Raw genomic sequence first — 44,759 nt, forward strand, 5'->3', positions numbered from 1 at the left:
AGGTAACCCCCTGCACAAACAGGCCGGATATAAAACTGCAGCCGTATTCTGTGTGGCATCCCTTCTAAGCGAGACTTGGCAAGCGGGAGGCGTCCATATAAGGACCATGACCCCAGCGACGGGCAGCGGATCGTTGAGATTTAGGTGAAGGCTAATCGACCAATACTACTGAGCTGGCTATCGATCTACCAGCCGCGCTCGCCCCGTCTCTGCAACCCCGACCCGCTTCAACGGGCCGAGCGCTACCGTCTTGCCGTATGGCTTCAAAAAGAGAGTTGACATCAATCCGCAATTAAAGGGCCGATTGACAACCTGCATTCTGCTTCGCCGTAACGGCGGCCGTCCCGCCCTCAATAAGCGCCTCCTCAAGCCTGAGGATATCGGCAGCATCCTCGGGATAAAGAGGCCGCCTGTCCCACTGCCCCGGATTATGACGCCCGTTGAGGCGACCGGCATTGCTCCGCCACTTCCTCCTGAAGCGGCGCTTGCGCTCGGTTTCCGATATACCAGAACTGTTTCCAGATCGTTCAGCGTCCGCTGTCTTTTCGCTGCTCTCGATTGAGCTGCGTCATGTTCATGATTGATGGTGACCTCCTCGCTTGCCAGGAGATTGCTCCGGGCACTTGGATCCGTCGCCTCGTCCTGGGATCGCTGGCCATCGTTAGAGGCGTCTTTCGCCGAGGAGAGCGCGCGCGGTCGCCCGCGAGAAAACAAATGACCGGAATCATGATATGCTCGAAGGACGCTTACGCCTGTCTTCATGAGGGCGTCTTTCGGGAAGTAAGTATCTAGGTGATTAACCAGGGACTAGTGGTCCCTTAGATCAGTCGTTTGGCCACGGGCGCGGAGATCATTCGCCAGTCGACGAAGTGCCTGAGTATAAAGCTTGACCGTGTTCGGTTGTGGGTTCTTCTGAGCCGTATATTGAGCAATCGCCCTGTCGATAAGGTCCCGGTCTTCTGTAGATAGATGGGGATAGGAGCCCCCAGCGCCGACTGGCGCGGGTTCGGCCTGCCTTGCCTCAGCCAAGTGCTGCTCAAAGCCATCTTGCCCGGCCTGGCTCGTCTGCGGCTCTTGCAAGACGTCGTGCTGCACCTGCGACCAAGCTGGCACGTTAAACGGGTCAAAATCTTGCGGGTCCACGCTAACCTCACCTCCAGGATCACCTGAACAGGTCTGCCTAGTCGGGCAAGCTTTCGAGAACCTGACCTGGCTATGATTCCGCGGCGCAGAGTTATTCGCGGTGGCCAACCTCGGAAATGACCGCGTTCGGGACCAGGCTCTCCTGAACAATCCGCCTCACCCTCCCTGGGATCCAACGACATCTTTTGTCCATAAGCTCTTACAGCTGGCGCACCCTTAGATCCCAACGGGCTCGTCTGGCGCAGATGCAGCCGGTCCCTTCAACTAGACCGCCAACTCAACTCCCATGCTGCACGAGAAGGTGGAACCAAAATGGCGTTATTGATGATCAAAAGAATACCAACGTAGATACCAACAGATTGAGCGCGTGTTCAGTTTGGGGCGTGTGCGTGATGCTTGTGGGGTTATGAATGTATGATAGTCCCACGCCTGCATATATTCCCGGAGCAAGATGGGCGGTATATGTTCCGGTGATTGCCGTGGTATCGCGATGCGCAAGCCGGCCTTTAGTCAGGGCAGCATCCACCGCAAATTTGCTCCAGCTCGTGTTGCTAGCAACGAATGCAATCAGATCACTGGGCCGGCTATCAAAAGGCCCTTTCGCATAAAGACGAAGCTCGTAATATTGGCCGATCCTGTTGAGGACAGGCGGAGCTAGCATGATGGAGAAGCCGCCGTAGATGCCGCGAGACGGCGACCCAAGGGCGTCACTCTGCCAGAGCTGCCTGTCGGCGGCGATGTAATGAAAATTATTCCCGCTCTCCCTTTGTTGCTTGGGATCCGCCAAATTCGTGTAGCGGCTACTGTTCAAACCAACGCCCGCCCGCAGCCACGTGTCGGGTACGCCGGCAGCAGCCTTGCTCTTGTAGCCGGCTTCTTCAACGAGAAGGATGCCCGCATTGGCCGTGCTCCAGTTCAAGCCGGTGGGATTCTCGGTTATGTGGGCAAAGGCACCATCTGGACTGATTGAGCGCTGGACCGAGACCTTGTTGTACAAGCGATCGTCAATATTGTACTTCAAGTTGACCGCCGGCGTCGGCGCAGCATTGGTGCTCATCCCTGCCTGGAACAAGGCAGACATGTTCGATCCTGTAATCCCTCCGAACAATGTGCCGGTGAACTCATTTTGGTTTCTGAGGTAGCCAAGTTTGAGTTCTACTGTCCTCTCGAAGAAAGTCTGGTAGTAGGCGAGCGTATTGATTCCCACTCGATCTGGCCCCGGGCGATCCCACGTCCAGTATTGCTGCTCGGCTCCTACGACAATCTGCCCGTCGGCAATGCCAAACCGGCTGAGATCGTAGGTGACGATCATGAAGTTTGCCGACGCGAAGGTCGGATTCTGGCCCATATAGAGCTGGTTTGCGATAGTGCTCCTGGCTGCATTCGGCAGCTGGTTGTTTACAAAGATGTTGTGTGTCCAGCCGATGTAGCCGATGCCGACATCTGCCAGCGCCGATCTAACGCCGTGCTTGTCCTGGTCAATCGTGTCCGCAGGGCCAGGTATGTTGAGCCACAACCCTTTTTCACGCAGCTTGTCGTACCTTTCGAAGGGATCGATCGTCTTTTGCTGTCTCGTCTGAGCACCCTTGCCCGCATTGCCGCGCTTCTCGAAAGGCACTCCGGGACCTGCTGCTGGCGCCGGGGCAGGAGGGCGGATTGCCTGACGGATCGGGTCGATCGGGAGCTTTGCGGCCCGATCGGAAGTCTTTCCTCTTTTGCTGGTCTGATCCACAGGGTGGTTACTAGGATCAAGTCGGCTCGCGGTTTGTGCCAGTACGGAATTGCCGACCAGACAAGCCGCTAGCAAAAATGCGATAACAAGCCCAGATTGCTTTCCCCTTGGCCTGAAATTGAAAGAAAGTGCTGCCGTAGCCGAGTATGTCCGAGGCGAGGTCGTCGCAAGAAGGCAATCCTCGCGGCGCGACGATGATCCGGTCCGAAACGTTGCTGTGCATGACGCCGGCGCGCCGAGAGCCAGCGGAGAGCGATGGCTCGGCAAATGCTCACGACGAGCGCGCGGGGGCTTGCTGTCCTGGCCACCAAAACATTGCGAATGTCCACCTCGCTCACTGCGAGTCAGGCGAGTCTGGCGGTGCCGCGCATCTGCATCGAAGGCGGCTTTCTGGGCGAAACGGCAGCTACCAGAAAGCAAGGCTCGCCGTGCATGAGGCTTTGCTTCACGAATCGCTTCATTAATATCGTTATCAGCGAAACAGGAGACAATCGCCAGGCCTGAAGGCCGAAGAGCCTTCGAATTTGCGCGCGCGGCAACCACACAACAACATCCGACGTGATGGCGCAGGAGACCGAAGGAATCAGCCGTCGAGCAGCTTTGGCGGGTATCGGCGAGCGCTTGCCGGCTGCCGTCAGCGCCGCAAAACCTATCTTGCATCCGAATCCTTGACGTGCGCGGCTTTCGTTGGTCACGCTTGCCACGTCCCCGTCATCTCGAACAATCTGCCGAAATTGGTAGTTGACCAGGTGCAGTGCTTGCCGGTCCAATCGGCATTGCCGCTCGGCCGATCAGCCGTGGCGCTTACGTGGCACGACCCCCAGAGCAAGTTTGCTGGTCTCGGCGGGGCGTGAGGCGGGGCTCCATCGAAAACACTGCAGGAATGAGTGGACGGTTTGCATTCGTGCCGTGGCACGGTAAGAAAATCTCGTCGGTTCTTCTGAATGGTGAGAAAATGCTGCACCATCTCCGGCGAAGATGAGTACCATTGCTCGCTGGTGACGCTATCATGGAGTACACGCGCAAATTGTCGCGTTGCGTTGCTCAAGAAGTAGCGTTTCATAGGAGCAGGGCAGACGATCGAAAGCTCGGCAAGATTGATTGTTGTCGACGCTGGCAGCTCCTGGAGCGCGTGAGCATCGCAGCCTATCGCATCGAGATCTTGAACGAGGGACAATGGACATGATTGATCAAGCGGCCGCTTCAGACTTGCGGCCGATCTTGCACGGGCCGCCAAGTCGCATTCTCCCGGTTTTGGTGCTCCCGCTTGTCCTCGTCAGCTCGTGTGCTGCTGGCGTCTGGCTTTGGGCTAACCTTGAAGCGTTTGTCGAGACGCCGGAAGCCCGGGACGTCGCTTCGACGATGAGCCTGTCACTGGAGGACAGGGCAGCCTTGTTTGAGATAAACTGGGCACAGCAGAAAACTGGCGATGAGATCGCAGTACTCAACAGCCGGATCAATGCCCAGCGGGATGACCTAAAAGGGATCCTGGATCAGATCACCATGCTGACTTCGCGGATCGATTCGCTGCAGAGTTTAACACCTGTCCCCTCTGCTGCTTCCAAGCCTCCTTTGGCGCCAGCCCGGGCGGTTTCGAGCGTCGCCAGGAAACGCTTCGGGCGGTCCAAACCACAGGCACCTGCCTCCGTCGGAGGCGCGCCAGTGATCGCCGGACCGAAGACAGCCAAGCCTTGAGGTCTGAGACACTGCAGGCGTGGTCGAGTCTCCAACTGTGCTCGACGAGGGGGACCGTAGCTTCGCAAAGCTGCCTCCGGCCGTAAAATACCGGAAGCTTGTGCGGGCGCCGTCGTCTCCAGCGGCATGTCACTGAGGCTGTCACTATCATCGAGAGCACTCCAGGGGAGGTGGGGCAGCGCACTTCCCGCATGATCGAGCCGTGGCCCTGAACGGCGGAATCCGCCGCGCCAATCCTTTAATCAGCTCTCGTTTAATCAGCCTTCGCCAGTTTTGAGGCCATATCTGAAAGCTCGTGTCCATCACACCGACGCGGCATTCTCGAAATCTGGCCTGTCTGCCCGAGGCGCTACTTCGGATCGCTCCCTCGCGAAGAACTTGGAGGTTTGGGATCTGCTCACGTGCGTGGCTTAGTTAATAGGGATGCGGTCGAGATAAGTGTCGAACGCGGCAGCAACAGCGCGAATGACAAACCGGTGCTCCTGCTTGACCCGAATGAATCCCTCTTCAATCTCCACTATCCCGTCTTCGGCAAGCATTCCCAGGCGCTCGGCCGAATCGAGAAGAGGAAACGGATCAAATCCGTGAGCAGCACAGATCGTTGGTACGTCGGCCTGCAAATCGCACATCAGACGCTCGATGATAGCGGCGCGGAGGCGATCTTCGGCGGTGAGACAGTAGCCTTTTGAGGTTGCCAGACGGCCAGCCTGAATGTGTTGGTGATAGGAAGCGGTTGCAATCTCGTTCTGGACGTAACCGTCGCGCAGACGGCCGATGGCTGATGGACCTAAGCCGATCACGGTTTTGCAGGTATCAGCCGAATAACCCAGGGAGTTGCGGCGCAGCCGACCAGCTTTCTGCGCCAGCGCGAGCTCATCATTGGGCAGGGCGAAATGGTCGAGCCCGATCTGGCGGTAGCCGGCCGAGACCAGCGTATCTGCAATAGCCGCGGCTTGCTCAGCGCGGGCGACATTATCCGGCAGCGCCGTCTCATCGATTTGGCGCTGACGTTTCATATAGGAGGGGACGTGAGCATAGCCGAAAACCGCAAGCCGGTCTGGCCGCATGGCCAGAGCCGTCCGCGCGGAGTCCACGCAGGACCGCACCGTCTGATGCGGCAGTCCGAAGAGAAGGTCGAAATTGATGCAGCTTATGCCATGCTGGCGTAGACTTTCGACGACAGAAGCTGTCAGCACCTCGCTCTGCACGCGGTTGACCGACCTTTGAACCACCGGATCGAAGCTTTGCACGCCGATGCTCGCGCGGCTAATCCCGGCCGCTTGTAACATTTCGACCATCTCGGCGGCGACCCCACGCGGATCGATTTCTATCGCGATGGAAGCTGATTTGCTGAATGCAAAGCAGTGGCGCAGGAGTTCCATCAAGGCGAGAAAATCGCTCGGTGCAATGGTGGTCGGCGTCCCTCCGCCGAAATGCACGTCGCACACCGGCAGAGCGCGCGGCGCTTGCTCTGCGACCAAGCCTATCTCGTCCCGCACTGCCGCCAAGTAATTGCGGATCGGTCGCTCGCCGCGAGTGAGGCTTGTAGGGAAGCCGCAATACCAACATATAGAGCGACAGAACGGAACGTGGATGTAGAGCGATACGGGCTCCTCGGGCGGCAGCCGCCTCAGCCATGTCTCACAAGTCTTGGCACCGACCATCGCGGAGAAATCCGGTACGGTTGGATAGATGGTGTACCAAGGCAGACGAGCATCGCAATACTTGTTTAGGAGGGAGATCTGCAAGGCTTAACTTTCCATGCTCAAACAGCATGAAGCTGACCGATGGCCTCTCTTGTGTCTTTGCGTTATGTCAAACCCGGCGAGTGGTTTCTGAGATCTGGTCCGGTTTTCGATGTTACTGCCAACGCAGCTTAGGGGCAGGGCAGGGAGTGAGAGCCGCTCGTTGGCGATTATCTGGACGTTTAGGATATGAATTTTCTCGTGCGAGCACGGTTAAAGCGGCTAGACGTGCCCGACGAGCCGCGCGAACGATCAATCGCTCATCCGAGGGCACGTCGTTTCGCATTGGCTGACGGCCAGTCATTTTTGCGACGAAAACATGGACTTGTAGGTCTCACCAGGAGCAGCCGAGCTTGCCGCTGCATCTTCAAACCGGCGTTTTCAAGCAAGAGCCGATTTGGTTGCTCACAGAGTTCAACGGATGCCTCCCTCCAAGGCCGGCGTGACACGAAAGATAAGTTGCTTGCTAGATGAGAGCGCAAGGAGCGCAATAGCACAACGTGACGCGACGTGCGAGTCACGTCCTTTAGCGCAGCCGACGAATACAATTATTGATCCCTAGTATCGAACGCATAAGCCTCAATTCCGCCACGCTGGTTGTCTCACTGCCATAAGCATCATCACGGATGTACTGATGATGTTGGGGCGACCCCAGCGCACTTTCAGCCCCCCGGCGAAGTGCGTCGGGGCGCCTTGGTTCGGCGGCGTCTCGTCGCTGTCTGATGCAGCTCACCAACTCACAACGACTTCGGACGTCTTGCTGGGCGAAACCCGGCCAGATGCATCGGACGAGACACGATCTGCAATAGTTTCTATTCTGCTTCATCAACTGGGTTGTTTTTTTTTACATCGCCTTTGGAGCTATCGATTCCTGCCAGATCGCGCATATCTATTCCGTTAGCCGTCATTGGCGTCGCATCGTGCGATGAACCTGCAGCTCTCAGTTTCACATAGACCGCCTGGTCAGGCCTCGACCATCCCGTCACTATATTTTCGATGCTGCGAGCTGGAGCCGTCCATGCAGGAGCGGGCTGGGAGATCTCGCGCCTGTTCATTGCATGAAAATGGCCTTCCCATCCTGGCATTTCAGTCCATTCACAACGGATCGAGGAAGTTTGTGGTTCGGTGGGCCAATCGAACCTGGAGCTCGTCTCGCGCGAATGAGAGCTGAGCCCAGCCAAGCCTCAAAGAGATTGCCGCCAAACAGCTGGATCAGTCGAAAGTGGACACTCCACCCAACTTCTGTTGTACAACGCCGAAGGCATCGAACTCATCGGGGAGCGATAAAAGGATGACTATTGTGACGCGGCTGATCAAAGGCAGCACGCGCGACATTTTGACGGCTTCGTGGCCGAGGCGGCTCATTGCCACGCCTTCGCATCCATGCCATCTCGAATTGCCTGCGACTTTCTGGCGCTCAGCACATCATCTTCCCTACATTCTCCATGAGAACGTAACCGACACACGCATGGGAAACGAGATTGCGCGACGTTGCAGTTCTACATTGGAGTAGATCTTCCAGGCTCCCCCCTCTTGAGGAAGTCGAATGCGCCCCCTGGCGTGATCCGCAGGGGTAGCGAGAGCGTGCCCGATCGCCTCCCATCAGATGCTCTTCTTCCTGCGTTACTGCGCCCTAGATTAGAGGGCCGCGCAGGCCATAGACGAGATGGAGGTACGCCTCATCCCGCTGGCGCGCCCCGCCAACATTGCCCCTCCCGCCAAATGGGAAGCGCGAACGGGATGTGACAAGGTACGGACCGCTCGGCTCATGACGATCAGCTGGGATGCACGAGGTGATCCGCCCCATCGTCGCTCGACCCGACAACTTTTCGTGGTCGCGTTGGCGGCTTTCAGAGTTAGGCAAGGCGCGCGGACCAGACTTAAGCTGCAGCCTCAATCATGTTGCACCCCGATTGACCGTGCTGGATCTCCTGCCGATCCCACGAAAGATGGGAGTTGAGAATTTCAAGCGAGAACCAATTGGACGCCGGCAACGAGCATAATCGCCACGAGGATAAATCTGATGCCTGCCGGGTTCAGACAGTTCAGGCAGACTACCGTTCCAGCGACCGCACCCGCCAGCGCGAAGATAGCGTAAAAAGCCAAATCCGGAGAGGGAAATTGGCCGCTGAAAAGAGCTCCAACGAAGCCGACTGTGGAATTGGCCAGAATAAAAGGCGGTGATAACGCGACGGTCTGCTTCGGTGATGCCAAATTCAGTGTGATGAGCGTCGGCGCGAGGAACACTCCGCCGCCCACGCCGGTCAGGCCCGAAACCAGGCCAAGGGCCGCGCCAATGCTCACGCTTGCCGTGAGCGGAGTTTCGCAAACACGATCGGCAGTTTGTCCCCGCTGCATGATCATCACTGCGCTCGCCAGAAGAAGAACAAGCCCCGTCAGCGTCTTGTACATGTGGTCTTCGAGCACAATCAAGCCACCGACAAGCGACGCTGGCATCGACGAAAAGAGAAGCGGGCGCAGAATTGCCCAGTCAACGACCTTGTTGCGGTTGAAGAGCCACGTAGAATAAGTCGCGACGACAATGTTGAGACCAAGCGCCGTCGGGTGCATCTCTGTCGATGACATACCCAAAAATGCCATTAGCGAGACGAATGCAGTGCCACCCGCCTGGCCGACGCTCGCATAGAGCAGTGAGATGATCGCGAAGAGCAGAGTAGCCATGATTCACCGACCTTGGCGACGATCTTCGCCGTTTTCCACCGAGCCCATCATGATTCGTGCATCAGGTGCGGTCTAACTGTGTTTCTGCTTGGGGACGATCTAAGCGCTTCGCCGGAATCGCTGGCCGGAGGTGCAGTCAATCCTTAACCAGTGCCGTGTTTGGACCGTCCCATCAATTGCCGGACTTGGTACTTGACTGGGCTGCGATAGGGCTGCGTTTGGGCCCTAAGGGGGGGCGGACTCGTGGGGGCCGCCGAGGTGAGCTGCATTTCTTGCTGTAGCTCACCTCGTGCCGCGCCTCGCGCTAGTACTGTCGCCTTTCCTCCGCATGTCATAAATGCTTCGAGGTTCCGACGTCGCAACCAACCGTGTGCGTTCGAAGCCCTTTCTGCGACGGTTGATTTTGGTGAAATCAACAGTTGGTATGACACTTGCTAGTCTGGCGGCGGGTCCTCTCCCTGCTGGAGAAGCGCATGCAAAGTGTCCTCCGCATCAAGCAGATCTCGCGGTTACGAGTATCTCTCGTTGGGCCTTTAAGGTGGCCCCTTTCGGCACGTTTGCGCCAAGCCTGCCGGACGGATTCGATGAGACGCCGCACAACGATGCGAGGAGTATGGCTTCTGCCTCGACTGTTCCGTGTTGCTCATCGATCGCGTCGCCGGCGCCGTCGCACGGCGGAGAATCGGCGAACGGTTAGCGATGGCAATTCGCAAGATTGGGAAAAGACATGACTCTCCTGTTGTCTTCGTCTCTAAGCCGAGAATGGATGCTGACAGGACGCTCGTCGAGTCCCGCGCCGCCAAGCCGCTCGAGCTTAGCTGTATCGCGCAGATCAGAGCCCAGGATCTCGTCGTGCTGGGCCTCGAGACAAACCAAAGCGTCGTTCGGCTGCGTTTTCTCGCCATGCAAGCTCAACAGAGCCAAGCCTCTAGCGCTGGAGCTGTTTGGAAGCTTAGTCCAGGACCCGCGGACCTTCTGTCGGTGCCGGCATCATCAAACGGGACACCGTTGGGTTCGTATCGATGGCACAATCCTTCACACGGATGACGGGCGATGATCTCCGATTTGGCCAGTGCGCTATCGGCGAACTGGACCGATCACTTCCGCTCAGCCTCGGAGGCAGGGATGATGGCGCTATCGCCAGTGTTTGTGCGATCATGCCCGCGCATTTGGCGGCAGGGCAACGAATTCTGCGAATGGCGCCCGGCACAGCGCGAGCGCTTAGACTGCAAGAATAATTAACCCTCGAGTTCAGCTCATGGACTGGAATGTGGCTCCGCCTGAAACAAGCGCAATCGAACACGATGACGGGGAGCTCGATCGTCGTACTGAAGCGCCCATCATGGACCTCTTTAGCTTCACCGAATGCGCTAACCAGACTCATTCACTCAGAGCGCTATTTGAGCTTCTTGTAGGCTGTGCCACCAAGGAAGGCTTCAGTGAAGTCGCATACGGCGCTCTCAACTTCGTTGAGCCACTTCGGCTGGCGGAGTATCCACCCCCGACTGTGGCTGTGAAGTGGCCGCCAGACTGGTGCGACCGATACTTCAAGCGCAAGTACCATACTATCGATCCGGTGGTCCGGCGGACGCCGATGCTTTCGCGGCCTTTTTTGTGGGATCAACTCGCCGACCACTATCAGCTTCAACCGGACGAAAGACGCGTGCTGGACGAGGCGAGAGAGGCGGGGCTGAAAAATGGCATGAGCGTGCCGTTGTTTGGCCCGTTGGGTCGGATATCTGTGGTGTCGTTTGCATCTGCGTTCGACGATGCTGATCCTCAGGACCGCATCGGTCATCTCAACGCGCTGGCTTGGCAGTTTCACACCGCCTATGGCGACATCGCTCGTCCCTGCGATAATGGTTGCGAAAGAAAAGTGGCATTATCGAAGCGAGAGCTCAGTTGCATGCGGTGGGTGGCAGAGGGGAAATCGTCATGGGAAATTGGGAAGATCCTGGGAATCAGCGACAATACAGTCAACTTTCATGTCAAGAACGCGACGCGCAAGTTGGGTGCGACCAGCCGAATTCAAGCGGTCGCTATGGCTATTCGCCTAAATGTTCTTTGAATTTTGAGAACGGGGCACTAACAGCCAAATCGTGGGCTTCCAGCTTCTGGCATGTTGAGCGTGGCGCCTTCGGCGAGCTCGCAGATACGACGCTCCTTGGAGCAAGCCCGCTATCTCACGCTGCGTGAGGTTGTGGGACTTCATGAGATCGATGAATTGTCGAATCGGCTGACCTGTTTCCCCAGTGTGTTGGCGGCATCTCGGCCACACTCCAGCCAGCCTCTGGATCCAGTGTCGGACGAGCTCGCACCTGGTGCTTCGGAACTGGATTGGGGGGCCGGCAGGGAGAGGAGCAGCTGAGGGAAGAACCCCGACCGGGGTCGGGGTTCCGATTCACGCAACCGCGTGGAGGTCTCTATTTGGCAAAGGGCGAGCCAAACTTGTAATTGAGCCGTGCCGTGATGAGATCGATGTCCTGGTGGGCGCGGTCCGTGCCGAGAAACCCTGGGAAGCTTATGTTGCTGCGCTGCATGAACAAGTGGTTATACTCGACGCCAGCTGACCAGTTCGGCGTGAGGCTGACTTCGGCACCGGCCCCCAGAACGCCACCCCAACGCACATCATTGCTGTTGGCAAGCTCGGTGCGCGAAGCTACCGAATTGAGGTGATAGTTGTTGCTGGTCACCGCAGCACCACCCTTTCCGTAAAGTAGGACGGCATTGAACGCGTAGCCGATATGTCCCGTGAGTAGACCGAATGCGTCTGTCGTGGTGCCAACGGTGTTTGCCGGAAAGGCGGTGCTGACATTGGAGCCGCTGAAGTCGGCCCAGTTGCCCTGACCTTCGATGCCGTAGACCATGTTGAAGATCTGCCAACGATAGCCAATCTGGCCGCCAATGGTCCCGCCAGTCGAATTATGGCAGCCCTCGGAAGTGACGCCATTGAAGTCCCAGCAATTGTGGCTCGTTCCCCAACCGCCATTGACACCGATATAGTAGCCGGACCAGTCGATAATCGGGGCTGCGACCGGCAGCGGTGGCGCCTTGACGTTGACGGGCTGTCCGGCCAAGTCCGTGCCGAATGCCGGAGCGGCCGCACTGAGTGCGCCGATGCTTGCGGTCAGAATCAGAAAATTCTTCATTCGAGTTCGTTCCTTTCGATGCCCCCCGGTGCCGTGCGTTTAACAATATGATCGCGAATTGCTGTAACTGCCGCACAACATGTCTTCGAAAGAAATGGGTCAAATCGCACGCCACGTCAGATTGTGGAGCGCGCAACTTGCCATGGCACTGCCTCGACCGCAATGCTGGGGCCCGACACTGGTCGCTTCGCGCAGATGCTTCTTTGAATACGATCCGTTCGTGATGGCCTGTGACGGGAGGTAATGCTGCGAGCTGTTTAGCTCCCTCTGTCGCTGACTAGCGACAAAGCCGGGCTGCGCCAATACGTCCCGTGCATGCTCGCTATTCAGAGAGTTCGGCAAATGAAGACCGCTGATCGAGGACGCGTCTCGTGCGCTCAAGCTCATTCTTCCGGCAGGACGGTCGTGCTGCCGCTTGCAATCGTGAGCGATGCGGCGAGGATCGATCACAGGCCTGGATCGCTTGGCTCAGGATCTATCGCAAGTGTAGCACGATGTTCCTTAACTCGACGTCGATCGACGGATGTCAAAGGAGCCGATGCGACTGTGCTTGACCAGGCTCTTGCTTGAACTTGCGCAAGCTCGTGCCGAGCCAAAGGTCGAGAGAGGAAACGGTATGGCTTTTCCTGGCGCCAGCGAATATTAGAGCGGCTGTCCCGTCTCGTCGCCGACTTGCTCTGGGTTCCAGGTGACTGGTCTGGGGTCACCAGAAGAGCTGCACAGGCGACTGTCGTCGCGAACGTGCTCGTCTTCAGCGGGGCTGAACATGAGTGGAGGAAGGTCAGCTCCACCACGCTCTGCCCCGGTTGTTTTGCCGCCGCATAGGGTCTCCAAGAGCCTTAACAAGCCAAACTCATGTGGCAGTAGAGGTTCAAGCGCCTTATTGCTCGGCCGACGGCGCCAGTTCAGCCCGCAAGCTGCGTATCGCCTCGTTAGCCAGATTCAAAGTATTCCGCTCGCCCTTCTTTATGGAAGACTCAAGGAAAGTGCACAACCGGCTATGGAGGACCGTCTTGCGATTATGCGCCAGCAAAGGATCCTTCTCAACAAAGCGCCAGGCTTTATCAAATGCAACGCTCACGATAGCATCTGGCATCTGCACTTGCTCGGATAACAACTGATCCATCTCAACACTCCACGACGTCCTGATACAAGGAAGTACCTTCGCAAAAGCAAACCGAGAGTCTGTGGCTTGTCCCAGCAAGTAAGACATCAGAGCCGCAGTATGCTCGGGCATCGAGCTGCTCTCGATGCTTCAATGAATTTATAGATGTTTGTTGAAGTTACGATGACCCCGAATGTCGTATTGCCAGGCGCAATTCGAATAATTCCGAGGCGGTTGAAACCAGCTCGCGTTGTTCGCGCGGCTTCGTTGCCGAAGTGCTCTTGTTGCTCGGTGTCAGTCAATAATCGGGGCTCTTCTTCCTGCAATCGGAAGATCGGCGCCATGCCAATCACGACTAAAGCCGAACATCGATGAAAATGGTTCGTTCCCGCCCTTTCGCAGTCTCAAGCTAAGCAGCGTCTCTGGAAGCGCGTGGCGTTTTCTGGACACTGCTTGTTTGCTTTCTGACATGTGTCCGCGGGCACTCGTCCTTTGCTCGACCCCGCGCGGCCTCCAGCTTTCGCGCATGGGCGAACAGTTGTGATATGGAAAAGCCAGCGGACCGGCGCGCTTACGGGACGGTGAGCCCATAAACGCCAAGTCGCCGAATCCCTGGTTCGTACGGCCGTAGCAGTCAGCCCAGCAATAGACGTTCGATAAGCGCGCCATCAACCGCAGAAAAAGCTAAAGGAAATCTCGGTCCGCTGCTGCACGTGACAGAATTAGTTTCGCGATCTTCATTTGGTTGGCGGGAGTTCGGAGCTCTGGCGGTAATGCCGCCACGGCCTGATCGTGAAGGCGTCCCAAGTCCTGAAGGTCTTCTGGGTAGTAGACGCCACGGTCTCGCGACAGTCGCGTCGTTTGCCGGTCGCCGGCGCGGCCCTCGGTTCTCGTATCGCCGAGCTGGCCGAGCTCCAGTTCCGCCGTAATCATTTGGTTTGTGAGTGCGTTTAGCAGTCGGATCGCTTCGAGCTCGTTGCCTTCTTCGCGTATGAGGGCGGCCACGATGTCGAGTTGCAGGTCGATGCGATCCTCGAGGTCCTCTGAGCGTGAATTGGAAGGGTCAAGTTCCACGGTGTTGCTCCAAAGTAGTTAAATGCAGGCAGCAGACTGAGTAACGGTTGTGTCGTGCGTTCCCGTTCGCGAGACGAAGACGCGGAGATAGAACGTATGGCGCTGCACAAGGCAGGGTGCGCACACGGTCGTCGAAGGGAGAGAGTAGCAGGCATGATGCCGCGAACGGACCGCAAAGGCGGAATCGACTATAGAACGCTGCGAACTGCGTTGTAGATGGCCTGTCATCTGATTCGACCGTCGAGCCGGTCCAGCGCGTCGGACAGTGGCCGTGACTCCAGCCAGCGGGGACACCGCTGATGACGGCAGGTCGAGAAGTGCGGCCCGAACTGCGGGATTGCTTGCCGCCTGACATAGCGATCCAGACGTAACCGGAGGCCTCGCCAGGCAGAGTGCCATAAAGAGCGCTTGGCGCTGGACGCTGTTGCTGATGGCGCGCCGTCAACTGGTCCAGACCGGTCTCCTCATCATGGCAGAAAATTGGGTCCCAGCCCATGCCTGGCAACCCAGAAACAACATCCGCTACATACGTCTGCGGTTTCTGTCTGCATTCGTTGACAGGCGATGCCTGGCTCGGTGAGGGTGCAGATGGGCTCCTGGAGGGTGGGCGCGCTAAGAGACAAGACCGGCAGATCGCGCACCTCCACCCCTCGTTGGGGTGGTGATGTAAGGATTGCTGACAAGGGATAACCGCGCCGGGATATGGTCGAAGAGCGCCGGCGCATCGAATGAGATAGGGCGGCGTCAGGCTGTAGGAAATGAGTGTGGAAGCTGCCCGCCGACGAAGACTGAGGACGCGAGCAGAGTGAGAATCCACGATCACACCACCTACAGGGGTGGGCAGTAAGATCGCGAGGATATGCGGCTTGCACTTAGCGTGGTCAGATAGCTGACCGGACTGCTTTGTTTGAAGGCCGCGACGGCGTCGGATTGTCGGCGGCGCCCGCCTGGTCAGGGCAAAAAGTCCAGCCCGCACCGGTGTAGAGGGCAGTTCGCCTGCCCCAATTCTATGCAGCGCACGCATTTACCTTGGCCAAGCGGTGTGCGTGGGAGTCGATCTTCGTGTCGGGCCTTAGTATGATTGCAAAGGCGGAGGCGCCAGCGCGATAGATTACCTGCCAGACGTTGCGATTAGCCATCCGACTGCATTTGCGCCGCACGTGCGTCGATTCCAAAGATTGATGGGCCTCGTTGGCGATGCAGCCACGAGAACCTCGAATTGGCCTTCGACTATGCTGAAAGCAAGAAGGGTCCATTGCTCACACGACATTCGTGAAATGTGCTTTCCGGAAACCGGCGACCGACTTATGGGGTACTTGGCTGAAATTGGTAAAATCGAAAGTGTTGATGGGATGCATCCAGTTCGTGGATCGCGCACGCGCGTAATCTCATCTCTTACATCGAAAGCGGGTCAGTCGGTTTTTTCCTGCCGTCTTGGTGCAGTGAGCTTATGGGCCTTTTAGGCGAGCCTGCAGTTGCTGACCGGCCATGATTGAGAAGAAAGAACGGTCGCTGGGCGCTCACAACGAAGAATTTCGTTCGAAAGCAGAGTTCATGGGCCCGAGTAAGAGAAGCGCAGTCAGAAAAGTCAACGGCTCGATCACCGCCATTGAGGCTGACGATCGCCTTTGCGCCCAGGGCAAACGACGACCAAAATCGCAACCAGCTTCGGATAACCTCAGTGCGTCGGTCTACTTGCCAAGCATACGATCCCCCAAATCCAGACATTATCCGCCAAAGCTATCGATAATTTCAGCTTTGATTGCGGTTGCGGTGTACAGGGAAATCTCCGGTGGAAGGTTTCCGAATGCAAGCTGGCAAAGCAAGTAGTTGGCACCTGCCACTTCCATCTGCTGAAGAAGGAGCTGTCGGACCGAAGTTGGCGTTCCAACGACGCACAATTCGCTCTCGAGTGCTGCATCGAAGGTCAGCGGAAGGGCGGGCGGCGTCGGAATGTTGTTCAGCTCGTAGAGGAACTTAAAGCTTTCCAGCCATCGCCGATACGCAGTTTCGGCCGCCGCATGAGCGTCCCGATCAGACTTCGCAATCACGACCATGCGGGCCAGCCCGAGGAATGGCTCGCGGCCGTGTGCGGCTGTATTGTGGGCTTGATGGGAGCGGTAGGCGTCGGTAACGTTCCGGACAACACAGGCGGGGCCTATGCACGCCAGATTGGCGCCATTTGCAGCGGCCCACTGCGCGGACTCAGCCCGATTGCTCGCGATCCAGGTAGGCGGATATGGACGTTGATGAGGCCTCAACGTTAAGGGTATTTCGCTCAACTCGAAGTGGCGTCCCTGATAAGATAGCGCATGTCCCTTCAGCGCAATATTCAGGATTTCACTGGCTTCCGTATAACGGCTTGGTGCGGTATCTGCACTGATGCCGAAGAAGCCCCATTCAATCGGCTGGGAGCCGCGGCCTATCCCGACCTCGAGCCTACCGCCGCTCAATTGGTCAAGCATGCAGATCTCTTCGAATGCGCGCAGTGGATGATAAAGGTTGAGCAGCAGGACGAGCGGACCGAAGCGTAATCGCCGGGTGCGCTGCGCGACGCTCGATAGAAACAGGTTCGGCGAGGGCCCTCTGCCATGAGGTGTGCAGTGGTGTTCGGCCAGGTGATAAGCGTAGAAGCCGAGGGAGTCGTAGACCTCCGTTAGCTTAAGACGATCTTCATATTGTCGTGCGGCATCTCGGCCGTCGTCATCCAAATGGTCGAAAATGCCGCACGTTAGTCTTGAAGGAAGGCCACTCTTCACTCGATCAATCTCCGATTATGGGTCAGATGGTGAGTCCTGGTTGCTTCATGGCGTCGCGCTCAAAGAGGTCTCGTTCGTCATTTGACCCGCTTAGGCCGTTTCTCTTTGGGGGCGTGGAACCGAGCTTGCACTATGTGAGTGGGTCACGAGAATCCGCAAACGGGGTCCGGCCGTTACCTTGATAACGTTTGCGAAGCGCCTCCACACCGAGCATCTGCTCGACCAGAAGCATCGTTAGCCGCTTCAGAGGTCCCGTGCCTGCGCCAGATCAGCTCCGCACGGCTACTATTTGTCTATCATCGGACGTAGCGTCTCCTTCAGATCGACATCGGGCAGCTCTGCGAGCGCTGCAACGAACGCGAAAAATGCTCCGAAAGCTGCAAGTATAATTGAGCTTGCGAGTATCGCTGCTCCAACGACCTGAGTGTGTCTCATCATCCGTGTCTCTTTGGGTTTGGGGAGACGGCGTTGATGCCAATCAGTTCTGCTCGACAGTTTCAACACGGCCGTCTCGCCAGCGGTAAACCAGAAAACCAGGAGCCGCATTGTCTCCCTTTGCATCGAACCGGACTGGGCCAATCACGGTATGGATCGGCCCTGAACGAAGTGCGCTGGCGACGCGCGCAGCATGGAAAGAGCCGGTCCGGTTCACCGCCTCAGCCCATGCTTGCACGGCTGCATAGGCGTAAAGCGTGTAGCCTTCAGGGGACAGGTTGGAAGCCTTGAGTTCGGCCACCACGCCGGCCGCATTGGCATTCCTGGCGGGGTCCGGCATGAAGGTAAACAACGTGCCATTTCCAGCACTGCCTGTAATGGCCCAGAATTCGGAGGTCATCAGCGGATCGTTCGCCATGACGATGAGTCCCGCTCTTGCTTCTGACGCCTGACGTACAAACAATCCGATTTCGGTATGATAGCCGCCGATATAGACGACGCGCACCCGATCCTTCTTCATTCTTGAGACCAGCGCCCTGTGATCCTTTTCACCGGCTACATAGCTTTGCCGAATGACTTGTTCACCGAAACTCTGAAGCTGTGCTTCAACCACGTCGGAGATACCCTTGCCTGCGGTGCTCTTGTCGTCGAGCACTGCAATCTTGTCGTTAGGGTAGTTCCGGTGAATGTACTCTGCGGCAACGATGCCCTGTTGGTCGTCGCGGCCGCAGATCCGAAAGACACTCTCAAGGCCGCGTTCTGTTAGCTGAGGATTTGACGAGCCTGGTGACACCTGAATGATGCCTGCTTCGGCGTAAATCTCGGAGGCCGGGATCGACGAAGAAGAACAAAAATGGCCAACGACCAACCGGACCCGCTCTGTTGTGAGCTTGTTCGCGACTGCGACAGCTTGCTTCGGGTCGCAAGCGTCATCGGCGACACTCAATATCACCTTGGTATCGAGAAGCAGGCCAGAAGCGTTCAACGCCTTGACCGCCGCAGCCGCACCATCGCGCATTTGCGCGCCGAACGCAGCGCTGCTTCCGCTCATTGGGCCAACGACGGCAATATCGACCTCGGAGCCGCGTGCAACCGAGACGAGGGCGCAGAAGAGAAGCGCTGCCCTGGCGGCAGAAGCGTAGCGCCCATTTAACATTGTAGAGCTCCCAATGCTCACCTGAAGTGAGCCTTTAGCAGTTGTATCAGACGTGCCTGCACGTCGAGGCTGTCCGCCAAGTGAAGCTTGCGTTAGGTCGGCCAGATTGCGACCACGCTAGAGCCTACAATTTGACGTTACGTGCGGTTCAAGCCCCCTTGAAGGGAGCCTCGATCAGTGCGTCAGGGAGCGCCGATCGGCGAGGTCATGTCGACTGTCCGGTTGAGTCAATAAAACTGTCGGCCCGCATCAGAGCCGCCGATCAACCAAGCGTCATCGCGTTTTCAGGTTGCCAGGGCCGATCTGCAATGCCGTGCGGAGCGGGCCATGAGGACGTCAGTACGGCTGATCCTCCAACCCGCCAAGGGCGAGATCGAGATATTGCATGAGGCAGGGATCCCAACCAGCCAGACTACGGGGGGCGCTTAATCGTGCAAGTACCTTCAGGATCATCGAAACGCGTGAATCGGCGCCGGCGATTTCGCTGATCAGCAAGCGTGCTGCAACTGCGACAGCCCTTGCCCGCTCGCCGCAAGGATGCTCGCCCCGATCCATACAATCACGCAGGTCGTTGCGGATCCGCCGCCACCGCTCCTCGCGATCTGCAGCTAACTTGCAGGTGCATCGGGACGTCTGATTATGCGTCTCGACCCGCGACATGGCATTGAGGGCGGCAGGCAGCTCATCCACACTTACCTGGCTAGCACTGTCGATGGTCATGTTGCGCAAGCGATCTCGCAGCAGCGTTGTTCGAGCGACTTGAAGTTCTATCCGCTCTAAATGTTTGCGCAGAAGATCGGTAAGTGAGGTCGTGCCCTCCATAGCTTTACGGATCTCGACAAGGGAGAAGCCAAGCTCACGTAGCGCCCGGATCTGGTGAACCCGTTGCACGCTTTCGCGCTCGTACATCCGGTGGCCGCCGTCAGTACGCTCTGAAGCTGCTAGTAGCCCGGTGTGTTCATAATGATGCAGCGTGCGTACCGTTACTCCGGTCGCCTCTGCGAGTTCGCCAATGCGCCATCGACGCCTTCGTGGTGTAGCTTTGCTCATGTTGTTCAATTTCAAAGCCTACAACCTGACGTCACGTGTGATTCAAGCTATTTCAAAGCTCTAGCTGGATCGTCTTCCATTCCAGCGCGAGAGTGGTGACTATCCTCAGAATGGCGGGGGATCAACCCGGTGGGGAAATGGTGATCAACAAGTTCGTCAGGCATGCCAGTTGAGCCTCGCCAGCCGCTGTACGCTCCAGGATGAGTTTGGCGATTGCTGTGCGATTTTCCGGACTTCGCATCGATGGGGGTAGCGCGGTGACCGCACTATCATAAAGGCGTCCCAAGACGGAAAGCTCTTCCGGATCGAACACGCCGCTGCACTGCTCCAACGTTCAGCTCCTTGTGTGTCATTGCGTCATGGCAGCGCACGTCGTCAAGACGTTTGGCTGCGATAGGGCCAAAAGAAGTCAGACCCGCGGCGCGACGCGACGAAGACGCGATGTACTCCCAGGTGATGCGACAGGGCAACACGCGTACGCGATGCTTGATTCGACAGCGCAAGAGATCGCCGTCATGTGCATGATCGGTGACCATCACGCTCACGGTGCGTGATGGTACGACTCCGAAGAAGCCGGAGCGTTTCCGCTCATCGGGAGCCACTACTAATTCGGAGAGTTGACGAGGACAGCCCAGCGACGATTCTGCTGTGTCGAGGCAGGTGCGCCCGGCGGCCGGGTGCAACGTACGTCCCGGTCTCTAAAACCAGGCCAACAGTCTGAGCCGCCGCTCGCACGTCGAGCCTATTGCCAACGTGCGCAATACCTGCACAACGTCGTCATGATAGCCGTCCGCTGCGACGATCTTTATAGAGCGACCATGAATTCGAGCGAGGCGAGCCTAAATTGTCTGCGCTGAGGTATACGTTGGGATATGAGGATCGCAGATCTCGCGAACGTCCTTACGAAAACGGCGAGACAGATCATGCGAAATCTCCAGCAGTATTCGCTCGTTCCGAAGCGCAGATGATGGAGGGCTCTTCTCCAGTCGCCATGCGGGTGGCCTCCTGCAACAATATCTCTCGCATCCACACGCTTTCCGGGTCGCTATTGTCAAGCACGGGCCATTGGACCGCCTCAGTGAAGGCGGGGAATGGCTGCGGGAGATCCGCAATGCGAAGGGGCATCGTGCTTTGGAAATGCTTTACGAGCCCTAATGGCATCGTCGCTATGCGGTTCGTGCCTACCAGCAGGGGCGGGATCATGCTGAAGCTCTGCACGAGAATGTCGATGCGCCGGTTGAGACCGAAATCGAGTAAAAAGTATTCCTCGACCGGCGACTTGCGCGCACCTCCGAGCTTAACCGCCACGTGGCCCATCGATACGTACCGATCAAATGTAAGACGCCGCAGTAGTTGGCTGTTCGTGCGGCAACCTACGCAGACGAGCCTCTCCTCGAATAGGGCCGCCCTGGGGTGCGCGCTAGACATGAATAATTCGGGCAAGATAACAAAATCGACTTCGCCGCGGCGGAGAAGCTCATCGTGCTCATCGGTGAGCGCCACCAGTTCGAAGCTGACGGCGGGTGCTTCTCGCGCGACGCGCTCCACGACATTTCGAAAGAATACGACTGTTATAAAATCAGAAAGGCCGATCCTAAATCGCCGGTTCGATCGAGCTGGATCGAACACGTGCCGCGCGATGATTGAGAGCTCAATGTGCGTTAGAGCCTCGCGCACAGGACCTGCGAGTCCTTCCGCGCGTGAGGTCGGGACAAGTTCCCGCCCCCTCATCCCAAACAGCTCATCACGGAAGTAGGAACGCAGCCGGGCAACGGCTGCGCTCATGGCAGGCTGGCTAAGGCTAATCTTGCGTGCCGCTGCGCTGAGGTTGCGCTCAGTCATTAGAGCATCTAGCGCGACGAGAAGATTTAGATCCAGACCTTTGAAACGCATGTCTACTTATCCGGCATGAACGTAATTGCGGCGCATACAACGAGCGGTGACCGCTGCGTCTGGAGGGTCCTATTGGCTTGCTGACATCGTTTCCGTCCTGCGATCGCGAAAAGACGCTCGTGAAATGACCGCAACCATGGATAGCAAGGCGGTAGGCCAACCAGCAGTGGCCGGAAACCGTCAGGAATCCCGTTGATCGGTCTCGCCGCTTCCGGCGAGCCACGCAACAGGACCCGGTCAGTTGGTTAATGGCAGATGGACACCGTGTCCGGCCAGCGCCGTGAGTTCGCCAAAGCGCCCAGCCGACCGCCAAGTACCGCAGCGTTAGTCACGGCGGCCAACCTACAACCTGACGCAGTGTGTGGTTCAAGCGATTTTATCGGGCATGCCAACCAATAGTGTGCTGGAGGAGGCGTGTTCTGCCGCGATAGTGCCGGGCGTCGCCTGTTTGTAGTGCAAGCGCATCAAACCTCACCTGCGAGGTCACCATGCGCACCACTCGGCAAGTCTTTGCAACCGATCGCCGTCTCTGGCAGCTTCGCCCACTCACGTTGAAGTGGCGAAAGCGGCCGAGCACTTCGAGGATTGCTAGTCGTATTTGGAACGTGCCGGGGGCGGCTTATGGTGAGCCTAGCAGCGCCTGCGAGTTGGAGGCTCCTGATGCCCAGATGCCATGTTGGATGCTTCCTCCAGCAATATCCGCCGCATCCAAATGCTCGCCGGGTCGGTATTGTGGAACGCAGGCCACTGCACAGCCTCGGTGAATGTGGGCAGGGGGAGCGGTGGTTCGACGATCCGCAGTGGCATCCGCTTTTCGAATTGTTTGGCGAGTCGTAAGGGCATCGTGCCGATACGGCCTGTGTCTAACAATATGGGCGGAATCAGGCTAAAGCCCTGCACAACGATCTCAATGCGTCTCTTGATGCCGTGCTCAAGCAAGAACCATTCTTCGAGGTTTGGTCTGAGCGCCCGTCCGAACTTCGCCGTAACGTGCCCCATCGAAATGTATTTCTCGAACGTCAGCTGCCGCGATAGCTGCTTGTTCTCGCGGCATCCCACGCATACGAGGGTCTCGTCGAACAGCGTCGCCTTAGGATGCGCGCTCGACATGAACAGTTCCGGCAGAATGAGAAAATCCACCTCGCCCCGGCGGAGCAGCTCATCGGGTTCATCGGAAAATGGCAGCAATTCAAAGCGGACCGCGGGAGCTTCCTGTGCGATACGGTCCACAATTTTGCGAAGAAAGACGATCGTCATGAAATCGGAGAGAATGAACCTGAAGCGTCTGCTCGACTGAGTAGGGTCAAACGCGTCTCGCGATATGATCGAGAGTTGGATGTGCAGCAGGGCCTCGCGAACCGGACCTGCAAGCGCCTCCGCGCCAGGTGTCGGGACAAGCTCGCGACCTCTCATGGTAAATAGCTCATCGCGGAAATAGGTGCGCAGCCGCGCGATCGCAGCGCTCATAGCGGGCTGGCTCAGGTGAATTTTGCGCGCCGCCGCGGTGAGGTTGCGCTCCACCATCAGAGCATCGAGCGCAACGAGAAGGTTTAGATCAAGTCCCTTGAACCGCATGTTGTGAGTCTATCCATCGTGTGGATGTGTTCCATCGGAACAATCGATTTTACCAAATTGCGGGATGTTGGATAGCAAACATCAGTTTGCAAAAGTAATCAGGCATACCATGATGGCTGCTGCTCGTTCACGCTGGCTCAGAGAAAAACTCCTGGACGTGCGAGCAGCCGGCGCATCCGCTTCGAGGGCGGCTATGGGCGCGCCGTGCGAGCGGCGTCGCTTCTTCTCGGTGCAAAGCTCGCTCGATCGAGACGCCAGGCAGATCTCCATAAACCTTGGTATGCGTGCTTCATCCGTTTCCATATTGGAGGTTTACCCGCGTACACTTGAGAGCGCGTTCAGCCGCATTCTAGTGTCGCGAAATAGCGGCAGGCGCAGATTGCGGATGCCAAGTAATTCAGGCGACTCTCCAAATGGCTCGCCTGTCCACCGCATTCAGGGCGTGTCGAAGATGTATAAGGACTAGTGTGATCTGATGTCACTCGGATGCGCCATCGATGAGGCCCCGCGCATAGAAGGCCTGCCCGCAGACGTCAGAACGTCGACAGCGATGCTAGACGAGGCGGAAAAGCCCCGTGGTGCAGAGAGGTACTGGCTAGTCCAATCGCCTCGTCGTCATCTTCCGGGATATCTCGCGCAGGGCATTGGCCGGATGACGGGTGCGAACCATGAGATCGCTTCGTCGCGAGCGAAGGCGCACGGCGCGGTGCAGGCGAGGAGTGCCGCGCTCCGACGGGTCATGGCAGCTCATTTCAGTATTGATCAGCGGTTCGACGACTAGCGAGCTCACGTGACCATCTCCGCTCATAATTCCACCTGCGCAGGGAAGCTAGCCATGAACGTTGCCGTATCCCGGACTGCGGAACCTCCTTCTGCACGCGCCCAAGTGCAGTGGAGTCGTCGCTGGGAAAGCGAATTGCAGCTCACCGATCATGCCGAACTCGCCGAGTTCTTCCGCAAGTGTTACGGGCCGACCGGTGCGTTCAATGCGCAGGCATTTGAGGGCAACCGAAGTTGGGCCGGTGCAAGACCTGAGGTCCGCGTAATCGGTTACGACGCGCGCGGGATAGCTGCTCACGTCGGGCTACTACGCCGCTTCATCAATGTTGGTGGGGTCGATCTTCTCGTAGGCGAACTGGGGTTATACGCGGTGCGTCCGGATCTTGAAGGGCTGGGAATCAGCCATGCAATGCGCGTGATGTATCCCATGCTGCATGAGCTTGGGATTCCATTCGGCTTTGGCACGGTTCGGCCTGCGCTTGAGAAACATATGACCCGACTGGTCGAAAGGCAGGGGCTCGCAACCCTCATGTCTGGCATTCGCGTCCGCTCCACGCATCCGGATGTCTATCCCAATTTGCCGCCGATCCGGATCGAAGACGTGATCGTAGTGGTTTTCCCGGTTGGACGCTCGATAAGCGAGTGGCCGGGTGGGACGATCATCGATCGGAACGGGCCTGAGTTGTGAAAGAGCTTTTCCCCATATCTGCTGTCCGTTGCGACTACGCTGACGTGAGCGGAAGTCGCCCCGTCTATTTGACCTTTGACGATGGGCCAAATCCATTTTGCACGCCAGAGGTGCTCGATGTGCTGGCGCAACATCGGAGTCCGGCGACGTTCTTCGTGATCGGCACGTACGCGGCCGAACAACCTGAACTCATTCGACGAATGATCGCGGAAGGGCACGAGGTTGCGAACCACACGATGACGCATCCGGATCTATCCAGATGCGGACCAGCGGAGGTCCGCGATGAAGTTCTGGCGGCGAGCGAGGCGATCCGTTCGGCGTGCCCGCAGGCCTCACCCAGGCACATGCGAGCACCTTACGGCATGTGGACACAAGAGGTGCTTGCTGTGTCATCGAGCGCTGGTCTCACACCTGTGCACTGGTCGGTCGATCCGAGAGATTGGTCCCGCCCCGGGACTGATAGAATTGTGAATTCAGTACTGGCGACCGTTCGCCCGGGTGCAATTCTGCTCCTGCACGACGGATATCCTCCTAATGAGGAGCGACCGTGCACTGATGCCACGCTGCGTGATCAGACCACGAGCGCGCTGTCGCATCTGATCCCGGCACTACAACGGCGCGGGTTTTCAATCAGTCCACTCCCTCAACTTCACTGAAAAAACACCTTATGGACCTGTTCGCTACAACCAGTGCTGTCGCTGTTTCGTCTTATGCGCTGCTCTCGACGATCTACAAGAGCGCACAAGCGCTTTATGCCCAACCGGCGATGGACTCATCGCTGCAGGACAATCTGGGACGATCGGAGGCAGTCCTTCCCAGTGTAGACGTCATCGTACCATGCTTCAACGAGGATCCAATCACGCTCGCCCAATGTCTGGAGTCGCTTGCGAATCAAGACTACACCGGAAAGCTGCAGGTCTATGTGGTCGATGACGGATCTGCAAACCGCGACCTTGTCGCGCCTGTACACAAAATCTATGCGAACGATCCGAGGTTCAGCATCATCTTGCTGGCAAACAACGTTGGAAAGCGCAAGGCGCAGATCGCCGCAATACGCAGCTCATACGGTGACCTGGTCCTCAACGTCGACTCGGATACGATACTTGCCGCTGACGTTGTCACGAAGCTTGTACTGAAGATGCACGACCCGCAAGTCGGTGCGGCCATGGGTCAGTTGATAGCGAGCAACCGCAGCCAAACCTGGCTGACCAGGCTGATCGATATGGAATACTGGTTGGCATGCAACGAGGAGCGCGCGGCGCAGGCGCGTTTCGGTGCGGTCATGTGCTGCTGCGGCCCATGTGCCATGTATCGTCGCTCCGCGCTCGCCTTGCTTCTTGATCAATACGAAGCGCAATTCTTCCGTGGGAAGCCGAGCGATTTCGGCGAGGATCGCCATCTGACGATCCTCATGCTCAAGGCGGGATTTCGAACCGAATACGTCTCGGACGCGATCGCAGCAACAGTCGTCCCGGACCGCCTTGGGCCATATCTACGTCAGCAACTCCGCTGGGCGCGTAGTACCTTCCGGGACACGTTCCTTGCATTACGCCTGCTGCCAGAGCTCGATGGCTATCTGACGCTAGACGTTGTCGGGCAAAATCTCGGCCCGTTGCTTCTCGCCCTTTCAACATTGGCTGCGCTCGCACAGCTCCTAATCGTCGGCTCTGTGCCCTGGTGGACGGGATTGACGATTGCAGCAATGACAATGGTCCGGTGCAGTGTGGCAGCCCTTCGTGCTCGCGAACTGCGGTTTCTCGGCTTCTCGCTCCACACACCGATCAATATCTTTCTCTTACTTCCCTTGAAGGCCTACGCGCTTTGTACATTGAGCAACAGCGATTGGCTATCGCGCAAGGTCGCCGGTGGGCCGGCCGAAGGGGAAAAGCAGTCTGTCATCCTGCATCCGAAGGCTGGACGAAGTGCTGCAAGTAAATGGGGAATGTGTGGAACAATTCGTAAGGCGGGGCTTCCGTACCGTGAATCGAGCCTGACGGCAACGAAGAGTGTTTGCGGTCGCGATCGTTCGACTGGCTGCAAGTAGGTGATAGGCTCATGATCCCGGACGAAAACCATCAGCTATTAGAGCGAGAGTTAGCTGTCGACGACCCATGGCGCCTCGACAGTAGTTCTTTCGAGCAGGAGCGATACGCGCAAATGCTCCGGATGTCGCTTTGCAATGGAGATGTTGCGTATGCCCTCGAAGTGGGATGTGCAGCCGGTGCATTCACCGGCATGCTGGCGCCGCTATGCAAAAGACTCACCGTGGTCGATCTCATGCCCCAGGCGATCGAGCGAGCGAGACGACGGACCAGGACGTGGTCACATATCACCTGGGTGACCTGCGACATTCAGCGGTTCTCGACCACTGAGCAGTTCGATTTGATCGTCGTGGCCGAAGTTCTTTACTACCTCAAGGACATTGTCGAGATGCATGCGGCTATCCGCAATCTGGTGAGAATGCTTGCGCCAAATGGAGCTCTGAGTTTCGGGTCCGCACGTGATGCCACATGTCAACGATGGGGTCATGCTGCTGGGGCCGAAACGGTGATCGCTCTCTTCAACGAGAGCCTATCGGAGGTCGAGCGTCTGCACTGCCACACCGAGTCGGTCAACGAAGACTGCTTGATCGTCCGGTTCCGGAAGCCGGGTCACTCGTCAGAACAATCAAACGTCGGTCACTAGACCAGGGGATCTTATGCGCATCTGCGGCATCAAGTTGACACATGACGGGGCAATTGCTGTCGTCGAGGACGGACGGCTTGTCTTTTGCACCGAGCAAGAGAAGCGCGGCAACGGTCCACGCTATCAATCCATCGAAAATCTCGATGCAGTCGTGCTCGCTTTGGCGGAGCATGGCCTGGATCCGCGGGATATCGATCAGTTCGTCATCGACGGCTGGGATGGGGAGATTGAGTCGGAGTTCCAGGTCCTAAGTGGCGCTGTGCCGATCGCGCTGAAAGGGGCGCCATATGTCGAGCGCCATGCTGAGGGCCTTCTTGATTCCGTCGACGGCTTTGGCCTGATCCTCGGAGGCAAGGTGTTTCCATATAAGAGCTACCCGCACGTCACGGGCCACGTCGCGTCAGCATATTGCACCAGTCCCTTTGCCAGCGCGGGAAAACCCGCGTTCTGCCTGGTATGGGACGGCTGCATCTTTCCACGTCTTTACTATGTGGAACCTTGGGGGGCACGGCTCATTGCATCCTTGTTTCCGATGATTGGCCATGCCTATGCTGCCGCGGGCCTTCACTTCGGCCCTTATAGGCAGCCGATCCGCTCCAGTTGGGATTTGGGCATCGCCGGCAAGCTGATGGCCTACATCGCGCTTGGCTCTGTCGACGAAAGCATCGTGGCGGTGTTCCAGGAGCTCTATGAAAAGCGCTTCGCCGCTGACACGGAGCAGGCTCGTCGCTACCGCGCTGACATCAACAATGCGGAATCGTCGCTTGCAGCTATGCACGACTTCTTCGAGGCAAGCGCATTGCGCCTGACGGCCAAGCGAGCGGAGGACGTCCTTGCGTCGTTTCATGTGTTCGTGGAACGTCTTCTTGTCAAGGAAATGGCGATGGTTCTGCTGCGACACTCGTCGCTTCCAGGAGCACGAAATCTATGTATCGCCGGAGGGTGCGGTCTCAATATCAAGTGGAACAGCGCGCTTCGTGCGGCGGGATTGTTCGATGACGTTTGGGTGCCGCCGTTTCCGAATGACAGCGGCTCGGCAATCGGCGCTGCTTGCGGCGCGATGGCGGCGCAAAATGGCTTCGGGCCATTGGAATGGTCAGTCTACAGTGGTCCGGTCCTGCAGGACAGCGAGCTTCCGCCGGATTGGGAGGCCGCGCCATGCAGTCTGCGTGAACTTGCGGCGGTTCTCGCCGACAACAAGCCGGTCATCTTCCTTTCCGGGCGCGCCGAGCTTGGGCCGCGGGCGTTGGGCGGCAGAAGCATTCTTGCAGCGCCGACCTCCCCAGCAATGAAGGATCATCTCAACGACATCAAGCGTCGCGAGCACTTCCGGCCAGTGGCGCCGATCTGTCTGGAGGATCGGGCGCCAGAAATGTTCAGCCCAGGTACCCCAGATCCTTACATGCTGTTCGATCACCAGACCCGGGCGGAATGGCGCGACAAGGTGCCCGCTGTGGTCCATCTTGACGGCTCGGCGCGGCTGCAGACAATCTCCCGCAACTCTCCGCACAAGGTCGCCGCGCTTCTCGTCGAATTTGAACAACTCACGGGGATACCGCTGCTCTGCAACACGAGCGCCAACCTCCACGGACGGGGATTCTTCCCGGATGCTGCCGCGGCCTGCCAATGGGGGCGCGTCGAGCATGTGTGGTGCGACGGCCAACTCTGGACCAAAACGGTCGTCAAGAAGCCATCGTCTGCTGAACGACTTCTTTCAGTCTAAGATGAACATGTCCACGGTAGCGATTGACCTTGCCGACGTGAAAAAGTCATTTGGCGACAAGGTCATCGTCAATGAACTATCGTTCTCGGTTGCGCGCGGAGAATGCTTCGGCCTGCTTGGCCCAAATGGAGCTGGCAAGAGCACGATTGCGCGTATGCTCCTCGGCATGATTTCGCCGGACGCAGGCAAGATTACGGTCCTCAATGAGCCTGTGCCTTCCCGCGCTCGTGTGGCGCGTATGCGCATCGGCGTGGTGCCGCAGTTCGATAACCTTGAACTCGAGTTCACCGTTCGAGAGAACCTGCTCGTGTTTGGTCGCTATTTCGGAATGAGCGCTCGTAAGATCGAGGCGGTCGCACCATCGCTGCTCGAGTTTGCGCGCCTCGAAAGCAAGGCGGACGTGCGCGTCTCCGAGTTGTCCGGTGGCATGAAGAGGCGGCTGACGCTGGCTCGCGCCCTGATTAATGATCCACATCTACTCGTGATGGACGAGCCTACAACTGGTCTTGATCCGCATGCACGCCACCTGATTTGGGAACGCCTGCGAGTTCTGCTTGCGCGTGGCAAGACGATCCTCTTGACCACTCACTTCATGGAAGAGGCCGAACGCCTGTGCGATCGGCTGTGTGTCCTCGAGGGTGGATGCAAGATCGCCGAAGGCAAGCCAGACGGCCTGATCGATGAGCATATCGGCTGTAACGTGGTCGAAATCTATGGCGGTGATCCACATCAGCTCTGCGAGCTGATCAGGCCGCACGCTCGGCACATCGAAGTGAGTGGAGAGACGCTCTTTTGTTATGCGCCATATCCGGAGCAGGTACGCGTGAAACTGCGCGGGCGAGCGGGCCTTCGTATTCTGCAGCGCCCCCCGAATCTCGAAGACGTGTTTTTGCGGCTGACCGGGCGCGAGATGGAGAAGTGAGCGATGGGTGAAAGTTATGCGGCGGTGATGCCCGCTAACGCGTACAACTGGATTGCGGTATGGCGTCGGAACTTCCTCGCATGGAAGAAAGTCGCACTTGCATCGATTCTCGGCAACCTCGCAGATCCTATAACCAATCTGTTTGGCCTCGGCTTTGGCCTTGGACTGATCGTGGGGCGCGTTGAGGGGACGTCGTACATCGCGTTCCTGGCGGCAGGCATGGTCGCGACCAGCGCCATGACGTCCGCGACCTTTGAAACCATGTATGCCGCCTTTGCACGCATGGACGCCAAGCGCACCTGGGAAGCAATCCTCTCCACTCAGCTCACGCTTGGCGACATCGTTCTGGGTGAACTGGTGTGGGCGGCCAGTAAGTCCGTTTTGGCCGGAACAGCGATCGGGATCGTCGCTGCCACGCTGGGTTATGCGTCATGGCCATCCATTCTGTATGCGATGCCCACAATCGCCCTTACTGGCCTTGTCTTCGCCAGCCTGGCGATGGTCGTCATATCTCTTGCGCCAAGTTACGATTACTTCGTGTTTTACCAGACACTTGTCCTCACTCCTATGGTGTTTTTGTGTGGCGTGGTATTTCCGACGAGCCAACTGCCCGGCTCATTTCAGCATTTCGCCGGCTTGTTGCCTCTCGCACATTCAGTCGACCTTATTCGCCCAGCGATGCTTGAGCGCGGCGCCGACAGCGCGGCCCTGCACGCAGGTGCGCTCTGCGTTTACGCGGTCTTGCCCTTTTTCGCGTCGACAGCACTATTTCGGCGCCGCCTGCTGCGTTGACGTGAGTTCAGCGCAAATGGAGAAAGTCACAGCGATGCACTGTCACGATGCGTTTCTGCGGTAGCTCGGGATGACCTGGTCTGTCACGGCAGCTGTTGCAATGGCCTTAAGAGTGCGATCGAGCAAGGTCAACGGCCGTCTGTTTGGTCGATCGGTGCGGACGCCAGCACCGTTACTTCTGAGCGCCTGTCGCTAGGCGATAGTTGCGCTGTCTGGCCCGCGCACCCGACGGAGCGTGACTGTACAGATTAGATAGGTGGGACGCAGTTGGCGTTTCCGGCATGATCAAATGGAGAACGGGATGTTGTGCCTGGGAGTGAGTGGCGGTCTTGACAAAATCTATGAACGCTCGCCGGAGCTGCCGAATACATTTCTTCATGATGGCGCTGCGGTTCTTGTGCAGGATGGCCGCGTGATTGCTGCTGTCGAAGAGGAGCGCCTCAACCGCGTCAAGCACTCCAACAAGTTCCCAGGCAATTCGATCCGATACTGCCTTTCTTCCGCAGGAGTTGAGCTCGGCGAGATCGACCGTATCGCGTTCTACGCGACTGAAGCCTACTGCAATACCATGCTCGAGCGCCTTTCTGTTTCTCAGCCCGTTCCGTTGGACGCCAAACTGTTGCTACGCCAGCTGCTGGCACGGGAGTTCGGCGCCGAGATCGATCCGTCGCGGCTTTCCTTCGTGAATCACCACGAAGCGCATGCCGTGAGCGCATTTGCCATGTCCGGGTTCGATCAAAGTCTCGTTTTTGCGATCGACGGCGGTGGCGATTTTCTCTCCGGCTTATTGGCGGTGGGGTCTGGCACCGAAATTGCGCAACTTGCAAGCTTCCCAGAGCATAACTCCCTGGGGCTGTTCTATCTCGAGACGATCCGATATCTCGGCTACGGGTTGTTCGACGAGTACAAAGTGATGGGGCTTGCCCCGTATGGCGATCCCGCTCCTTATCGCAAGCTCTTCGCGCAGTTCTACGAGTTGTTGGAAAACGGTGGCTATCGCGTTCACCTGGATCGGATCGGTCCAGACCTGGTTCGCAACATCGAGGTTCGGCGAAAAGGAATGCCATTCACCCAACAGCATCGAGATGTCAGCGCTTCGCTGCAGGAGGCGCTGGAGCAGATCGTGTTTCACATCCTGCGGCACCATCGTGAAGCGACGGGCATGACACGCTTGTGCCTGGCTGGGGGAGTAGCCCATAATTGCACGCTGAACGGTAAGCTGCTTTATTCCGGACTATTTGACGATATCTTTGTTCAACCCGCGGCGCACGACGCCGGTTGCGCACTCGGCGCTGCGTTGATGCTGTCAAACGAGCTGGGCAGGCCGGCGCCGCGCGAGCGACTTCCGGACGTTTATTGGGGGCCCGATCTCGGCAACGAGCAAGCCGTAGAGTATGAGCTCAACGCATGGTCAGGCCACCTCGACATTCAACGAAGCGATGACATAGCAGCCAGTGCGGCAGACTGGATGGCAAATGGCGCTGTAATCGGCTGGGTTCAGGGCCGCTCTGAGTTCGGCCCACGTGCGCTTGGTAACCGCAGCATTCTTGCGGACCCGCGGCCTGCGGAAAACAAGGACCGCATCAACGCGATGGTCAAGAAGCGCGAGGGCTATCGTCCCTTTGCGCCATCTGTACTGGAGGAGGATGCGAGCGAGTTCTTTGAGCTCCCGGAGGGCACGCGGCAGCTCCCCTTCATGAACTTCGTGGTTCGTGTGCGTGAAGCCAAGCGCAACGTGCTCGGTGCGATCACACACGTTGATGGGACCGCTCGGCTGCAGACAGTATCGCGCAAGACAAACCCCACCTATTGGGATGTAATTTATGCGTTCAAGAGGCGAACAGGCATCCCAGTTCTTCTGAATACCTCATTTAACAACAATGCCGAGCCCATCGTGGAGTCCGTGTCAGATGCGATCACAACGTTCTTGACGACTGACCTGGACGGACTTGTTGTTGGGCCTTTCCTCGTCAGGAAGCGGCCAGCATCGCTGCAGGATTGGAGTACACTGGGCGTTTCATTGCCGCCGTATGCATCCCTTCATCGTGTTCGCTCCCACACAGCGCCAGATCGTCAGGAAACGGTCTGCGAGATCCGCACGGGACATTCCGCCCACGATAGTATGCGTATCTCACATGAGCTTTTCGAGATCTTGATGCGGATCGAGGGCGAGGCGTCGCTCGACCGGCTTCTTGACGCAACCATGCTGGACCAAGCCGAGCGTGAAGATCTCGTGAAGGAACTGCGGCTCGTGTGGGAGCTGCGGGGCGTTCGGCTGCATCCGCCGCGCGCGGCTGCAATAAAGTGCAAAGCGAAACATAGCCGGAGCTCATGAGCATGGCCATGCCTATGCCTGCTGTGAGGAGGCCAGGCTATCCGACGCACGGGGGGGCATCGGGCATCCGACTGAACCGCTCAAGAAAAGACGGAGTGTTGCGAGAACGCGGCCCATCACGGATAGCGCTGCTATGAAGTTCTACCGACGCAGCTCGCCGGCACCGCGATTTCAGACCATGACGTCGGACAAGATGATACGTGAGATGTCTGTAATGACGTCTCTTGTCCAACCAGGAGCCCGGGAACAGGCAATGCAGAGCGGTTCGAAGAATGATAGGTTCGTAGTTTCCCGGCGACGCACGGGGTTCGGCGACTGCCTGTGGTCACTGGCGGCAGCCTGGCGTTTTGCAAAGCAGACAGGACGGACGCTAGCCATCGATTGGCGGGGATCTTGTTACCTCGATGAGCCATCCACCAACGCCTTTCCAGTCTTCTTCGAACCGGTTCAAGACATTGCTGGCGTGCGGGTGATTTGCGACGACAAGATCAATCAGTGTTCATTTCCGGGACCATTCTTCCCGACATGGTGGAACAAGCCATCCATCGATTGCGTCTATCGCCCGGACGAGCAGATTTTCCGGGAGCGCGACGAACTCGATAAACTGTTCCAAAGTCACAAAGATAGTGACGCGAACACGGTTGTGTGTGATGCGTGCCTGATGTGGCGCTGCGATCAGGAGGCCGAACGAGAAATCTTTCGGAGCATCAAGCCACGACCTGAAATTCAGGCTCGGATTGATGCTATCTACCGCGAGCACTTTGAATCGTACAGCGTAATCGGCATCCATGTCCGGCATGGCAACGGCGAGGACATTATGGGGCATGCTCCCTACTGGGCTGACCCGGAGCGCGCCTTGCGACAGGTCTGTAATGCCATTGATAAGGCCAGGGTGTTACCCCACGCAAAACCCGTGAGGGCTTTCCTGTGCACGGACAGCGCGCTCGTTCTTGAGAAGGTTTCGACTATATTTCCTGATGTTTTCACGATCCCAAAACGATTCCAGGCACCTCAGGCCGGCCCATTGCACAACGCCGCGCTCGGAGCCGAGGGCGGCTTTTCCGCCCTCACCGATATGTATCTCCTTGCGCGCTGCGATACCGTGATCCGTTTTCCCCCGACGAGCGCCTTCACGCGCTATGCGCGTCTCTTTGCCCCACGCGTGATAGAATTCGATTTGAACGATCCGAGCCGATTGATCCTGATTGAAGAATCCTCGCAAGAGCTCGTGGCTTCATGAAATTCGTAGCTCGCCTGATCGATCTGATTGCCGCTATTTGCATCCAGCAGTATTGGCAGATCGTTTCAGAGCGGCAATTGTCTGCCCAATGTGATGCTTTGTTGCGAACTTCCACCGGAGAACAGAGCGACGCGGGGTCCGAATGTCTTCCGCTGAAGCGCGACGTCGACAACAATGACCTTACGCGCTCCCGCCGCGGTAAATAGGTGTAACACGTCTCGTCTTCGCCTCGGGGGGCCGCGAGTCGAAGCTAATCGGTGGTCAATCGCGGATGAACATATCGAAAGGGTCTCCGTTCAGCCGGCGAGTTCCGTCTTGGCGGTCGGTACTCGCTGGTACGAACGGGCGCTCTCAGGATCCACTATTTTGAAGAAAACATTCAGTACGCCAGGTCGTGGCCCGGAATCAATCCGCCCGGCGATGTGCCAGTGCTGGACACAGCAGAGCGGGGCGCGATGAAGTCGGCATCAGCTGCCGGCGAATCTAACGTACGAAGCTGGTAACGTCAGCTTTCGAGTTGAAGCGGCTACTGGCGGCGGCCGCTATCCTTATCGATCGTTGCCCCGACGAGAGCGCTGGCCATTTTTTGGCTCTTCCGGTTGTGCGATCGGGAAAGAGAGCACGGCTCGTAGCCTTGTCTTTATAGTGTGCTCGCGACATTACGTAGCTGATGCACCATCGCTGTCACAAAGCACACCCACCGTGTCTTGAACCAGCCAAGCATTTCGCGTGCGCGACATTAGGACGCAAAACCGAAGCGGATTTGCATGCATCGCAGTGGCCCAAATCCTGCTACGCGTGCGGCGCGCAACAGGAGAGGAGGCGGCGTGGGTCTGGATCTGCCAAATGACGATCTAATCAGAGGCCCGCTGCCCGAAACACATTTGGCTTGCCCCTTTCAGGCCGATAAAGCCCGTGTTCATGGCGGAGAACAGAAGGCGATGTTCCTCACCGGAGCATCGCGCGGAATTGGTCATGCCACTGCCAAGCTGTTCTCGGAGGCGGGCTGGCGCATCATTTCTTGCGCGCGTCAACCGTTCGACGGCGAGCAATGCCCCTGGCCGGCAGGCAGCGAGGATCATGTCCAAATCGACCTCAGCAATCATCGAATGCTGCCGCGCGCGATCACTGAGGTCAAGAAACGCTTGGCCGGTGCACCTTTGCACGCGCTAGTGAACAATGCCGGTGTCTCGCCGAAAACGCCCGCTGGCGATCGGATGACGTCGTTGACGACGTCAATCGAGACTTGGATGAGGGTGTTCCATCTCAATCTGGTGGCCCCGATCCTGCTGGCGCAGGGTTTGTTTGACGAGCTAAGAGCCGCGTCAGGGTCGATCGTGAATGTGACTTCGATTGCGGGCTCGCGGGTGCACCCGTTTGCGGGCAGTGCCTATGCCACGTCGAAAGCTGCGCTTGCGAGCCTCACACGCGAAATGGCCCACGATTATGCGCCGCATGGCATTCGCGTGAATGCGATCGCGCCCGGCGAAATCAGGACGGACATGTTATCGCCCGACACAGAAGCGCGTCTCGTGCCAAGTATCCCGCTGCGCAGAGTGGGAACCCCGGATGAAGTGGCCAAGGTCATCTTTTTCCTGTGCTCGGATGCGGCGAGCTATGTCACAGGGGCCGAGGTGCCAATCAATGGTGGGCAACATCTGTGAATCGGCCGGCCGTGGCGACACAGTTGACTTGAGCTGCAGCAGCGGTACGCTTTTTCTTCGCTGACGACGCGCACGCAATCCGTATAAATGAAATGAAGGCACACCGTAAGTTTACCATCGTGCCATGAAAAGGTGTCATGGTTCTATGTCATCTCGTCAACACTTGGCGTTAGATCGAGCGTGACATGCAAAACGAAGCTCGCCAACCAGGACAAGGTGCCAGGGAGGATGATCAAGACAACGGAGGCCGCCTCATGCTGGATATCCCTTCCTCACGCGAAAGACCGGCCTCGCAACCTGAGCCGGAGGGTAAGCTCTCGGGGGAGCCGTTGCGTGAGAGCGCGCTGACCGGCATCTTCGAAATATCGAAAATACTCACCGCTCCTTGTCGGCTCGAAGTCACGTTGGCCAACGTTGTTGGTCTTCTGCAATCGTTTGTGCAGATGCGACACGGCATCGTCTCGCTGTTCGACGACGACGGCATGCCAGACATTACAGTGGGCGCGGGCTGGAGCGAAGGCAGCGACGAACATTACCGGATGCGACTGCCGCGGAAGGCAATCGACCAGATCATCGCGGCGGACAGGCCTCTTGTCGCCGAGAACGTGGCCGCCGAGCCGGTATTCAGCGCTGCAGACCGGGAAGTGCTCGGCGCCTCCGACAATATGCCAGTGTCGTTCATCGGGGTTCCGATTCGCATTGATCCGAAGGTCGTGGGTACCCTGACGGTTGATCGTATCCGGGACGATAGGTCGAGTCTCCGGCTCGAGTACGATGCGCGACTGCTCGCCATGATCGCCAACCTGGTGGGACAAACAGTGAAGTTGCATCGCTTGTTCGGCTGCGATCGCGAACGACTGATGGCGGAGAAAGACCGGCTACAAAAGCAAGTACTGGAGCTCAGGCAACCCGCTCGGGAGCGCAAGAAGCTACACGTCCACGGGATCATTGGCGACAGTCCGGCGCTGCGCGGGTTGCTCGAGAAGATTGCGGTTGTAGCCAGATCGAACAGCACGGTTTTGCTGCGTGGCGAATCCGGTACCGGAAAGGAACTCGTAGCCAAGGCCATTCACGAATCATCGTCCCGCGCCAGGCGCCCGTTCGTTAAGCTGAATTGCGCGGCGCTTCCTGAGACCGTCCTGGAATCCGAATTATTCGGACATGAGAAAGGCGCCTTTACCGGTGCTTTCAGCTCGCGCAAGGGTCGCTTCGAACTTGCCGACAAAGGAACGCTGTTTCTTGACGAGATCGGCGAGATCTCAGCTCCGTTCCAGGCGAAGTTGCTGCGCGTTCTGCAAGAGCAGGAGTTCGAGCGCGTCGGCAGCAACCAGACTATTAAGGTCGATGTTCGAGTGATAGCTGCGACCAACAAGAACCTGGAAGAGGCTGTCGCAAGGAGCGAGTTCCGAGCGGACCTCTACTATCGCATCAGTGTAGTTCCATTACTGTTGCCACCACTGCGCGAAAGACGCAGTGATATTCCGCTGCTTGCCAGGGAGTTCCTCAGAAATTTCAATAACGAGAACGGCCGTACGCTGACCTTGGAGGCGAGTGCGATCGATGTACTGATGAACTGCGGCTTTCCGGGAAATGTCCGCGAACTTGAGAACTGCATCGAGCGGACGGCGACGCTGTGCTCCGGATCATCGATCGTGAGAAGTGACTTTGCGTGCTCCCACGGCCAGTGCCTTTCTGCGATGCTGTGGAAGGGCACGTCGGACGAGAGACCAGCCCAGCCCGCACCCATGCCATCGGTGCCCGCAAAGTCCACCATTCCGCTAGTTGAAGCGACCCAGCCGGCCCAGTCTGTCGGCGGCGAACTGGCCTCACTAGGGCCTCCCGGCGCAGTTCTCGTTAGTGGCGCGAAGATGGCCGATCGCGAACGGGTCATTGCGGCCATGGAAAAATCTGGCTGGGTGCAGGCAAAAGCAGCGCGCCTGCTCGGACTAACGCCGCGCCAGATTGGCTACGCGCTGAGGAAATTTGGAATCGAGATAAAGCGGTTCTGAACGACGACGTCGGTCGGAACTGCCACTGCCAAATATAGCTATATGAGGACGATCTCCGGTAGGCAATCTCATCGCTCTGAAGGGAACGGGTCCGCCCTCGGGGACGACTTGGCCCCGAGCAAAACCACCGCGCCCGCTTGCGGGACTGCTGTCGAAACGCGGGCTCACCTGATTCGGTGAGAGAGGAAATTGGGCGCCATGACATACTTAGCGTCACCCGCGGGCCATGCAATCGCGAACAGTCGGTTGGCTGAACATCTAACAAGCGTCATGCCTATCCGTCGATCAAGCTCGGACTAGTGAGCGGCAATGCTCATTGAACGTCAACCGGTCGGCCGCACGCTGGTGATTGGCGGGGTAATCAGTCGCAAGCTGGCCTCACTCAGCTGGCGTGCCCTGCGGAAAAGCGCTGTCGCAATCCTGACTATGTTAGCATTCGTTGGTGGGGAAGCGGCTAGAGGGCCGCAGCACCCGGTCTAAGCCTCTGTGATGGCAAGCCGATTCCAAATGGACGGGCGATGGTACAACACTTGCTGTGCTCTCCGCAGCTGTCGCAGCTTTTGGAGCAACACCGTGCACAATGTCGTCTGCATCAAACAGGTTCCGGACTCGGCGCAGATCCGCGTGCACCCCGTGACCAATACAATCATGCGTCAGGGAGTGCCGACCATCATCAACCCATATGACCTCTTCGCGCTCGAGGCCGCGCTGGAGCTGCGCGATCGGTTCGGCGGCGAAATAACCGTGCTTACAATGGGGCCGCCATCAGCGGAAGATTCTTTGCGAAAGGCGCTGACTTATGGCGCTGATCGCGCCGTCCTACTCACCGATCGCTGCTTTGCGGGCTCCGACACCCTGGCCACAACGTATGCACTTGCAACAGCCATCCGAAAAATTGGTAGCGAATATGGCCCGACAAACGTCATCTTCACGGGAAAGCAGACCATCGACGGCGACACGGCGCAGGTTGGCCCCGGCATCGCAAAGCGGCTAGGCGTACTGCAGCTAACCTACGTTGCGAAAGTCAGATCCTTAGATCTCGCCGCCCATACAATTGAAGCGGAACGACGCTCCGAAGGTGGTGTCCAGGTGCTGCACACGAGGCTGCCCTGTCTCATCACCATGCTGGAGGCAACGAATCAGATTCGGCGGGGCGCGATGGCGAATGCTTTGCGTGCCGCGCGTGCCCAAATCGTGAAATGGAGCGCAAGCGATGCCGGTATCGAGGACGTCTCCAAATGCGGCCTCAAGGGATCGCCGACCGTCGTCAAGCGAGTGTTCGCTCCCTCTGCGCGGGCTGAGAAGGCGAAGCTCGTTGAGGCCGCCGAGCAACCGGCGCAGGCGTTGATAGACGCGATTTTCAAGCATCAGCCGAAGCTCGAAGCCGATCTTGCTGCACTTGTCCGTGACGCTTGATCTGGATAGTCGTGATCGAAACGGTCCAGGATGTACCAACACCATGAGGCACCCGCGTCCAGTGAGCGCGCAAGATGTATGCTAGACTAGGCATCCCGGCCCGCGACCTGCGCGTTCTGGCCCATAGCGTTCTTCGATTGCTCGCGATCACCCGGGACCGCATGTTCCGCAGACCACGTTATGCCCTCGATCGATGCCCGGAGTTGACCGCGATTGTCAGGCGCATCGACAAAGGGCTGCGCATGCGTCCAGATCCCACAATAGGGTCGTGTTCCGAGGGCGTTGAGGCGACTGCTTCGCACGTAGTTGTCACGAGCGAAGACGGATTACGTCAGCGATCGGGATCACCATGCTAGCGCACGAACGCCCAAAGCGCTGTCGCGCCGTTCAGGGCGCGAAGCCCACCTATGTGGTACCTTTGAACCAATCTCCGCGATTCAAAAGCCCTATACCCGTTGTGAGTGGCGGCTGGCTCTTCGCCGTCTGGTGTCCGACGGCCGTGCAAGCGCTGTCAGGTTCAGTACACTGCAATGAGGAGTCGGTCGCGAGCGTTTTGCCAATGTATTCAGACTGTGGGGTGAATGCATGAGTTGGCACGGTGATTGCTGTAAACGCGCAAGATGGCAGCGTGATGGCGCTCGCAAACGCGAAACATAGCGGCGGTCTCTTTGAGAAGCTCGTGCCGGCGCCAGCAGCCGGCATTTCGCGCAGCTTGCGCCCGAAGGCCCGAAAACCAGGTAGATGCGGATAGTCCTTGCAATGCTGCACGAATCTCATAGCGGTTCGATCGACTGGCAAGAGCAGCAACCGCGAGGGCCTGCGCGGCGCAATATCTCACCATGACTCTGCAAGCGAATGCTGGCCGGGCCGGAAATTCGCGGCATCGGACTTTTCGTGGACCGGAATCCGTCTGGATCGCCGCCGCTCAGTTGATCTACGCGCTCCCTTCGATTCGGGTGAGCGGCACTGAGCACGCCGCTGTCTGCTACCGCGAAGGTGGCGGCCAAGAATGTCGCCTGGATGGTGAACGCGATCACAAGCCCATCGAAACCAACGAACTCGCGGTGGCCAATAGTTGGCGCGGATACGAAGTTGCTCCGTCAAAGACCGTTCTCTTCTCATCGCCAGGGGTCAAATGACATCTCAAGCGTCTCGATTTACACCCGATCAGCCTCCGCAGATATGCTGCGAGTATTTGATTGAGCAAGCGCGAGTCCTGTTCGGCCCGCACCCGTTCGCTGCGGAGATGTCCCAGGACCAGGTCGCAAGCCTGATGCCTGAATATCTGGCGATGTCACAAGCGTTCCCGTACCTGCTGGCGGGGGCGCAAAGGGATCTCATATTCGATGCAATGAATCACAATCGAGATCTTACGAGGGACATTGAACTGACCAGCGTGGTCGCAAATTTCATTTGTTGGGATGAGACAGGTGGTTATAGCCAAAGTCTCCAGGGCGGCAAGGCGGCGCTACCCGATATTCTGGTGACTGAGAACTTCCACTCCAACCTGTTTAGAAAGGATGCGTCGAAACTACTCGGCAGAGCAATACGGCCCAACTGCAGCGCCACGACGAGGCGGTACCTGCATTCTCTCTATGCCGGATTGTCATCCAAGGATGCCTTAGTGCGTTGCGCCAACATGGTTGCTTTTGAGCTACATGCTGCGGACATGATCCAATCGCTATGGACCACTCTGGTCAAAACCTTTAAGGCGCGACCTGACGATCTTGAGTACTTCCGCAGCCATGTCGGCGGAGAAGATCCCGCGGAGAAGTATCACGGAGAAATGACAAGCCGGCTGATTGGCGAACTTGTCCCGGCTGACCGTAATGCTCGCTTTTTGGATGAATTCGATCGAGCCTATCGGCTCAGCGTACATTGGTGCCGCGATATGCTGCGAATTGTCTCACTTAAGGGAGATGATCACTCGGAGATCGAACACCGTGGCCGTTGTCATTGTGGTAATGTCAAGTTCTACGTCAAAGCGCCGCGAGAGCTCTCTGCAGTTCGATGCAATTGCTCAATCTGCCAAATGTCTGGATTTCTGCACTTGCTCGTACCTGGCAATAAGCTTGGCATTGAGTGCGGCGAAGAATTCCTCACGGCGTATCAGTTCAACAAGAACATCGCTCGGCATACGTTTTGCCGGGTTTGTGGCGTAAAGCCATTCTATAGGCCGCGGTCGAACCCCTCGGGATTCAGCGTAAACATTCGATGCCTGGATAACAGAACCATCGAACGCATAACAATAAGCGAGTTCGATGGCGAGCATTGGGACCAAGCAATCCGCTCGATGCACCAGGACCTGGAGTCCTGCGTCGAAGATAAAACCCTGGAGTGAACTCGAATGGCACGCGCAATGAATCATAAATCCCATCTGCTTTCAGAAGAAGCTTTAACAAAGTACCGCATAGAGCTGTTGGTGAAGGGGACGGTCGTGATCGGCCCCCAGATATTGTTCACCCAAGATGACTTGGCCAAGATCGATGAGCTGCAGGCTGAGATTCCCGAAGAAGAAGTGAGGGAGGGAGATGCTGGCGACTCGCACAATGTTTTCGTCAAACGCGTGAGGGTAGACCCGCCCGGCCGCGCTCCTAGCGACGCGAGTGGTGCAGCTCCAGGGCAGATCGTGGAACTACTTGAAAGGAAAGACCGAAGCTTCGCGCTAAGAAAGATTTTGGGAGCCACGTCAGATTACGTGATTCGCCGATGCCAAATGCATCGGATGCCTCCTGGTTCCTTTGTTGGCATTCATCTGGATGCTGCGAGCGACCCGGATTTTGAGTACTCGGTGATTGTGCAGCTGGCGAGGGACTTCGAGGGAGGTGAGTTCGTGGTATATCCAAGCCGGTACGAACACCAGGTATTCCGACCGCCATTTGGCGCCGTGCTTATCACCACATGTAAGCTCCGGCACGAGGTGAAGCCTGTGCTGTCCGGTGAGCGCCGATCGCTGGTCTACTTCTGTTCAAAACGCAGCGGCGCGAACCGCCGGATCATTGAAAGCTCTACCGCTGACGTATGAGCTGGGGGGCTGAAATTGGGTAAAGGGTGAGCTCTCAGGAGAGGGTGGTAGCTTGGCTATCTTGTGCTCAGACTGTCCCCTCCGGCGCGCGATGGAGTACGCGCGCTGCGCGCAGGAAGCCTGTGTTGTCGTCAGGTTCTCGACAGCTACCAGACCTAGCAAACAGCCGAATGCTCGGGGCGATTTGGGACGGTATGTGCGCGCGCTGCGGCTTTGCAGGACCCATCAGAAGAGAAGACTCTTTTGAAGCCTCTGATCACGCTCGGTCTTTTGCTCGATCGTCCTGCAACAGCCGAGTCCTAGGTATTTATTTCGAAGTGAGAACGGATGGACTTTACTCAACTCGCGGGGGGCTCCGGCAGTCGGGCAGCGCGGGCCCGCAAGAGAACTTGTCGGTTCCCCCCCCCCCCGGCAGATGCAGCGGCTTTCGAGCAGCAGTTGCTGGAGATCGCCAATGCAGGTGACGGCGTGCCGATGCAATTCTCCATTCATCAAGTCGGTGCACCCTTACCTGAGGGACAGCTCCTTACGGAGGCGGGCGAACACGAATACTCGCAAATACCGCATGGCGGAAGGGCTGAGACGATGCCTTCCGTCTCGGCGCGGCAGCCGCGCCGGGCAACCTGGGCTTTCGTAGGCCGCAGCGGCGAGCCTCTCCATTCTGAAGATGCGCGGCTTGTCGAGGCGCTGAGGGCGGCACTCATCAACGGCGGCTTCAAGGAGCGCACCGCCAAGAGTCATGTAGACTCTCTTCTTAGATTGGGACGATGGCTCGTCAAGAACAACAAGCAGGGCATATCCGAGCGCCTTTACGAGGGCACGCTGGACAGCGATGCAACGGAGTTCAAGAAGGCGAGCTAGCGGGGCGTCCTTACCGCACTCGGTCATCTGCGGGCCTCGCAGGCTGGGGCGGAGTCGTACCGATCGCAAGCCGGACTAACCCCTTCCGCCGATGATGCCGACCTCATCAAGGAGTACAAGTCGACTATCATCAAGGAACGCAAGAAAGGAAGCGGCAACTGCGTACAAGTATGCAACTGCTCTTCGCAGCTTCAGTGAGTACCTGCGCAACATCAGAAGGCAGCCAAGGACACCCGGCAGCATCGAGGTCCGTGTTAATGCCAAAAGCCTGCCGGAGCTAATCTGACCGCCATCCGACGCAGCCCGTCATAATCACTGTGCAGAGCGACTACGACGCGCTGGCTGGAGGCTGCGAAGAGCGGACCGGGAGCCGGCTCTCCGATGATCTACGGGGCTTCTGACCGGATTTCGGCTACAGTCTACTTATGCGCGGGCTGACCCGCTGGACGAAGGGCGCGGGGTGAAGCTCCTAGAATGAGCTGAGACAGATAGGGAATGTCGCGCACGGTTCGGCGCACCATCAGCGTGACGAGAATAATCGCTCCCCCTAGAATAACCGCCACGGCCAACCTGGTTGTGAGATCCGAAGGCTCTGCGTACTGTATCGAATCCATGAGGCGAAATACCGTACCCTGAATCAAGTACAGCACCAGCGTGCTCTGTCCTGTTTCCACGGCGATAAAGCGGACCGCTCGATTTGAGCGGCCAAATCTCCAGCATTGCAAGAAGAGCTCAATCATGATCGCTGAGGCTGCCGCAGAACCAAAAAGCATCAGAAGCACGTTCTTCGCCGACAGCATATCTTGAACCAGGGCGAGATTGTTGTAGACATAAGTGTCCTTCTGCCAGGCTAGAAAACACACCAGTGCCGCTATGCAGAGAGACGCGATCAAGAGCAGCTTGTAAGAGCGTGTTATGCTCGTCCAGCGGTCTCTCGACTGGGAAAATGAGAAGCCCAGGCAGAAAAACGGGTAAGTATACTTTATAAGAGGAAATATGGAGAATGTCACGGGCGCAAGCGCGACCAGTACGACTGATACTGACCTGAGCCCCAAAGGTCATCCAGCGATGGGCGGAATCCTTTGGTCATTTGAGCCTGTGTGGCTTGGTGATGCAACGGGACGGGGCGCGGAGCCCTCGACACAGCGCAGCGTCCCGTCCCGTTGCATGTCGGACGCTGTTAGCCTGGCGTAAGTTGATGGCGGCAGGTTGCCGATCCCGCTGTGCGGACGAACGGTGTTGTAATCGTCCTGCCATTCGGCGAGCAGCTCCCGAGCATGATCGAGTGACGAGAACAACGTCTCGTTCAACAACTCGTCGCGCAGTCGTCCATTGAAGCTTTCCACGAAGGCATTCTGCTGCGGCTTGCCCGGCGCGATGTAGTGCCACTCGATCCGGGTGAGCTGCGACCAACGCAGGATGGCCA

33 protein-coding genes and 1 pseudogene are annotated in these 44,759 nt (G+C 57.7%); 18 read left to right on the forward strand and 16 right to left on the reverse strand.

Annotated elements, in window-relative coordinates; all coding sequences use genetic code 11:
- Positions 1–1,471 precede the first annotated feature (1,471 nt).
- Positions 1,472–2,761 (reverse strand): carbohydrate porin, encoded by a 1,290-nt coding sequence (locus OWC48_RS43890; protein ID WP_282525597.1) that lies wholly within the window; start codon positions 2,759–2,761, stop codon positions 1,472–1,474.
- A 458-nt stretch (positions 2,762–3,219) separates the two neighbouring features.
- The gene (locus OWC48_RS43895; protein WP_282525598.1) at positions 3,220–3,645 is read right to left on the reverse strand and encodes a hypothetical protein; all 426 of its coding nucleotides are present in this window, start codon (positions 3,643–3,645) and stop codon (positions 3,220–3,222) included.
- 406 nt (positions 3,646–4,051) lie between these two features.
- Here OWC48_RS43895 and OWC48_RS43900 point away from each other — a divergent pair, with 406 nt between their 5' ends.
- Positions 4,052–4,570: a hypothetical protein gene (locus tag OWC48_RS43900; protein ID WP_282525599.1), complete on the forward strand. Its 519-nt coding sequence runs from the start codon at positions 4,052–4,054 to the stop codon at positions 4,568–4,570.
- 410 nt (positions 4,571–4,980) lie between these two features.
- On the opposite strand, the gene hemN is transcribed toward OWC48_RS43900, so the two are convergent.
- From hemN to OWC48_RS43915, 3 genes are all read right to left on the reverse strand, one after another.
- Complete coding sequence (gene hemN / locus OWC48_RS43905; RefSeq protein ID WP_282525600.1) at positions 4,981–6,318, reverse strand: oxygen-independent coproporphyrinogen III oxidase; 1,338 nt, start codon at positions 6,316–6,318, stop codon at positions 4,981–4,983.
- A gap of 1,209 nt (positions 6,319–7,527) precedes the next feature.
- A complete protein-coding gene (locus OWC48_RS43910) occupies positions 7,528–7,680 on the reverse strand; it encodes a hypothetical protein (RefSeq protein WP_282525601.1) in 153 nt (50 codons plus the stop codon).
- 600 nt (positions 7,681–8,280) lie between these two features.
- Positions 8,281–8,997 carry a sulfite exporter TauE/SafE family protein gene (locus OWC48_RS43915; RefSeq protein WP_282525602.1) on the reverse strand — a complete coding sequence of 239 codons (717 nt, stop codon included), beginning with the start codon at positions 8,995–8,997 and terminating at the stop codon, positions 8,281–8,283.
- A 1,342-nt stretch (positions 8,998–10,339) separates the two neighbouring features.
- Here OWC48_RS43915 and OWC48_RS43920 point away from each other — a divergent pair.
- The gene (locus OWC48_RS43920; RefSeq protein ID WP_282525628.1) at positions 10,340–11,065 is read left to right on the forward strand and encodes a LuxR family transcriptional regulator; all 726 of its coding nucleotides are present in this window, start codon (positions 10,340–10,342) and stop codon (positions 11,063–11,065) included.
- 355 nt (positions 11,066–11,420) lie between these two features.
- On the opposite strand, the gene OWC48_RS43925 is transcribed toward OWC48_RS43920, so the two are convergent.
- The 9 genes from OWC48_RS43925 to nodD1 all read right to left on the reverse strand — a co-directional run bounded on the left by OWC48_RS43925 (position 11,421) and on the right by nodD1 (position 23,193).
- Complete coding sequence (locus OWC48_RS43925; protein WP_282525603.1) at positions 11,421–12,146, reverse strand: outer membrane protein; 726 nt, start codon at positions 12,144–12,146, stop codon at positions 11,421–11,423.
- A gap of 880 nt (positions 12,147–13,026) precedes the next feature.
- The gene (locus OWC48_RS43930; protein WP_282525604.1) at positions 13,027–13,272 is read right to left on the reverse strand and encodes a hypothetical protein; all 246 of its coding nucleotides are present in this window, start codon (positions 13,270–13,272) and stop codon (positions 13,027–13,029) included.
- A gap of 86 nt (positions 13,273–13,358) precedes the next feature.
- On the reverse strand, positions 13,359–13,595 hold the full coding sequence (locus tag OWC48_RS43935) for a hypothetical protein (RefSeq protein WP_282525605.1): 237 nt from the start codon (positions 13,593–13,595) through the stop codon (positions 13,359–13,361).
- Positions 13,596–13,935: 340 nt separating this feature from the next.
- Positions 13,936–14,325, reverse strand: coding sequence for a NolY (locus OWC48_RS43940; protein WP_282525606.1), 390 nt, complete (start codon positions 14,323–14,325; stop codon positions 13,936–13,938).
- Positions 14,326–16,052: 1,727 nt separating this feature from the next.
- On the reverse strand, positions 16,053–17,084 hold the full coding sequence (locus tag OWC48_RS43945) for an LLM class flavin-dependent oxidoreductase (RefSeq protein WP_282525607.1): 1,032 nt from the start codon (positions 17,082–17,084) through the stop codon (positions 16,053–16,055).
- Positions 17,085–17,562: 478 nt separating this feature from the next.
- The gene (locus OWC48_RS43950) at positions 17,563–18,675 is read right to left on the reverse strand and encodes a branched-chain amino acid ABC transporter substrate-binding protein (RefSeq protein ID WP_282525608.1); all 1,113 of its coding nucleotides are present in this window, start codon (positions 18,673–18,675) and stop codon (positions 17,563–17,565) included.
- A 336-nt stretch (positions 18,676–19,011) separates the two neighbouring features.
- Positions 19,012–19,725 (reverse strand): MerR family transcriptional regulator, encoded by a 714-nt coding sequence (locus OWC48_RS43955; protein WP_282525629.1) that lies wholly within the window; start codon positions 19,723–19,725, stop codon positions 19,012–19,014.
- Between the two features lie 921 nt (positions 19,726–20,646).
- Complete coding sequence (gene nodD2 / locus OWC48_RS43960; protein WP_282525609.1) at positions 20,647–21,618, reverse strand: transcriptional regulator NodD2; 972 nt, start codon at positions 21,616–21,618, stop codon at positions 20,647–20,649.
- A gap of 630 nt (positions 21,619–22,248) precedes the next feature.
- Positions 22,249–23,193 (reverse strand): transcriptional regulator NodD1, encoded by a 945-nt coding sequence (nodD1, locus tag OWC48_RS43965; protein ID WP_282525610.1) that lies wholly within the window; start codon positions 23,191–23,193, stop codon positions 22,249–22,251.
- Positions 23,194–24,028: 835 nt separating this feature from the next.
- Between nodD1 and OWC48_RS43970 the strand changes: the two genes are divergently transcribed.
- The 16 genes from OWC48_RS43970 to OWC48_RS44045 all read left to right on the forward strand — a co-directional run bounded on the left by OWC48_RS43970 (position 24,029) and on the right by OWC48_RS44045 (position 43,333).
- Positions 24,029–24,661: a NodA family N-acyltransferase gene (locus OWC48_RS43970; RefSeq protein WP_282525611.1), complete on the forward strand. Its 633-nt coding sequence runs from the start codon at positions 24,029–24,031 to the stop codon at positions 24,659–24,661.
- Positions 24,658–25,317, forward strand: a complete 660-nt coding sequence (nodB, locus tag OWC48_RS43975; protein ID WP_282525612.1) for a chitooligosaccharide deacetylase NodB — start codon at positions 24,658–24,660, stop codon at positions 25,315–25,317. Before OWC48_RS43970 ends, nodB begins: the two co-directional genes overlap by 4 nt.
- Before the next feature lie 11 nt (positions 25,318–25,328).
- Positions 25,329–26,705 (forward strand): chitooligosaccharide synthase NodC, encoded by a 1,377-nt coding sequence (gene nodC, locus OWC48_RS43980; protein ID WP_282525613.1) that lies wholly within the window; start codon positions 25,329–25,331, stop codon positions 26,703–26,705.
- Positions 26,706–26,716: 11 nt separating this feature from the next.
- A complete protein-coding gene (gene nodS / locus OWC48_RS43985; RefSeq protein WP_282525614.1) occupies positions 26,717–27,346 on the forward strand; it encodes a nodulation methyltransferase NodS in 630 nt (209 codons plus the stop codon).
- Positions 27,347–27,359: 13 nt separating this feature from the next.
- Positions 27,360–29,069, forward strand: coding sequence for a nodulation protein NodU (nodU, locus tag OWC48_RS43990; RefSeq protein WP_282525615.1), 1,710 nt, complete (start codon positions 27,360–27,362; stop codon positions 29,067–29,069).
- A 1-nt stretch (position 29,070) separates the two neighbouring features.
- Positions 29,071–29,991, forward strand: coding sequence for a nodulation factor ABC transporter ATP-binding protein NodI (nodI, locus tag OWC48_RS43995; RefSeq protein WP_282525616.1), 921 nt, complete (start codon positions 29,071–29,073; stop codon positions 29,989–29,991).
- A gap of 3 nt (positions 29,992–29,994) precedes the next feature.
- Positions 29,995–30,783: an ABC transporter permease gene (locus OWC48_RS44000; protein WP_282525617.1), complete on the forward strand. Its 789-nt coding sequence runs from the start codon at positions 29,995–29,997 to the stop codon at positions 30,781–30,783.
- A gap of 301 nt (positions 30,784–31,084) precedes the next feature.
- Complete coding sequence (locus tag OWC48_RS44005; RefSeq protein WP_282525630.1) at positions 31,085–33,118, forward strand: carbamoyltransferase; 2,034 nt, start codon at positions 31,085–31,087, stop codon at positions 33,116–33,118.
- 133 nt (positions 33,119–33,251) lie between these two features.
- Positions 33,252–34,358 carry a nodulation protein NodZ gene (locus tag OWC48_RS44010; protein WP_282525618.1) on the forward strand — a complete coding sequence of 369 codons (1,107 nt, stop codon included), beginning with the start codon at positions 33,252–33,254 and terminating at the stop codon, positions 34,356–34,358.
- Complete coding sequence (locus OWC48_RS44015) at positions 34,355–34,564, forward strand: hypothetical protein (RefSeq protein ID WP_282525619.1); 210 nt, start codon at positions 34,355–34,357, stop codon at positions 34,562–34,564. Before OWC48_RS44010 ends, OWC48_RS44015 begins: the two co-directional genes overlap by 4 nt.
- Positions 34,565–35,185: 621 nt before the next feature.
- Positions 35,186–36,022 (forward strand): SDR family oxidoreductase, encoded by an 837-nt coding sequence (locus OWC48_RS44020; RefSeq protein ID WP_282525620.1) that lies wholly within the window; start codon positions 35,186–35,188, stop codon positions 36,020–36,022.
- Positions 36,023–36,276: 254 nt separating this feature from the next.
- Positions 36,277–38,031 (forward strand): nif-specific transcriptional activator NifA, encoded by a 1,755-nt coding sequence (gene nifA, locus OWC48_RS44025; RefSeq protein WP_282525621.1) that lies wholly within the window; start codon positions 36,277–36,279, stop codon positions 38,029–38,031.
- A gap of 573 nt (positions 38,032–38,604) precedes the next feature.
- Positions 38,605–39,447, forward strand: a complete 843-nt coding sequence (locus tag OWC48_RS44030) for an electron transfer flavoprotein subunit beta/FixA family protein (protein WP_282525622.1) — start codon at positions 38,605–38,607, stop codon at positions 39,445–39,447.
- A gap of 1,273 nt (positions 39,448–40,720) precedes the next feature.
- A complete protein-coding gene (locus OWC48_RS44035) occupies positions 40,721–41,788 on the forward strand; it encodes a GFA family protein (RefSeq protein WP_282525623.1) in 1,068 nt (355 codons plus the stop codon).
- Between the two features lie 6 nt (positions 41,789–41,794).
- Positions 41,795–42,472 (forward strand): 2OG-Fe(II) oxygenase, encoded by a 678-nt coding sequence (locus tag OWC48_RS44040; RefSeq protein ID WP_282525624.1) that lies wholly within the window; start codon positions 41,795–41,797, stop codon positions 42,470–42,472.
- A gap of 438 nt (positions 42,473–42,910) precedes the next feature.
- Complete coding sequence (locus OWC48_RS44045; RefSeq protein ID WP_282525625.1) at positions 42,911–43,333, forward strand: hypothetical protein; 423 nt, start codon at positions 42,911–42,913, stop codon at positions 43,331–43,333.
- A gap of 419 nt (positions 43,334–43,752) precedes the next feature.
- Here the strand turns inward: OWC48_RS44045 and OWC48_RS44050 are convergent.
- Together OWC48_RS44050 and OWC48_RS44055 are read right to left on the reverse strand one after the other, a co-directional pair.
- A pseudogene (locus OWC48_RS44050) lies at positions 43,753–44,373 on the reverse strand (acyltransferase family protein); the annotation flags it as partial.
- A gap of 18 nt (positions 44,374–44,391) precedes the next feature.
- Positions 44,392–44,759: transposase (locus OWC48_RS44055; RefSeq protein ID WP_282525627.1), on the reverse strand; the 368-nt coding region annotated here is incomplete at its 5' end.

The organism is Bradyrhizobium sp. Arg816 (genome assembly GCF_029989365.1).
Taxonomy (GTDB): Bacteria; Pseudomonadota; Alphaproteobacteria; order Rhizobiales; family Xanthobacteraceae; genus Bradyrhizobium.

Bases quoted from the DNA above. Each gene is read 5' to 3' on its own strand.
- OWC48_RS44010 (WP_282525618.1), top strand. From the start codon at position 33,252: ATGAAGTTCTACCGACGCAGCTCGCCGGCACCGCGATTTCAGACCATG.
- OWC48_RS43970 (WP_282525611.1), top strand. From the start codon at position 24,029: ATGAACGTTGCCGTATCCCGGACTGCGGAACCTCCTTCTGCACGCGCC.
- nifA (WP_282525621.1), top strand. From the start codon at position 36,277: ATGCTGGATATCCCTTCCTCACGCGAAAGACCGGCCTCGCAACCTGAG.
- nodI (WP_282525616.1), top strand. From the start codon at position 29,071: ATGAACATGTCCACGGTAGCGATTGACCTTGCCGACGTGAAAAAGTCA.
- OWC48_RS43950 (WP_282525608.1), bottom strand. From the start codon at position 18,675: ATGTTAAATGGGCGCTACGCTTCTGCCGCCAGGGCAGCGCTTCTCTTC.
- OWC48_RS43925 (WP_282525603.1), bottom strand. From the start codon at position 12,146: ATGAAGAATTTTCTGATTCTGACCGCAAGCATCGGCGCACTCAGTGCG.
- nodC (WP_282525613.1), top strand. From the start codon at position 25,329: ATGGACCTGTTCGCTACAACCAGTGCTGTCGCTGTTTCGTCTTATGCG.
- OWC48_RS44040 (WP_282525624.1), top strand. From the start codon at position 41,795: ATGGCACGCGCAATGAATCATAAATCCCATCTGCTTTCAGAAGAAGCT.
- nodU (WP_282525615.1), top strand. From the start codon at position 27,360: ATGCGCATCTGCGGCATCAAGTTGACACATGACGGGGCAATTGCTGTC.
- nodD1 (WP_282525610.1), bottom strand. From the start codon at position 23,193: ATGCGGTTCAAGGGACTTGATCTAAACCTTCTCGTTGCGCTCGATGCT.
- nodS (WP_282525614.1), top strand. From the start codon at position 26,717: ATGATCCCGGACGAAAACCATCAGCTATTAGAGCGAGAGTTAGCTGTC.
- OWC48_RS44000 (WP_282525617.1), top strand. From the start codon at position 29,995: ATGGGTGAAAGTTATGCGGCGGTGATGCCCGCTAACGCGTACAACTGG.
- OWC48_RS44015 (WP_282525619.1), top strand. From the start codon at position 34,355: ATGAAATTCGTAGCTCGCCTGATCGATCTGATTGCCGCTATTTGCATC.
- OWC48_RS43910 (WP_282525601.1), bottom strand. From the start codon at position 7,680: ATGAGCCGCCTCGGCCACGAAGCCGTCAAAATGTCGCGCGTGCTGCCT.
- OWC48_RS43955 (WP_282525629.1), bottom strand. From the start codon at position 19,725: ATGAGCAAAGCTACACCACGAAGGCGTCGATGGCGCATTGGCGAACTC.
- nodD2 (WP_282525609.1), bottom strand. From the start codon at position 21,618: ATGCGTTTCAAAGGTCTGGATCTAAATCTTCTCGTCGCGCTAGATGCT.
- OWC48_RS43920 (WP_282525628.1), top strand. From the start codon at position 10,340: ATGGACCTCTTTAGCTTCACCGAATGCGCTAACCAGACTCATTCACTC.
- OWC48_RS43915 (WP_282525602.1), bottom strand. From the start codon at position 8,997: ATGGCTACTCTGCTCTTCGCGATCATCTCACTGCTCTATGCGAGCGTC.
- OWC48_RS43900 (WP_282525599.1), top strand. From the start codon at position 4,052: ATGGACATGATTGATCAAGCGGCCGCTTCAGACTTGCGGCCGATCTTG.
- OWC48_RS44035 (WP_282525623.1), top strand. From the start codon at position 40,721: ATGCCTGAATATCTGGCGATGTCACAAGCGTTCCCGTACCTGCTGGCG.
- OWC48_RS43935 (WP_282525605.1), bottom strand. From the start codon at position 13,595: ATGGCGCCGATCTTCCGATTGCAGGAAGAAGAGCCCCGATTATTGACT.
- OWC48_RS44005 (WP_282525630.1), top strand. From the start codon at position 31,085: ATGTTGTGCCTGGGAGTGAGTGGCGGTCTTGACAAAATCTATGAACGC.
- OWC48_RS43930 (WP_282525604.1), bottom strand. From the start codon at position 13,272: ATGGATCAGTTGTTATCCGAGCAAGTGCAGATGCCAGATGCTATCGTG.